Source organism: Methylobacterium sp. HJ2, assembly GCF_056431005.1.
Map to the genome: position 1 here is coordinate 274,429 of NZ_JBWJYM010000005.1, position 57,671 is coordinate 332,099.

A 57,671-nucleotide genomic window follows, 5' to 3' on the forward strand; every position below is an offset into this window, starting at 1 on the left:
CGCAAGAGCGCGTAGGCGAGGGTGTCGCCGCTGTGCTCGTCGAGGTTGAGGTGGTGGGCCTCGTCGACAATGACGAGGTCCCAAGGGTCGGCCTCCAGAAGGCGTGTCCGCGCGCCGCGACCGTCGGCGCGCAGGGTGTGGAACGAGGCCACGGCCATCGCGGCCGTGTCCCAGAAGTTGCTGCGGGCGGTGTCGGCGGCAGCCGCGTACTGTTGCAGCCGGATGTCGAACATGGCTTTCATGCGCGCGCGCCACTGCGGCACGAGCTTAGCGGGCGCCAGGACCAGCAGCCGGCGCACGCGGTTCGCGGCGAGCAGCGGCATCAGGATCAGGCCGGCCTCGATCGTCTTGCCCAGGCCCACGTCGTCGGCGACGAGCCAGCGGAACGGCCACGCGGCGGTCACCTTGCGGCAGACCCACAGCTGATGGGGCAGGATCTGCACTCGGGAGCGTGAGAACACCCCCCACTGCTCGTTGACCGAGGTGATGGCGAGCGCCTGCGCCCGCAGCACAGCCTCGACCGAATCGCCGACCCCGCCCTCAGTGAGGGCGGAGGCCAGGCTCGCCGCGGTGGTCAGCTCGTCGGCCGGCACACGCTGCAGGCCGCCCTCGAACTCGACGATGACGAGATCGCCGGCCTGCATCACCACCCGGCCAGCGCCGTGGCGCGGATGCTCGACGGCCGTGCTCGGCTCGAAGGTCGGGTTCATTCGGCGGCGTCCGGGAGATCGTAGTCGTCGCCCTCGTCGACATCCTCTTCCAGCCAGGACACGTTGGCGGCCGGCAAGCCGCCGCGGCAGCGCAGCAAGGTGTCTTCATGGGCCTTCAGCGTGATCAACTGCAAAGGTAGGTCGCCGTCGCGCAGGAGGTCCTCCTTCCGGTGGGGGAGGTGGGTCGAGACGAACTCCCAGATGGCCCTGCTCCTGTCCATCGTGCCCTCGTCGCCGAGCCCCGCACCGAGCCCGTTGAGGAGCCGGCGGACGCGCCCGGTCGAGGCCCACCCGTAGGGCGCCATGACCGTCCGCCCGCGCGCATCCCAGAAGCCCGACCGAGCGAGCTCGCGCACCATCCAGTTTGCGCCCAGGCCAAGCGTCCGCACGAGCGGTGCCGCCTCGATCTCCGCCTCGCGCCACACCGGCGAGAAGGAGGGCACGAGGACGTCGCTCAGGCTGATGACCTTCGTCGGCGCGCACTCGATCGCGCGCGGTAGGTTCGTGGCGATCCAGGCGTATTGCGGCAGCCACCGGGCGATCTTGTAGAGGTCGATCAGCGTGCGCCGCCAGCGCCAGTACGCGAGGTCGGGCTGCGCATCGCTCGCCCAGTCCCGTAGTCGCGCGAGCCAGACCTCGGGATCGGCGGCCGGAGGCGACCGGGACAGCTCCGCCCACCAGCCCTGCGCGGCTGCGGTTTCGACGAAGGTCCGGTGCTGTCCCGCCTGCGCGCCGCCCAAGCTCTGGAAGCAGGCCAGCGCCAGGAATGTGAACCACGACGCGCGCGCATCGAGCTCGGTGCGGCCTGAGGCCAGCGGCAGGGCGAGTGGGCGCAGGTTCGCCGGATAGGACCCAGCCTCGTAGTCGCGGATCAGCCCCTCACGCTCTCTGCCCCACCAATCCCAGATCGCCTCGAGTACGACAGCAGGGGGGCGGTCTGGCGGCGTGTCCGTATGCTCGGCCGCAGGTGCTAAGGTCGAGACCGACGGAGGCGCGTAATCGGTGAGCTTGGCCCGAAGCCTATTGCGCTCGTCGGGCGAAAGACTTTGCGCCCAAGGGCTATCGACCATGGTTTCGAGGGGGCGCATCCATGCGGGCGGGGCGCGCAGCACGCTGATGAGGAAGTCCTCCCGATCGTCCTCGGAAACGAGGAAGCGCAGGACCGCCTCCCGCGCCTCGTCCGTCACGGCGAGCTCCGCCCAAGCGCGATGCGTCTCTCCTCCGGGACCGTAGCCTGACCCGGCCCGGGCGAGCAGCACGAACTCGAGGCTCGCCGCGCCGTAGGCCTCGCCGAGGACACGCTCCGGCGGGGCGAAGCGAGCTCGCAAGGTTTCCGAGGGAGACTCGGGCCGGGGCACGGTGAGGTCACCGACGGAGCACCACGCGCCCGCGCGATTCAGGAACCGGGCCCGTGTGGCCAGCGCGCGCAGCTGCGCCCCTTCCTCCTGCAGCGGGGCCTGCCGGAGGGCATCGGCCGTGAAGACGGCTCCGAGCCGGGTCGCCATCGCCGGCGAGACCCGGTGATCCGCGGCCTCAAGCTCCTCCCGGAGGACGCCCTCGGCGGTGACAGTGGGCGGCAGGCCGAAGCCGAGACGCACCAAGTCGATCGCCGTCTCAGGCGCGACCATCCTGCCCCGTCGGTCCACCAAGACGTCCCAGGCCGCGATCGCCGCCCGCAGCGCCGGGTCGCGTAGGGCGCCGCCGAACATGCCCGCGGCCTCTCCGCCGCGGATGCCCTTTCCGGAGACTGCGCCCTCGCTCACCGGTACGACCGGCGCCACCGCGGCCAGCACGCCGAGGCCGCGGTCCGGGCCATGGAGCCCTCGGGCTAGGGGGTCGTCGAGGTCAATCCGCAAGACATCCCATAAACGCGCGAAGAACTTCGGACGCGGCACTTCGACGGGCTTGAGGCCGAGCGCGGCAGCGAGCGCGGGCCAATCCTTTTCGGCGGCGTGATAGAGCGCCGCGAGGCGCAGGCCGAGCACCGCGCCGCGTTCGGCGAACAGCGCAGCCTGCGCGTCCGCCCCGCTCGCGAGTGCGGCTCGATTCGGGCTAAGCGGGAACGGACCGTTGAGCATCCAGCCCGCCTGCACCGCCGCGTCGAGCGGCGCCGTCCACCACAGGCGTGGTGCATCCTGGAACGGCGTCGGGCCGGTCTCGTCGTGCTTGAGCGCGAGGGTGTAGCCGGCGCCCAGATCGAGGAGAAGCGCCGCGTAGGGGCGCGACCCCTCGATGACCGCGAGCCGAACTCCCGCGACGCCATCGATCGGCCGGGTGTCCCGAGCTCGATAGGCGCGCGCGGTGACTCCGTCCTCCACCTCCACGTTTCGGATCGCTTTGGCGAACAGGGGCAGGTAGGGCGCGCAGGCACCGAAGCGGGCGAGAGCGTCCCGACCGTCCTTGGCGTGCTCCGCATCGAAGGGCACGCGGATCAGCGTCGCTGGGCAACCTTCCAGACGATGACCCACCACTTCGCTCGGTCCGTCGGCCCAAGCCTTCGGAAGCATCCCGCCGACGATCCGGGCGGCCAGGAGGTCTGAAGCGACGAGGACTTCGCTGGCAAGCGCGTGGACGGACTTGAAACCGAGCCCGTACTTGCCCGTCGTCTCCGCGCCGCCGGGTTTGTCCGAGACGTGCAGCATAAGCATGTTCTGAAGGTCGCGGTGGTAGTTCTTACGCTCTCCTGCGGCGCGATCCGACCCGCGATGATTGATCGGCCGCCCCCAATGCACGGCGTCGAAGCCTTCCGGGCCGCCCCTCAGGCGAAAGGTCCGCGACCCCTCCGATCGGTCGAGCTGCAGTGTGGCGTCGTCGGCGTTCTGGAACAACTCGAGCACGACGCGCGTGGGGTCGTACCCGAACTCCGCTACGCGCTCGCGCACGCGGCCGAGGAGCGCGGCCTGTGCTGCCGGGTTGTCGATCAGCCCGTCCCATAACCTATGCTCGGCGGCGATGCGACCGCTTGCCTGCTGCAAGGACGGAAGTGAACGCCGGTCGTTGGTCATCCTCTCATATGTCTCGACCAAGGATCGGAGACCGACATGTTCCTTGAGGCGGAGCTGCCTTAAGAGGCTCGGCAATTCCTCGCGCAGGTCGGCTTGGGTCTGCTCAATCAGGTTCTGGGCGATGGCGCCGGTCATCTCCGGCAGATCTCGGACGGCCGCTTGTTGCGGAGCCCTGATGAGGCCGAGGCAGCCTTCGCCTAAAGTGCGCACGAAGTCGCGCACATGCTCGATCACATCGCTGGCGGAAGCGCCAGCGAGCGCATGGGCACGGAGCTGAAGGACGTGTACGACGACCGCCCGGCCGTCCGGCAGACGCTGCTGGCGGCCTCTCTCGTGCCCGTTCCCAACCAGCAGGCTCAACCCCTCGCCCTGCGGCGCTTGAAAGACCGCGCCGCTTAGCGACACGGCTCGGGCCTGTCCGTCTGCGGCGAGCTCGATCAGAAGGCGCCGGCCCTCGATCTCTCGAGCCAGCACGTGGGGCTTGATATGAGGTTCGATTCGGCGGTCGATCTCCGCCAAGTGATCGTTGATGCTGCGCCCAGAATTGCTCTGCCATCGCGCCATCACCTGACGCATGGCATCGAACCGGCCGACTAGGCCGAGCAGGGTGAGGCCGAGGTCGTCGGGAAGACGACCCCGAAGCGGCTCCAGGAACTCCGCAAACCCGCGTGCCGAGAGCGCATCAAGGTCGCCAGAGGCTGGGGCGACGGCATCCACCATGGAGCTGGGCAAAGCGCCCGGCTCTCCGCCATCCGCACCGGGGCCCCGGCGCAGCGAATCGGCGAGGTCCGGATCGAGCAGCCAGGCCGGAGCGAGGCCGGCCTGCGCGGCCACCTCGCTTGCCCGCCGCCAGCCACCGTCGCGGGTCGGGACGATCGCCTCCGCGAAGACCCGCCGCTGCGCTGCCTCGCCGAGGGCTACCACCCCTGCCTTGAAAGCTGCGGCGTAGAGACGGCGCGCGGCCTCGTCCCGCGTCTCGCCTGCCCCCGCGGCCCCTGCGAGCGCGTTCAACACGGCGGTCAGATCCTCGACCGAGCCGGCGGGCGCAAGGGCGGACAGGCAAGACGCCGATGCCGCCCCATCCTCATCCCCGACGCCCAGTAGCGCCGCGGTGAGCGACCAACCCGGAAGCGCGAGATCAACGCCCGCCCGTGCGAGAGCGGACAAGTTGCGGCGGTGCTCCTCGCTCCAGGCTACTGGGAGGCCGACGAGGCCGCATTCGGCAATCTGCAGCGCGAGCGCTTCGAAAGACTCCCGCCCGTCCGGAAGGATCGCTGACTGCAGCTTGTGGAAACCCGGGTGCGCGCGTGTCTCGGGAGGAAGGCTCGCTGCCGGGTGGAACGCCAGCACTCGCCCCCGTCCAAAGAGGCGCGCGGCCGCCGCGCCAACCTCCTCCGGCAAGGCCAGCACGCTTCCGGGCGAAACCGGGTATCCGCCGAGCGTGAGCCAAGCCTGCTCACGCAGGCCGTCCCGCACATCGGGCAGCATCGCCTTCGCGGGCAGGTCGGTGAGCGCGTCGAGAATAGCGCCTTCCAGGGCATCTGGTGCGGCGGAACCCGCTCGAAGGCCCCTCAGAGACGCCTGTAATTCGGCGAGGGCGTCGTGCGGCGGTAGCAATTCTGATTGCGCCCGATGCGCCGCCGGGTCAGGCGCACGGCGCACGCGATGCAGGAGAGGGCCGAGCACCGCGGGGACTGGCCGGTCGGCGGCCAGACACATCGTGTCGTCGATGGCGACGCGTCCCCCGGCTTCGAGTTCGTGGATCGGCAGGCGGCACAGGAGGGCGGCGCCTAGCCCGCAACCCAGCAGGAGCAGGCTCTCCGCTTCGGAGGCCTCGAAGTGCCCTCGCCTGAGCGCCTCCTCCAATCGCCGCTCGAACTCGGGTGGGGCAAACGGCGTCAGGGCGAGCGCAGTCAGCTCCCCCCGCGACAGGTCGTCCACGATCAAGTCCGCGGCTAGATACGCCGCTGCATCGCCGCGCAGGAGGCGCTCGACGAGTGGCGCGAGTCCGAGCGGGACGCCGTAGTAGAGTTTCGCGCTGTTCACGCCAGCTTCTGTAACGCCGGCCAGCAGTCGGCGAAGGGCCGCGACCTGCGCCGAGCCTTGCACGCCTGACTGCCGGATCTTCTCAACCAGCGCCCTACGCACATCTGCGTTCTCGCTAAACCGCCTAGCGGCATTGACCAAACCGATCACGGCGGTGGGATCGAGGTTCCCACCCCGGCCTTCCATCCCTGGCACGCTGTCGAACAGATCCTTCTCGCTCGCTGGGATGATCGACAGCGAGAGGCCCGGGAGCGCTGCCACGAGCGGCTTCAAGTACGTGTAGGTTTTCGGCGTGCCGAGAAAGAGCAATCGCTGATCCGCGGCGTCGGCGAGTTCGCGGATTGACAGCACCTGGCGCGCGTCTTCGGGCTGCTGCGTGACCGGGAACAGGCGGATGCCCCGTAGACCTTCATCGCTGGCGAGCGTGCTCAGCGCCGCGCCGCTCGCGCGGATGAGCGCCATCGCCGCAACCGTGGCCTGCTCGGCGCGAGCCGCCTCATGCTCCTGGGCCGCGAGCGGCTCGATCGCACGCAGCAACTCGGCGAGGTGGCCGCGGTTCACCAAACGCGATTGCCCCCCCGCGCCCTGCCACTGCTCACCGACGACCAGCGCGTCGACTGGCGCCAGCGCGAACGCGCGCAGCACGGCGCTGTGCGTCGCGCGATCGGGCAGGAACACGACCGTGCCGGCCGGAACGTGCCGCACGAGCGCCCGCATGATCTCGTCGGGTGGGAAGCGTGACCCCTCGAGCGCGATCGCCTCCCGCAGCTTGCGCCGGAGGACGGCGCCGATCGCCTCTGACGCAACCGGACCAAGTCTCGCGCCGTCGAGGATCTCTACGAGCGCTGCGACTTGTTTCTGTTGCCGGAGAACGCGCGGCGGCACCATCGCCAGCAATTCCGCGAGCTCCGCCGCGCTCCAAGCCGGCACCTCCGTTGCCAGAGCGCGCACCATCCCGTCTTCGTCCGCAGAGACCAGAGCGAGCTCGCGGTGCCCCACGAACGCATCGAGGTCGGGCAAGAGTGCTCGCAGCTCCGCAGGGACGCCGAGAAGGGCGGCCGGAAGTGGGCGAAAGGAGGCCGGTGGTACGAGCAGCTTCCAGGCGAGCCGTCGGCCATCCCAGATCTCAGCGAGGACGGATCGTGCCTCGATCGCGGACCCATGGATTGCAAACCACGGGCTTTTGGCCAGAGCCCGCACGAGGCGAGCGAGGTCGCCTGAAGACAGCACCCCGTCCTCAAGCGCGCTTAGGAGCAGTCGCGGCAGCCAAGCCAACACCGCGCGGTCGCGCAACGCGCGATTCCATCGGGCAGGCACGGGCGCGCCCTGCGCCTCGCCGGCGTCCGCTCCGTCCTCGCCCAAGCCCAGGATCGCGCGCCGACCCGAATCAACGAAGAAATAGCCGTGCAGGAACAGGCGCGCAGAGAGAGGCGGCTCTGGGCTCGGCGCGACACCGATCCTCACGGCGGGACCCTCTCCGGTCGGCAGAAAGACCCCCCAATCGAGCGAGAGACCGGGCTCCGCCGATGCATCCCGCACCAGCAGACCTGCGCCGTGCGGCAGCGCCTTCTCCCGCACCTTCTCGTTCTCGAGCGTCAGCGTGGAGGGCCAGTCCGGATCGGCCTTGATCGCGCGAAGGTCCGCGTCCGCCGACAGAGTCTCGATCCCGGAGAATCGGATCTCCCGGGATCCGGTCTCAGTGACCAGCGCGATCGAGCCGCCGAAAATACGCGCCTCGCCGCGGGAGGCGCCGTTCGCCCCGCCGCTCTCTTCGCGCAGGCACGCGAGGCGACCGCCCGAGCGGACCAGCGACAACTGGTCCACGCCTCCCCACCTTAGGTCGATTCGGTTGAGATGGCGCGTCGCGGCGAGGATCGTCGCCAAGTCCGCGGGCCGGCACAGCTCGTTCATAAGTCCCCTGCGCGCGGCCTCGTCGTCGAAGCGTCGCTCGACGAACCCCATGCCGGCGGCGGGGCATAGATCGCTGCGCCGGAGTGGTAGCCAGAGCGCCAGGTACGGCCCGGGTAATGCGACGGCGTCCACCTGCGCGTGTAGGCGGGCGACATCCGCCTCGATGCTCTCCCACGCCTCGGTGGTTGCGTGAGTCGTCTCGATGCCAAGGTAAGGATTAACGACGAACGGCGCGAAGCCCGCGCCGTGCCCGGCCGGTGCCACCACGAAGGCGTCGCACAGATGGAAGACTGCCTTCTGGCCGAGGCCGAACCGGCCCGCCGAGCCTGTCTCCTCCGTCTTGCTGCTGGCCGAGCTGTGCCGGATGCCCTGCTCGTCCTTCACGCTGTAGCGACCGTCGTTGACGACGAGGAGGCCCGGGCCGGCCAGCAGCGGATTTACCGCACCGGCCATCCCCTCTCGCAGGTCGACCGAAAGGGTCGTGGCTTCCGCGTCGTCCGCGTTCTGGATCAGCTCCTTGAGGATCGAGAACCGGGTCTTGTAGCGGTCCTGCAGGTTGTTGCGGATCGACAGTACGACTGAGCGGGCATCGACCACGTAGGCGGGCATGCGGGCGATTCTCAAGCGGGGGTGGGGATTCGGCGAGCACCGAATGGAACAGGGATTTCGAACCGTGAGGCGTGTCGATGGACTCGAAATGAGCGCATCTACGCCGCGGCTTCGGCGGCCCAGCAAAACAGGTTGGCCAAGCGCATCTCCTCGACGCTGTTGGCTACCAGATCGAGCAGTCCCGGTGACGCGATGAGCACGGCGAGGCACCGCGCTCGGCTGATGGCGACGTTGAAGCGGTTGCGCGAGAGCAGGAACGCCGCATCGCGCGGCATGTCTTCCGCACCGGAGGTCGCCATCGAGACGAGGACGACATCCGCCTCCTGCCCCTGAAACTTGTCGACCGTGCCAACCCGCGCGCCCGCAGGAAGGCGACTCTTCAACAGGTTGACCTGCATGTTGTAGGGGGCGACGACGAGCACGTCGTCGAGCGTCATCGCGCGCTCAACGCCGCGACGATCGACCACGCGCTGTCCGAGCAGGCTGTCGAGGATCGCGCGCACCTCCTCCGCCTCCGCCTCCGATTTTTGCCGGCAGCCCGTGTGCACAACCGGCCGGAAGGCGAGACCTGCGGGTTTCAGGGCCGGATGCGCGTCGGGGCCGAGCACCAGTCGCTGCCGGGCGCAGCCCACCTCCGCGCGGAGCTGCCCGTCATAGACGGCCGCCGAGACGAAGCCGCACAGGTCAGGGTGCATCCGCCAGGTGCGCGAGAGGAAGATGCCGCGCTCCGGCGGTACCACCGCGTGACCTTCAAGGAGGTGGTCGAGCGCGGAGACGCCGCTGTCGCGCGGATGCGCGCCCTGGATCGGCTGGGCGAGCTGCATCTGGTCGCCGACGAGCACAAGCGCGCGCGCGCTCTGCGCCATCGCTACGAGGTTGCCCAGCGAGACCTGGCCGGCCTCGTCCACGAACAGCAAGTCGCGGCTCGCCCGCAGCTCTTCGCGGGCAAACAGCCACGCGGTACCCGCGAGGATCGGCAGGCCCGGGTCGACCTTCTTATTATCGGTGACACTTGCGACGTAGCCTCGGCCGGTAAACCCGTCGTCGCCTGCGCCGTCCTTCTTCTGCCCGAGGATCGCGACAGGCTGGCCAGCCTCGTGGAGTCGTGTCTCGACCGCGTGGAGCACGTTGTCGATCGCCTTGTGGCTGTTCGAGGCAATACCGACCGTCTTCCCGTCGGCGATCAGCGCCGCGATGAGGTGGGAGATTGTGTAGGTTTTGCCGGCCCCGGGCGGCCCCTGGATTACGAGCCAGGAGCGATCGAGGGCGCGCACCGCCGCGATCGCCGCCGCCAACAGTTGGGTGGGATCATCGCACGCATCGGGTGGGATGACGGGGCTGCCCGCCGTCCGTCCGGTGAGACGGGGCGGCTCGCGCCGCAGCAGCGCGGCGATGTGCGGGTAGCCCGCGCCGCCCGCAGCAAGGTCCGCAGCAACCGTCCACACCGCCTGACGCAGCACGTCGACGCGGAAGGGTTGTCCGGGGATGAAGCTCGCCTCCTCCGGCGGAGGCCCGCTCTTCTTGCCGCGCTTGAGCGTGACGAGGCGGCGCGCCTCGTCGACAGCGATGATCTCCCCGGCGGAGGCCCCGCCCGCCGCGAGACACACTTCGCTGCCCGCGCGCAGCTTGGTCTCCTGCTCGGGATAGTGGAAGCGGTAGGTGAAGCTGCGCGCCTCTGTTCCAAGCCAATCCTCGCCGTCACGGCGGCAGCCGGCGAGACACTCATCATCCTCTTGGAGTTCCTCCGGCCCGCGTTCCTGGCGGTCGAAGTAGGCCCACCATGCGGGCTTCTGTTCCCGCCTGTGGAACCCCACGAGGTCGGCCATGAGCTGGCGCGCCTCGGACCCCGGCAGCCCCGGCTCGCCCGCGACCCAAGCCTCGAGCTCGGCCTGCTCACGCTCGCGCTGCTCTCGGATCTCGCGCGCCTCTTCCGCATCCCGGAGAGCATCGCCCGCCCCCGGTCCGCGCCCGACCGTGATGCCGGCGGTCTCCGCGAGGCTGAGCAACCAGTCGCGCAGAAGCAGCGTCGAGAGGCAGTCGTCCCGGTTGTAGTCGTGGATCGCCGTGAGGGCGCTCGCGTCCCCAGTCGTGCGCCAGCGGTCGTAGAGCACGAGGCTGTCACCGCCCGAGGTCACCTCGGTGGCGCGCGGCGGCATGTAGAAGCGCTCGAGACTCTTGATTGAGTAGCTCGCCTCGCCGACCCGCACGCCTTCGCGCACGACGCGGTAAAGGTCGACCATGCGGCCCTCGCGCAGGAGGTCGTCGACCGCGGCCTCGGCCACCGCGTGCATCGAGGCGAGCCGGCGCAGAGCCGTATTCTCGTAGGGCGCGTAGTGGTAGAGATGGGCGCCCGGCGCCGCGGACAGCCGGCGCGCCAGGAAGGCCATCACCGTGCGGAGTGCGCGCTTCTCCTGCGCCCGATCGTGCGCCCAGACCGCCAGGAAGCGTAACTCGGGATGCCCGGGTACCGGCTCACCGTCCTCGTCACCGGGCCGCGCGCGCCAGAGCACGCCGCACAGGTACTCTAGGCCGCCCGGATGCATCGGGTCGCCCTCGAAGTCGAAGAACAGGTCATCCGGGTGGGGCGGGGGCAGGCGATCGAATCCGAGACCAGGGGAATGCGCCAGCAGCTCATGCACGCCGCGACGCTCATCGACACTCTGCCGCTGCAGCCGTGCCTGCTGGATCAGACGTGCGAGCGTCTCGGCGCCGATGCCCGGTACGCGCCCTTCGCCGAGCCCGCCGAGGAGCGCTGCGGTCGAGACATGGGCCTCCATCAGGCGCTGGCGCTGACGGCGGCTGATATCGGCGACCCGGCAGAGGTGATCCGCCTCCGTCCAGGCCGCGTCGCAGGTTGGTCCCCACTCGCACTTGCCGCAATGGCCGCACGGCTCGCCCTGCAGGCCGACCGGCGTGTCCTGCGCGAACTGTTCCAGGCGTCGGGCGGCCCGGCGGACGTAGTACCTGACGTCCGCGAGCCGGAAGCGCTCGACCACGTGGGCCACAGCCGCGTCCCCGCTGCCGAGCATCAGCGCGCCGTACTCGGCCCCACGCCCCTGCACCCGTGCCAGGAGGTCGCCGTAGAGGGCGATCTGCATGACGTGCTCGGGCCGGGCGGTGTGAGCGAGCTTGGCATCCCAGGGCTCGTAGGACCACGCCCAGCTCGGGCAGGAGGCCTCAACGCGTACGAGAAAGTCGGCGTAGCCAATCCACGGTCCGTCCGCGAGCGCGGCTTGCGCGATCAGCGGTGCGCCGCGGTCCATCGCGGCCCACGTCTCCACCATGCATCGTTCCGGCGTGTCTCGCGCGATCGCGACCGGTGGCCCGTGGAGCGCCGCAAGCGCGGCGAGGCAGGTGTCCTCGTGCTCCTGTCCCTTCCGCTGGATCAGGTCGGCCTGAGCGTTCGCGATGGCCTTGGGCTCCGGGCGCAGGCCGCGCCGCTTCTCGAGAGTCCAGGCCGCGGACGTTGTACAGCCGAGAAACGTGGCAAGGAAGGTCGGTGAGAGTCGGCCGATTTCGTACGTCGACGCTCGCATGTTCCCTCCGTGCCCATCCGACTGCGTGGCCGTGAAATGGTGCCAAACCCTCCTACCACAGGTTGTTGTGTCGGCGGCGACACAGGTCGGACGTCGCGCAAGGCGGCTGATCACTCCACGAGCTGTAGCTGATCGGCTGCGCACAAACTCGGCCTCACAGCTGCCTCCGCCGCGAGCAGACCGGGTTCGTAGCTGGTTGATCCGGAGGGGGGTCTGGACCTAACTCTGCGGCCCAGAAACCGCCGCGTAGGCAGGGGAGGGAGCGCGGCTTCAGGCGCGCGGATTTATTGACTCGAGATTAGCAGGAACAGCAGTGAATTTGCCGGATGCACTCAATGCGCTGGAAGATAAGGTTCTGGCGGGCACTCTTTTGCGGGTAAGCGGGACATCCCGTACAACGAAGGGGCTCCTATACGAAAATTTGAGTGGGCGGTCGTTCGGATTGGATCTGGCAGACGCATCCGTCGAGCCGCGGACGACCGAAGGCGGCTACCGACTCCAGATGCGTGTGGCGCCTACAACTTCACCCGGACGCGTCAGGCTCGTGCTCGAGAGCGCGCCGCCAAACGGTCCGATCGACTGGCGGGAAACCGATCGGATCACGGGTCTCAAGCGCGTCGATCCAGGCGTGCAGCTTGGCAACAGCGCTTACAAAATCGGGAACGCCCGCCTCGCGAAGGATCGTCAGCAGATTGTTTGGATCGAAAGCCTCAGTGCGCTGGATGCCCTCCTGGCCTGGTACGCCTCGGCACCGAGCGATCCGGCTTCAAAGGAGGGGAATCTGAAGATGGATGAGCCGCAATCTGAAGCGCAGATCGAGCCGGTTAACCTGATCCTCTACGGCCCTCCCGGCACAGGAAAAACCTTCGCCACCGCTGCAGAGGCGGTGAGCCTGTGCGACGGCGTGCTGCCCCCTGGCGACGAAGTGGCCATCCGTCGCCGCTATGACGAGTTGGTCCGGACGCGCCAGATCCGGTTCGTGACGTTCCATCAGTCCTACGCCTATGAGGACTTCGTCGAAGGCCTGCGCCCGACCACGGGCGATCCGGAGGACGGGCAGCCAGGCGCCGGCTTCCGGCTGATCCCCGTCCCCGGCGTCTTCCGCGAGATCGCGACGCTCGCCGAACAGGCTCGGAAGGCGGCCGCGGAGGGGCGGCAGGGCGGCGGCTTCGACCTCGAGGGTCGTCGGTTCTGGAAGATGGCCCTCGGCGCGAAAGGCAGCGAGGAGCACGTCTACCAAGCGGCGGTCGCGGGCGGGTACGTGGCGCTCGGTTGGGGCCTGGACGTCGACTTCAGCGACCCCCGCTTTGCCGATTTCGAGGCCATGAAGCGGGAATGGCGCGCCCGCTACCCGGACGACAGGACGCCGGGCCACACGAGTCAGCCCTGGACGTTCCGGAACGCGATGAAGACCGGCGACATCGTGATCGTGCCCTACGGCAACGCCGCGTTCCGGGCGGTGGCCGAGGTCACCGGTGATTACTATTTCGAGCGCGGCGCGGACGGCACTTACAATCACCGCCGCACGGTCCGATGGCTCCTTGTCCTCGACGAGCCCCTGCCGCTCGATGCCATCGTTGAGGGCAACTTCACGATGAGGACCCTCTACGAGATCACGCGGCGGCGCGTCCGCGAGGCGGCGCTGAGCCGCCTGATAGGCGGGTCGCCCCCGGCCCCGGAGCCCGCACGCCCCGACCAGTTCGTGCTCATCATCGACGAGATCAACCGTGCCAACGTGTCCAAGGTCTTTGGCGAGCTCATCACGCTGCTGGAGGCCGACAAGCGGCTGGGGCGGGGCAACGCCTTGACCGTCACGCTGCCCTATTCGGGCGATACGTTCGGTGTGCCGGACAACCTTCACGTGATCGGCACGATGAACACCGCCGATCGCTCGATCGCGCTCCTCGACACCGCGCTGCGCCGCCGCTTCGCGTTCCGCGAACTCGCGCCCCGGCCCGAGAGGCTGTCGGCGGACGTCGATGGGATCGATCTCATGGCGGTCCTGAGCGCGCTGAATGCGCGCATCGAGTACCTCGTCGACCGCGAGCACCGGATCGGCCACGCCTTCTTCATGCACTGCCGCACCCGCGCAGACGTCGACGCCGTGATGCGCGACCGTGTGATCCCGCTGCTGGCGGAGTACTTCTTCGAGGATTGGGAACGCATTCGCTTGGTGCTGGGCGAGACGACGGATGCGGGATCCTTTCTCGCCCGCACCCGGCTCGCACCCCCACCAGGCCTGGAGGATCCCGGGCCTGAGCGCTGGCGCTACGCGGTGCGCAAGCCCTTCGACGACCACGCCTACGCGCAGCTTCTCGCGTGATCCGCCGCGCGCTCCGGGAATGGGAGTACCTGCCCGTCTCTGACGCGGAAGGCGAGACCGGGATCTCCCGGGCTCAGGCCGACCGTCTGCTCGCCGCGGCGCGCGCGGCGGGCCTCGGTGGTGCCGACGGCGAACGGGTGCTCGTCGACGGTGGGCGGCGCCTGCGCGCGCAGCAGGTCGTCGGCGTTCTCGTCGCGGATGGCGTCACCCTCGAGATCCTGCCGAAGATTGACTCCGACGCGGCGACCGCGCGCGCGAGCCTCGTGCACATGCTCGCGGCCGTCCACGATCTCGAGATCGCCGCGGGACCGTCGACCGAACTCGGCTGGCAGTCGCGCGACTTCCTCGAGATCCTGATCCGACTGTTCTGCGACAAGCTCGTCGCCGTCCTGCGGCGCGGCCTCCCGCGCGCCTACCTGCGGCGAGAGGACGACCTGCCCGCCCTGCGCGGACGCCTCGACGTCATCCGCCAGTGCACCGTGCTCGCGGCGAGCCCGCAACGCCTGGCCTGCCGCTACGAGGAACTCGACCCCGACATCGCCATCAACCGCATCCTGAAAGCCGCCCTCGTGCGCCTTGCGGGCTTGGCACGCGCACCGGAGACGCGGCGGCGCCTGAGCGAACTTCTCTTCGTCTACAGCGCGGTGACGCTTCCGGCGCGTGGGGCCCTGCCGTGGAGCGAGATCGTGCTCGACCGCACGAATGCGGCGTGGTGCGAGGTGCTCGGCTTCGCGCGCCTCCTGCTCGGTGACCGCTTCCAGACGACCTCGGCCGGTGAGGCACGCGGCTTCGCACTGCTGTTCGAGATGAACACGCTGTTCGAGGAGTTCGTCGGACGCACCCTGCGTCGCGCGCTTGCCGGATCAGGAACCAGCGTCACGCTGCAGGGACCGCGCGGCCACGCACTGATCGATCTCGCGCAGAACCGCCCTCTGTTTGCCACGCGTCCCGATATCGTCGTCAGCCGGCACGGCGGGCCGACCCTGATCCTCGACACGAAATGGAAGCGCCTGACGGGCGGGCTCGAGGATCCCCGTCGCGGGGTTGGACAGGCTGACGTCTACCAGATGATGGCCTACGGGCAGGTCTACGGCTGCCGCGACCTGATGCTGGTGTACCCGCACCACGCCGGCCTGCCGACGCCAGCGGGGCGTCTGGCCGAACACGGCATAGCAAACCTTGACGGGAGCCGGCTCACCCTGCTGACCCTTGACGTCGCCGTGCCTGAATCCGCACGCGATCAGTTGCGCGCAGGTGTGGCGGCGACGCTTTCCCCTTGTGGAGGATGACGCCGCAGCGCGCACAAAGGCCGCGAGCCGGGCATTCGCCGGCGCCGGTGTGATCCCCCCGCATCAACGCCCCCGCATCGGCACGGCACGCACGAGAAACTCCGGCGTGTTCACGATCTGATCCGGGCCCTGGGCTTCGCGCTGGGGTGCAGGCGTGCATGATTGCGGTGCCATGCCTCACGAGCACCTGCTCTGCCTCGACATCGAGACGGTACCGGACCACGACCTGCTGCCGGCCGACTGGCCCGACGGTGAGTTCGTGCGCAAGCCGATCTGGCATCGGGTCGTGGCGATCTCCTTCGTCGAGGCGCGCATCGAGCGCGACACGGGCAACGAGCGCTACGTGGTGGAGTGCTGTCGCACGGGCGGTGAGGCGGACTGGGACGAGCGGCGCCTGCTCCAGGCCTACTGGCGACATTTTGCGAAGCGGCAGGCCCGGATCGTGACCTGGAACGGCAAGGGCTTCGACCTGCCTGTGCTCCGGCTGCGGGCAATGATGTATGGCATCCCGGCGGAAGCCTGGTTCAGCCGCGGTACGAAGTGGGAGAGCTACACACAGCGCTACGCGCCGGACTGGCACTGCGACCTGATGGAACAGCTCGCCGATTACGGTGCCGTGGCGCGCATGGGGATGGAAGACGTGGCGGTCGCGATGGGCCTGCCGGGGAAAATCGGGGGACACGGGTCAGAGGTTGCCGCGATGGTGGCAGCCGGGGAGATCGACCGTGTCCGCTCCTACTGCGAATGCGATTGCCTGAACCTGTTCGCGCTCTACGTGCGCCACGCCCTGCTCACCGGACGAACGGACGCCCGGGGGCACGACACGAGCCTCGACAGCCTCGTGGCTTGCCTGGAGGAGCACCGCACGGATCGACCGCATCTCGGGATGTTTCTCGACCAATGGCGGGCTTCCACGCGCCCCGCCCCGATGCATGTCTCGAAGCAGTAAGCTCCGCAAATGGCGACCTTACCGTAGCGGTGATATCTTACGAACGCCTGTAGCCAGACCGAAATTCGAACCTGGATACCCTGAACATGCCTGCTGAGAACGAGCACTCCAAGTCAGATCGGCGCGAGGAGATAGAAAAATTCATTCTCTCTGAGATCGAAAGTATTGTTTCTGAAAATACAGACCCTGAGGATGACTACCCGGCTTCGCTGATAAGTGATTATGTTGCCGCAATTATTCGGAAGGGGGAGCAGAAGGGCTACGGAGAAGCCGAGATGGTCGCCGCTGCCGATTCGATGGGTGGTCTGCCCGATGCGGTCCGCTCGGCTCTGAGCAAACAGGTCCGAAGCTGGACAGAGCGCCAGAAGCGCTGACGCTGATGTTCTGATGCTCCCTGTTAAGGAGCGCAGACGCCTCACTCGGGAAGATCAGGCCTTGACGCCACCATAGTGCGCCGTCGGCTGCGCGGCGAGCCAGATCTCGGCCGACGAGACCGGGATGAGCAATCGGCGCCCGACCTTGACCGCATGCAGGCGGCCGGCGGCGATCTCCTCGAGCGTCTTCGTGCGGCCAAGGCCCGACCACCGGAGGAATTCGGGGAGATTGAAGGCGCCCTTTTCGGCGCGGGAGAGGGGCTCACGCACGGCTGGTTCCCGGGTCTGCGGTGGCTGCGGGCGACGCCGAAGGCGGCGAGCCGCTGTCCCGCCCGATATAGACGGCGCGCCGTGTGCCGCGCACAGGCTGCGCGGTCCCGAGACTGCCGGACTCTCCCGACGCGGAGCCGGGGCCGACGCGATCAAGCGCTCCGGTGGTCAGGCGCGGCTGCGCAGATCCGCAAGGAGGGCCCGCAGGTAGACCCAGGGAAACGCATGCGCGTCGTCCTCGCTGTGTTCCCCCGCCGCGATCAGCACCACGAGGTGGAGGATCAGGTCCGATCGTGTCGCGCCCGGCACCAGCAGCAGGCTAGCCGCGGCGTCGCTCACGTCCTGCGCCGCCTGCACCTCCCGCAGTTGAGCCCGATCGAGGCCGGCGGCCACGGCGGCCTGCGTGAAGGCGGCCTGCCGGCGCCGGAGTTCGGCCAGGAGGCGACGCCTGCGGGGGCTCGACCTGAGGTGGCGCACGATCGTGGCCGCCTCGCTCGCGTCGGCGATGGCAGCGCCGTCGGTGGCCGGTAGGGGCACGCGCGGGTAGCCGTGCGCGGCGACCACCTCAGCCTCGATGCGGTCCAGGGCGTCGAGCGCGGCCCCATGCAGCTCGAGGGCGTCTTCGAGCCGGGCATAGGCCCGCGCCACCGCGGGTGACGGGGGCACCGCCGGTCCATCGCCGCCATCAACCGGGCGAAGGGCGGCCAGGACGCGGCGAGAGGGGAGGGGCACGGCGCTCACGCCAGCGCTCCCGTCCCGAAGGGCGCGCGGTCGACACCGGACGCCGCTTGGCGGGTGATCCCTGGCCTGGGGTGAGGGTCCTGTGCGCGCGTGTCGCTCGATCGAAAGCCGGCGAGGTAGTCGGCCGCGCGCGAGCCCTGCGCGGCGGCGTGGCTGAGCGCGCGCGGGTCGGCGCGCAGGAGTGCTGCCCAGGACGCACAGTAGGCGGCGTGGTCGGGGTGCGGCGTGCGGGCGAGCCCGAGGTCGGCCAGGACGAAGGCGGCGCCGAGTTCGGCTGTCAGCTCCTCGGCGGCGTAGGCGCGGGTGCCGAACCTGCCGGTGTGGTCGCGGGCGAGCCGGTGGGGTGCGCCGGTCCAGTGAATGAGTTCGTGGGCGAGCGTCCCGGCGTAGCCCGTGGGCGTTCGGAAGGCGGCGCGGGGCGGCAGGTGAATCGTGTCAGTGGCTGGCACGTAGCAGGCGCGGGTGCCGCCCTCATGGATCAGCGCTCCGGTGGCCGTGACGAAGGCGTCGAAGACCGGAAGGAGTGTGGGGGGCGACCTGTCGGTGGGGGCGACGATCGGCGGGGCGCTATCTACCTGGGCGGCGTTGAAGACGTAGGCGGCCCGGGCAACGAAGGGGGCACCGTCGGGCGAGTCGGCGTCACCGGTCTCGGTGCGGACGCTGCGCGGCAGTTCCTTGTAAAACAGCACCAGCGTGCCGCGCTCGGTCCGGCGGACCTGTGCGCCCAGCGCGGCCCATTGCCGGTAGGTCGCCCAGCGTGCGTCGGAGTAGCCATTGGCCTGGGACGCGCACCACAGCGCCAGGACGTTGATGCCGCGGTAGCGCCGGCCGGTGCGGGCGTTGCAGGGTAAGGGCTCGTCACCGTGCCAGGGTGGGGTCCAAGAAGCGGGGTCGGCGGTCTCAAGCTGAGCGAGGATGATCGCGGCTAGGCGGGCATGCAGGTCGCTGGCGGGTGGGGCGGTCGCGAGCATGGAGGCGGATTCCCGGCTTGGCCGCAGCTGCGGCGTAGCTGGGGTTCCCGTCTCAGCGGCGCGCGTTTACGTCCGAGACTGCCGATCGCGCGTCCTTCGAGGCGGCGGCCAGCGGGTCGATCAGCCATACGCGCACCGTGAAGCCCGCGCGCTCGGTCCGGAAGACGGACCAGTTCTCGCTGAACCCGACCGCGATGGCCTCGCCGTCCAGTGTCTTGGCGACCGTGTTCAGGTCGGAACAGATAACGTGGGTGGTCCGTTCAGAGACTGGCGCTTCCGCTTCCCCTGGATCCGCAAGCGAACCCACCTCCTCGCCATCGGCGGCGGCCTCACCCGGCTGCACGCCTGCGTCCGTATCTGAACGCACGCCCAGCACGGAGGTCTTGTAGGTAAACTCCAGCTGAGCTGCGGAGATCTCGAGGCTCGCGGCAGCGCCCTGGCTCCGCATGGTCAGCGCGACGATGGGCGGCTTCTCGGCATCCGCTGATCGCCCGCCCGCGTTCCGACTCCTGAAGTGATCGTACGCTTCGACGGTGACGACCTTCGCCTGGTGCGCCGCGCTTGTGAATCCCAGGCCGCCATTGGCCTTGGGCCGGGGCTCCGGCGCCGCATCGCCAGTCCCGGCAAGAAGCGCTGCGAACGCCAATGTCACGTCCTCAGCTCGGTAGGGGGCCGAGTGTGGATTCTCGCGGGGGACGACAACTTCGCACTGGGGTGAACTGTCGATGAGAGCGTCCGGCACCGGGAAGGACAGGCCGCTGTCAGGCACTGCGCAGAGCAGCACCCCGTCATACAGGACATGATAGCCCGGAACGTGGAAGAGGCGCGTATGGTCGCGCCTGGCCACACGCAGCGCGCGGCGCAGCACGTTGAGATCCCGGCTGCCGACGCGCAGCGACAGCGCGTTGAGGTCGGCATGTGCAGCGTGGATCAGCGTCGTCTGGGCCTCGGTGCAGGCCATGGCCGCCCCTGCGGTGATCTGGACCTGCGCGTACTGCTCGCGCCGCGCGCGGGGTTCCACGACTGGCGCGGCGTAGGCGAGGGCTCGCTCCAGCACCGCGTTCGGGACAGGTTGACCGCCTTCGGCGGACTCGTCCCAGGGCAGCGGATGGCCCGGATTGACCAAGCGCACCGTCCACTGCAGGAAAAGCTCTCGGGGGCGCGTCTGAATCCTCCGGTCGACCCGCACAGGCTGGAACCCACGGTCGAGCAGCCTTCGATCCGTGGCGATGACGAACACGTTCCGCTTGGGCGTGATACGGCAGTAAAGTAACTTCCCCCTGTCCATTAGCTTCGCTCGCACCGGCCTGGACCAGGCGCGCAAATTCTCTGCCGGGTATTCGAAGGCGAGTGCGCCCCGGGCAGGCCCACGCGTGAGAGGCGCGCGGACACGGCTGAGCTGTCCGTTCTCCCGCAGGACGGACACGCGCAGGAAGGTGCGGTCGACTTCGAACCGAACCATCTCCGCGTCCGCCTGGAAGTCCAAGACGGCGAGCGCGTCCAAGAAGTTGTCCACAGTGATGCTGAAGCCGACGCCTCCACGCCGGTGAGCATTGCCAGCCGTTTGCATCTCCGGGTGGTCGAGGGGGGCAATGGTGTGGATCCGGTTCCAGAGGTTGTCGACCGCTTGCGCTGAGAAGCTGTCGGCGTCCAAGGCATCCTGGGTTTTCATCCTGTGCTCCACAGCCAATACCTCGCTCATCGACCACGACTGCCCTATGCAGGTTCAGCGGATTTCACATAGGCCTGCGGTGGGATCGTTGATACGCCTGGTCGATAAATACAAACCTCGAGACTTTCAGGGGATCGTTGGTCAGGATATAGCCAAAGAGATCCTCACCGCGCACATCCGCTCGGGCGGTGCGGGGGTGTTTCTGCTGGAGGGGCCGTACGGGTGCGGGAAGACCTCCCTCGCCGCGATCGCCGCCTCGGCACTTCTGTGCAAAGCGCGCGCGCCCCTGACGTTTTCCGAACCGTGCGGCCGATGCGAGCCATGCCTTCAGATTGAGGCATCCCTCACGACACAGGTCTATCAGAACCCCCTGTTTGAGTATCACGATTGCGGGCGCGACAGGACCGTCGCATCGATACGATGGATCGCGAATCAGGCCCGGACCCCGCCCAGTCTCCACGGCCCACGGCGCGCGATCGTGCTGGATGAGGTTCATAACCTTGAGCGGGCCGGCTTCGAAGCTCTCGGGGAGATCTTGGGCAGGCCACCGAAGTGGTTGACGGTCTTTCTCGTCACGACCCAGCGGGACGCCATACCGGACGAGGTCCAGTCCCGCTGCACACCCCTTGCGATCGGTCTCGTGCCGGACGCTTTGGCCCATCGCTACGCGGCCAACATCTGCCGTCAGGAGGGGATCGTGTGCGAGGACACCGCGCTCGACCTGCTGGTGGCACACGCAGCAGGGCACGTGCGGGACCTCGTCAAGCTCCTCGACCTCGTCGCTCAGACCGGGCCGATCGACGTCACCCAGGTGCAGCGGCTCGTCAAACTTGGCCGAACGCCGATCCTGCTCGACTATCTGAGCGCCCTCGTGGCCGGTAAAGCCCTGTCCGTCCAGATCGAGATCCTCAAGGAGTGGACGACCGAACCTGGCTTAAAGGCCGATGCGCTGCAGCGCTTGCTGTGGTTCATGTACATGAATGAGGTCAGGCGGCAGTACGTCGCCGACCGGACGCTGATCCAGCTGACACAAGCCAAGCGCCTCGAGCTTGTCGGAGCATTCAACGAACGCGCGCGCGCCGGGGGGCACAGCCCGCGTGCGTTCTGGGAGGACCTGATCTCGTTCTGGACCTTCGGAGCGGGCACGGTGAACGAGAGCGTACTGCGGGAACGCATGATGCGCTTCGATGCGCGCATCAACCCACCCGTTCCGACCCCAGCCCAGCCCCCCGCGCAGGTCGAGGTGCCGCCACGACGCGTATCGCCTCGCGGCGAGCGCATCGCCGTCCGCGCCCAAAAGCTTAATTCCGGCTTCCGCCACGGTATCGGGGGCTGTGAGGCCAGCGCTCAGTACCTACCACGGGCGCACGCGCGACGGGTGTTCGACGCCGGCTCCTTCATGGCCCGCCACCACGGGTGCTGGTTCAACACCCGCGCCACATTCCGCCATACCAGTCTCGGCCTGACGGATCACGGGGCAGCGGCCGACCTCGTGAGTCGCTTCGTCCACGAGCTGCGCCTGGGCTTGCGTCGGTGGGGGCCGGCAGGCCCGAGTAACCCGGCCGCCGACACAGCGTTGCACTGGATATGCCTACACGAGAACGAGGCAGGCCGGGGGCCCGTCAGCACCGTGATTGCACATATCCCGGTCCGCCACCACCGCGACGCTCGGGCGTGGTTCGCCGGGCCGTTCCTGCACGGTAAACAGCTCGGAAGCCGGGCGAGCGCTGTGCGGCTGAAGATGGGTTCCATCGTCGCGATCGGGCTGCACGATCGCCGGCCGGCATGGCAACACGCCCATCTCATGCGCCTGATGTGCCGGGGCCTCGACCCCATGCTGATGGCGCGAGGCTCCGACGGCCTGCGACATCCGCTCATCGACCTCATCGGCGTGCGACCGTGCCTGCGCCGCCCCGCCGGGAGTTTGCAGCTACGCCAAATTTACAGCACCTCCGACTCGATCAGCCGCGCCGCGCAGACCCTCGAGCGCCGGCGTGGATTTGATCACCTTTCCGCGTTCAAGGCCGGCGCGTGGCATAAGCTGGACGAGGGGTGGGAGGCCCACGAGCACGCAGATCGGCACCGGTGGTCTCGTGAGGTGGAGCTCCGCCATGCCGAGAACGCCGTCCTGTCTCGAGCTGGCCTAGGCGAGAAGGCCGTCGATAAGGATCCCCGAAATGGTGTCGACAGCTTGATATACGATCGCGATCACATGCTCCGCAGCTGGGATATATGGTAAATTATGAGCAATATCAATTACATAGAGAGAAAAATAGCACCGCAATTTTGGAGAACAAAAGTGAACAAAATTTCAATTCTTGTTCCGTTTGATTTCGATTCAGCCGGAGTTTCATTTCAGATTGAACGCTGCGACGAGACCCCTCGCGTTGGGGCGATCGTGATGGCCGTCCGTCCGTGATGCGAGGAGGCGTCTTGACAGTTCAATGCCCCAAGTTGCCGGCACATGGCCACGTTGACCGGCACCGCTCCAGGCGCCTTGGGGTCACGGTCCGGACGATGCGCTCGGCGATGGTCCTCTGCTCGGGCTTCCTCACCACCGCCCATGGCACGGAGACGCCCGCAACCTCCCAGGACTCCTGCATGGACACGTCCATCAGCCGTCATGCGTTGTCGAGGACGCTCCACTCGGGCTTGCCGCAGATATCAACCAGCAGTAGCGCCAGGTCGGGTCGCCGGGCGACAACCTCGTGCTTGCCGGTGCTGTGCTTCTGCAAGCAAGCAAGCCATGATGCAGTAGAGGTTCTTTCTGCCGTAGGTGGTGGTGGGGTCGCCCAGCGGTGTGCGCGTGTCGTCGTTGACCGCGCACCGGCCGTCCGCGACGGCGGCGTCAATGCTGAGCTGATCAGGTCGGGGATGCGCTTGGCCTCGAGGCCGAGGACAACGCCCTGGTAGCGCATGCGCCCCTGGCGCTCGCCCCACTCAGCGGTGGAGGTTTCCAGCGAAGCGGTCGCATGGATGCGCAGCCTGAGCACCTCATCGCAGGGCGTCGATGCCCCTGCCAGCTCGCGCCGTAGCGATAGGTGCCAGTTCCGTTCAGCTGGCGCTCCAAGCGGACCAGCCAGGCGCAGGAGGCGCTATGATCGCGCGGGGGGCCGCGTAGAACCATGCGCCGACCCGGTCCAGCGCATTCCTGACCGGCTTGGGCCAACGGTTGCGAGATCCCTGTCCGCGCAGGTCATGCATGATGCAAAGAGGACGTAGGTCAGGCTGGCCCCGCTCGTTGAGCGCGTGCCGCAAGGCGACGTCGCTCGCGACCCATGCATTGCCGAGCCTCGCCACAACCGAGCGATGGAAAGGGATAAGCGGTCGAGACCGACCTTGCCCTTGCCGATCCTGGGCATCTCATCCCGCTTCCTGACGTCGGCATCAGGAGCTGCGAACGGCGGACAGAGCCAGCCTACGACGCGCTCGGCGAACCGCATAAAACAATTTCAGGTTTAATCACTGCTGCGACATCCGCCTCGTTCAAACCCGTACATCAATGCGTTGGCGATCGCACCGCATCGCACCGCTTGTGTTTGGTCACCTCGTCCAAAAGGGGACAAGGGGATTTACCTCTGGTTAATTTTACTTAATTCCAAGTTGTCTTTCGGACCAATAAGCATTTTTTTGAACAGCCAAGCTGCGCGGTTGCGCCAGTTTTTTCTATATAGTGTGCGCAGTGACTGGCTCCGGCTTAGCCGAAGCATTGCCTCCCTGCCTTCCCGCGCGGAAGAGACCTTGCACGGAGACATCCATGCGTACTGTTCAGACACTCTCGGCCCGAAAACAGCTTCGAATCAACAACCTCAACGTGCGCGCACAGGAGGACGCCCGGCAGATCGTAAAGCGCGGATCCGAGGGTGGTCCCACCCCCATCCGACAATTATTGCGCCTCGAGGCCCGCGTGCTCGGCATCGGGCTGATCAAGGCAAACCTGGACAACAAAAGCCATCACGAATTCCAGATCGAGGCTGCGTTGAGGTGCGACAGCCGTGCACTCAGCATTTCTAAATTGGCTTACGTGGTCGCTTCGGCTGACTTCGCTCTGAAATCTCACGCAATCTACACACCTTGTTGCGAAATTTTCTACAGTTTTATGAAAGAACACGAGCCGGACGATGCGACGTGGGAATTTGATCATGCCTTCATCTTAAACAAGGCTCTGGTCGATATCCATTTGAAGAAGGCTGCGTGAACGAGTTCTGAAAGTGGGCGGGGAGGTAATGGACCGGCCTGGACTGTGACAGCTGTGTTTTCAATTTGTCTGTCACAAGCACGTCCTGCCCCCCCCGGACCCTCGTCGAAATCGACGAGGCGGCCGATCTCGTGTGCGAGATCGGCCGCCTCCTTTTGATGCAAGGTAGTTTTTGGTGTTCACGCGACTTGGCACAGAACGTAAGTTCAGATGTGGGGCAAGTCGAAGAGTTGCTTCAGCACATGGCACTGGTGACCAGCCGTTATAAAATCCGGACATGCCGGAACGCAAAGCCAAGCGCCACAAGGCTGTCATCAGGGGCAGGTTTTGAGCTCGGCCGCACTCATGCTGGCCGGCCTTCAAAGCTACGAGTCCCGATTGCGTTCGGCCCGCCTGGAAGGAAAATCCACGCCATGTTTGTGGCTTCGGCCCACCTGCATTGTGTGCGCTGGGGCGTGGTTCGCGATGTGATCGTGAGCGTCGGGCCCATCCGACATGGTGGTCACCTCTGCGGTGCAGGCGGGAGTGGGCGCAGCCGCATTTCAATCAAAGCGTCAAGATGCAAAGGGTGAGAGCAGGCCCGGCCTGGACCATCATCGCCGCCTCCACTTAACCAAACCCCAAATAGTCATGAAAGGCGAGGAATCCGTCGAACAAATTATGATTTTTTAATAATAGATATTGCACTGTAATAGCCCGCCCAATGTGAGCGTCTCATGTGCCTCGCTCGTGCAAGCCTAACTGCTTTAATATTTACTTTGCCAAATTTTGCATTCGCGGATCCAAACCATACCCGAAAACTGTCAGCAGTGGAAAAAACAAACAGTAACAATGTAGGGGCATCTGCCCGGTTTGTGTCAAAAACCGAGGGCGTCTATTTCCGATACGAACACCTGTACGAGCGCGATGGCGCCTACGATGCCGAGAGCACGATGGAGATCGTCCCCTACGGTCGCACCGAGGCCTACGTGCGCATGCGGACCATGTGGGGAAACTATCACTCGTGCAGCCTCTACGGGATCTTCAAGGCCGAGGTGAACGCGTTCGTTTATGAGCGGCATGATCCGGACGGGCGGGCCTGCCGGATGCGCATCGTTCTCAAGGATGGCACCTTCACAACCTCGGTGCAGGATCTCAAGACCGACAGTGAGGGGCAGACGTGCCTCGGCTGGTGCGGAGCGCGCGGAACCTTCAATCACGACGATCGCTTCGCCCTGCGTCAGCGCCGACCAATCCGTTACATGACGCGCCTTCTCGACTCCGACGAGTACAAGGCAGCGGTGATGCATCGCCAAGGCCTGATCCGCGAGCCCAATACGGGCGCGCTGTTTGATCTCCGGCGTGCTGAGGAGGAGAAGGCCAAAGCGTCGCCATGAGAGCCTTCTCGATGGGAGCCTTCTCACCCGGGAACCCGGCCAAGTGAGGCCCTCGAGGGCGGGCCGGGAGTGAGTCACCCGGCCCATGGCCAGGGGGTCCTCTCCTCTGATGTGGATCAGGCCTGTCTTCCGCCGCCTTTGCTGCACGCCTTCGTCTTCCCCGGCGGGCACAGAGCCCGCTTCGGGCGCGCCACCGCGCGCAAGGCGCTTGACCTCTCGGTCAGTCTCGACAGCGGCACCGGGAAACGCGGCGCGTCACCCTACCCAGCCGGTCCTGATGGTGGCGCTCCGGCTCCTGAGCGACAGCCAGGGTCTGTACGCGTCGCTTCAGCTCGTCCGCGCCTGCGCGGCGCGTGTCGCCGTCATGGCGGCAACCGTCCTGAGCTGACCGGACGCCCGTACCAACGTCGACTTCCGCAAACCAAAGCTGGCCCGTTTGGCGATGACTGTCAGTCCCCGACCAGGTATTCGAACACGAGTTTCGAGTGCGGGCTGCTGTAGTGATATGCGACAACCTCGCAGCCCCGCCTGATGGGTCCGGGACCGGTCAGGATCAACATCTGGTTGTGGTTCGAATATCTTCCCCGAACCGGGTAAGACGCCGGTTTGCAGCCATCCTTGAAGGCATAAGCCGTTCCAAGGATCATGCTGCCAGGTTTCAGGCTGCCTTCATACAGCAGGGCTCCCGCCTTCACGATACCCTTGAGCTCAGGCTTTGGCCGGACATACCTGATCGTGCCCCTGTCTGGGTCGACGGCGACCCCGCTGCGGTTATGCTCCCAGGCATCCGGTGTCCCGACAAAGGGATCGGCAGGAGCTTTCAGCGCCACGAGGTCGATGGGCGGCAGCGGAGGCGAAAGCACGTAGCGTTTGCCGTCACTGACGATGGTATTTCCGTCAACGCGCCACGACACATCGACATCTCCGCCCAGGTGGCCGTTTGCCCAGCAGTCCTTCGCCTTCAGGCGTTCGCCGACGACGACGGGATTCTTGCAATCGAGGCCCTGGACGCCAACGAGGCGCTCCCTGCTCTCAACGAGCAGGAAATCCCCGTCCTGCGTGCGGTAGCCGCCGTCTTGGGCGCCAGCGATCGTGCCGGCCGAGGTGGGCCCACCGAGAGCGCTCATGACGAGGAGGGCGAGGGTTGCTTGGCGCATGAGACGACTCCGGGAGTTGCGTCGAACCGGCGCGATCAGTAGCCGGCGGCTGCGCCAGCGATGGCGGCTCCGAACAGACCGAGGGCCGCGCCCGCAGCGAGGGCACCCACGTCGGCGCCGCTGTAGCCGTAACCATATCCAGGTCCGTAGTACCCATAAGGCCGCCCGTAGCCGCGATAGCCGTAGTGCCGATACCCGCCGCGATAGCCGCCCCGGAAGCCGTATCCGCGGCCACCATGGAAGGCGTGTCCGCCACCGAAGCCACGGCCGCCACCATGGAAGCCGCCGCCACGGCCGCCTCCGTGGAAACCACCAGCCTCCGCCGGAACGACGGATCCCAACATCAGTGCGGTCATGGCGATCGCGAGTGTCTTCGTCATCGTCAGTCCCCTTGTCTCACCGGTCCGGCATCGCCGGCCTGATGAGGTCAAGGTGCCACCGGACCAACTAACGGTTACCTGGACGAAGAACGTAAAATTGATTCGTCTCGCCGTTTCGGCTCGCGTCGCCCCATCTGTGGTTAAGCCTCCCTCTCGTAACGGCCGGCGGTGAGGGCACCTCGCGGGGCTTATCCGGTGCGGCAGCCGTGATGCGATCAGGCGGACCCGAAGGGCGTGCCATGGCCGCTGCCGTGCCCCTGCGCGAGTGTGCCCATGGATCCAGATATCGGGCGCGCTCGGGCCTTTCATGAGGATGGATAGAGCGCTGACGCAGGCAGCCTCCGCCGGCGTCGAGAGGGGCCGCCTGAGCACAAAGGCGGCGTTCGGGATGCCAGGGCGCAGGATTTCTCACCTCGCGATCCACCACCGGTGAGATGGCGTTTTCCATCCTCACCGGCATTTGCGATCACGCCTCGAGAAGTAATCTCGGGCTTCACTTCGTCATTTGGTAACTAATAACCTCAAATCCCCGTGTTTTAACCGTTAGTATACCCGCACCACATAGATTCGCCCATAGAGGATCGATCATTCAGCAACACGTTACATCGCATCGTGTATCCATGATCGAACAAAAATCATTTATTGCCTGAAACATCTGCGAGCGGCCAATGCAGGGTACGATCCTCGACTTTGATCGTGTGAAGGGCGGCATCATTCGGGGCGACGATGGGCAGCGTTACAGCTGTGACCCAGCCGATTGTCTGTCCGCGACGGAGCCCCGTCCGGGCGATTGCGTTGATTTTGAGATTCACGCCGGCAGGGCATGCGATCTCTATGTCCTCCGCGCTCAAGGCCCGACCTTTGATGCCCAACACCTGCGCGGGGCCGCTCGCTCCCTTGCCAGCGCGGCAGCGGGCGCTGCCGGTACGGCCGTCGGCGCCGTTCAGGCGCGCTTGACAGCGACTGAGGATGGCCGGGCTTCCGGCCTGCGCCGCATCGGTCTGCCGGTGAACGGGCTCGACGATCCCAAGGATTGGCGCCTGATCATCGGTGGCGCCTCGCTTCTTGCCTGCATGCTTCCTGTCGTCGTGTTCCCGGGTGGATCGTTCAGCGTTTACGGCGTATCGGGTGTTGTCGGCGCGGCGGTCGAGGCAACACGCCAGTTACAGCTCGTATTCGGAGGGCTCGGCGGCTTCTCCGGCGGCAATCCCTGGAACAGTGGAAGTCGCCCTGTCGACGTGGTGGGCCAGCTATCGAGCCTCGTCAGCCTCCTGCGTGTCGCGTACGTGCTGTATCTTATTCCGCTCTCCGGATGCCTGGTCTGCCTTTGGGGATTGCGGGGGCGGGACAATGCGCGGCTCGCAGTCTTGCACGCGATCCTCTGCCTTGCCCCGATCGCCCTCATCATCCTTGCGGGGAGCCTCGTTCAAGCCACGCTGTCCGCCAGGGAGGCCCAGACGGTCGCGGCCATGGGGGGGACCGTCTTCGGCGTCGCGGGTTCCGGGGCCTGGCTCCTGATGGTGCTGGGTTTGGCGCAGCTTCTCCTGGGCCTCGGGCTGATCCAGCGCTCTCCGCGCTCGCTCGTTGCCAGCGCCTGAGGTCCAAGTGCCATGATGTCTCGATGCGCATCGCTTGCGATCCTGCTCGGAACCAGCCTGACGCCTGCGCTCGCGGGTGAGGTCGTCTACACACCGACACACGGGGCTCATTGCCGACAAGTGGTCGAGCATGCCGAGCTGAGCTCCTACGTCTGCCGCGGTCCCAGCAGTCATGAGTTCCAGGTCTTCGATACCGGCATGACCGCCGGCGTGATCTTCGGCGCGAACAACGCAAACAGCGATCTCCAGCCCGGAACGACGGTGAGCGGGGACGGCATCGGCAAGCAGATCGAATGGCGGTTGGGGAACGGCCTTCCCTATGGCGCCGTCCATCGCATCCACACACCGGGCGGCTCGACCCTAGTGGTGACCAAGATCGGACGCCAGGGCTCCTGCCATGTCGGCTATGTCGACGGCGCGCAGCCGCGCGCCAACAGCATTGCCGCAGAGATCGCCGATGCTGCTCGCGACAGCTTCCGCTGCGGCATCGACACGCCATTGGTCATCGGACGCGCGCGCTACCAGGGACGGGTGTGATGAAGCTGATCTCTGCACTCGCCACGGTGATGGCGCTGGCTGCCGCGAGCGGTGCCCCGGCGCACGGCGCCCCGAGCAACCTGGAGCACAACGGATCGGGAATGCGTCTCGACGTCGACGCCGACCGCGTGCTCATCACGTACACGGAGCCGCGCTTCGGTCTCGGCAGCGCTGGAATCGTGCCTGGCTCCCTGCTCTTCGAGGGGCGTATTCGCGACGGTGTTCTCACAGGCACCGCCTACACCTTCAAGCGCGGCTGCGCGCCGGCAGGCTACAAGGTTGAGGGTCGCGTCGGCGGTCCACGCTTCGACCTCGTCGGAGCCGCCCCCCACCGGGCGCCCCGCTCCTGTGCGGTGGTCTGGGACTCGATGGCCAGCCCGCACGCGGTGCTGCCGTTCGTGATCCTCGGTCGAGAGTCGGTCGTGGCGCTCATCGGCCACGGCGGCTATCCGAACTCGGTACCCCCGAACCCACGATGGGAAGCGGCTGCCAAGCGTATCGTCGAGGCCGCCACGTCGGATGGCACGAGAAACGCGCCGCCGGTCTCACCGTCTCGAGAGGACAGCGGCAGCGCTCCGATCACGCCCATCGATCCGACCGCGCCGGATCAATCCGCTACCCCGGTCCTCGATGTTCGGGACGGCCTAGCGACCACGTCCATGGTTGCCGTCCGGACGAGTGCGTCCTCCCAAGAGACCCAAGCGGCGCTCGTCCAAGTGACCTTCGATACCGGTGCCGGTCCGGGCGTCGGCCGTAACCAGGCTAATGCCCGACCAGGGCCTGTAGCCACGCCACCCCTCATGACGTTCGACGGCCTCCTCGACACATACCTCGCAGAGCACGCAAGCCTGAGTAGAGATGATGCCTTCGTCCAGGACCTCGCGCGCTTCACGCGGTGCTCGGAATTCCGAGCGGCCGCGTCCGACGAGTTCTCGGCCTCGCGGTTCCGCAGCACCGCACGCACCCTTCTCGCCCAGCGAGGTCCGGGCAGTCGTACGATGCGCGTGCGCTTCGAGGCCCGGCTCGGATCCTACGACTTCGAGACGGGGTCATTTGCCTTCGATCCCGTCTCGGCATCGATCCCGCGCATCGTCGGCACAGAGCGTGAGCAATCCTGCGGCGCAACGCATCTGGACCTGCCCACGAGCTTCTTCGTTGCGTTTCCCAACGCTGATCTGGTGCGCGGCCTCGCGATGGCGCCCGAGGACGCTGAAGCCCTCCTGAAACGCCAGCGGACCATGCGGAACGGATCGCGTGATGTGAGTGTCGAGCTGACCGTCCAGCTCGGGACTTTCGGAAGCCCGGTGGCGAGAGAGGAAACCGTGCTTCTCTACAAGCGGTATTTCGGCGCCCCCGTGAAAGCCGAGATCCTCGACATGACTGTCTTCGAAACCCCATCCAGCTCCGCACCGTTGGCAACGCTGTCGGAGGCGCGCAAGCAGCGCTATGCCGCGCAGATCGCTGCCGTGAAGGCGGCCGAGGCGGAAGACCGGCGTCTCAACCAGACCTTCAGCCAGGGGCTTCTCGCCGAGCAGATCGCGGCCCTGCGCAGGGGTGAGGATCTCAGGACGGCGAAACGAACCCGCATGCCAGACACCACCATCTCCCTTGCAGACGAGGGGGGACGCTGGACCGCGCTGGCAACGGTTGCGGAGAGCTCGTTCATGACGCGCGGGCAGGATACGCGCACGCTGATCCGCTTCGCGAACGCCCAGGAGACCAACGGCATCATGGTCCCAGAAAATGTGCGGACTGCGGCTGGCCGGAATCGGTTCAGCGTATCAGCCCGCCCCCTCTATGTTCCGACGGGGTTGATCGAGGACGATGCCAAGGGAGAGACCGGGATCGTCGCCCACATCGTCGCTGTTGAGTTCTCCGCCTCCGGGCCGGAGGGGCCGGTTCGCGAGACCGTGGCGTTGCCGTCTCAACCGCAGCCCTTCCGGCAAAGCGTCGACGAGCGAGGCCCCGAGAGCTTCGACATCGTTGGCATCACGCTGCGCGACACGCCGGCCGAGACGCAGCGCAAGCTCAAGGCCGCGTTCGGTGATGCGCTGACCTACGATGAAGCCAGCGGCATCATGCGGAGCGCGTCGTCCAGATGCGGTGCCACGACCGCCGTGGCGGAGGCACAGCCTGAAGATGGCTCGGATCGCTGCGTCCTGGCCCGGTTCGCTACTGTCGGCCGCGGCTACTTCGGCGGCGAGATCAAAGGGCTCGTCCAGCTCGAGGTGCGGCAGACGTTCAGTCCCGATGAGATCATGAAGGTTCAGAACGCCCTGACCGCGAAATACGGTCAACCGCGTGCCGTCCGCCGCATGAGCCCCGGTGCAGTCGCCGTTTGGGGCACCCGGATCGCGGAACGACGCGACGGCGAAGTCGCCGTATCGATGGGTCTGTATGCGGTTGATTGGGAAATGATTGAGGGTGCCCGGATCAGGACGCGCTTCCGCCTATCCGATCCGATCGTCGGCAACAGCAGTCAAGTATCCAGAACTTCGGCAGATCCGGCACGCTTCTGAAACATGCACGGCACGGTGTGGTTCGCGCAAGATACCCTCAATCATGTTCGCCGGTCATGGGGGTATCTCTACCGCGGGTCGCGCGCGTTTTGCTAAGGATGGCGCGACGTCGCACGTGCTCGTGCCAAGCAAGCAGAGTCACATGAGTTCCATCATGGAAGGATGAGGGCGCGAGAACTGCTCTTGAGATATCAAGCCGCATGCCTCCTGCATCGGCTCAAGTGTTGGCCTGCTTTGCGCGTCGAAAGCGTCCATCAGCTCCGTTCACACACATACGACCGGCCCTGATGGCGCAGTGTAAAGGCGCCGAATCCCCGAGAAAATGCCCACACCGCAGCGCCTTCCCCGGTCTGGCGGAACGGGCCGTCGTAGGTCGTCGACGCGTCGTACGTTGAGCCAACAATGGCGCCGCCAGGAACGCGACGGTCACCGATGGTCAGTACAAGGTCGGAATAGGTGACCCTGCTGCCATCAGCGTCCAGCCTTGTCCTGACTGCTCCGGTGAAGTGCACGCGTGCGAAAAGGGGAGGAGAGGCACGACGGGTCGTGGCGCGTCCCGCGTCCTTGATCTCCCGCGTGCAGGAAAGCGCATAGTCGCTTTCAACTGCAGAAGCGGCCGGCGCAACCAGAAAAGCACCAGACAACAACATAAATTGGAGCATGATGGCACTTTTCTGGGTCATTTATAGATCTCTTTGTGATGGAAACGGATATTGAAACAATCTAAGCCTCGACTGGGCGGCTAATTGACCCATGCGATCCCGCCAAGCCATTGTAGCATGTTTATGGTCCCCGTGCATATTGTAGGGGATCAGACAAATCTGAGAATATGACAGCTCTCGGAATGCCTTCCGTGGCCCACCTTGGAGCTCAGAATATGCAAACGTGGAGTTTTACCCTCACACCGTTTGAAGTCACGCTACCCTCAGCGTTCGGCCGATATTACAGCCAGCTCACGGATCGGGACGATAGTTCGGCTGAATACAACTCAACACGCATGTCGCGAGGAGATTACATTGCCTTGCCCAGGTCATCGATGGCTCGACCGCATCCACCGAGGGGCCTTGGAGCACAGGCGAAGTGGCCGGAATCTACGTCGTTTTCGGTCTCTCTGCAGACCCGGCGATTTGGTCACCTTTAGGCAACAGCGGGCTTTGATGGATGGGGGCACCCGTACGATCGGATTGACGTCGCCCGACAAGCAGGACTTCATGACCTGCCAGTGCAACGACGCCGTCCTACCGGAAGTCCGGCTGCCGTTCGGCAGTTCGACAGGAAGGAACTTCTTAAATAAAAACCAATTCAAACACAGGGAGCGCGGCTTGGCTGTCGGAATTTCAAGTTCACATCCCAACGCCGCGGCAAGAATGAGTCAGTCGCCCTCGTCCGGGTGGGCCATGCCTGCGGACGTCATGAAGAGATTGTTCGCCGCCACCCTCCTGATCATGGGCATCCAACCGACCCTCGCGAGCGGGCCCACGCCCTTCGAGGGGCGGTGGGCACCGAACCTCTCGTGGTGCCAGAACAGTCCCGACACATCCGATCATGTTCCGCAGACCTACGGCCCTCGCTCCGTGACCTCGTACGAGTCCGAATGTGCGATCGACCAAGTCGTCGGAACTGGGCCGTTCGACATATCGCTGACCTGCAGGGGCGAAGGGCAGGTGTGGAAGAGCCGGCAGAGGCTGCAGGTGGGCAGCGAACGCATGGTGGTCCGCGATCTCGAAGGCCGCGGCATGGTCCGGACGCTTCGGCGCTGCCCTGAGGCGAAGACGAGGCGAGACAATTTCGTCGGCAATTGGGCTTACTCGAAGGCCCAATGCCAGACCAGTAAGATCTCCATCGACGGCGAATCGATGGGGTCGTGCCGGTTTACGAAGAAGGTTGCGAACAGGACCGGAACCGAAGTCTCGATGATGTGCGGCAGCAGGATCCGCATCCTTGACTGGAGTGTTGGGGCCGACCGCCGCACGATGGTCGAGACCGAAGGCGAAATCAGTCGGATACTGTACCGTTGCCTTTAGTTCGATGCAATTGATTGGAAATCAACCATTATATCTTTGTTGCGTTATCTACAGTGCTGCTAAACACAGATTTCTAGCCGGTGTGAGGTTCTGGATCGATCTCATGTAAAGCCGAACTGCCGGGCGACCACGTTGTTGTGCTGACCTTTGTCGAGCGGGGCGACAGCCTCTGCTTGGGTCATCAGGAACCTGGCGGCATTCGCTCTGCACAGCGAGCCCAAATTTGGATCTCCTCCCCTTGAACAGAGAATGCAGCATGCGTGGGATGAATTTTGCTATACTGATCGCGATCGTGATTGTTCCTGGTCATGCCTGGGCAGCGGGCGACTTCCCGCTCGCTTCCTGCAAGGGCTGGAACGGCACAGTGGTCGAGCGCGACGGCATCGATACGGCGCGGGCCACCATGCGGGGCGTAATCACGAAGGCGGATCTTCAAGAGTATTGTGAGCGCGATCCCGGCGGCGAGACAAAGGAGTACGGCGGCAGCCTCACGAAAGCTCAGTGTGTCGAGAACTACCTCCGCACTGACGGAGGGGCGACAATGGCCGCTGAGGCGAATTGTCGGACCGGGGCAGTGCGCTACCAGTACGGCAGCCGTCAAAGCGGCATGGCTCGATTTCCACTTGTAACCGATGCCGACACCTCATGCGCCTCAGGCATGCCGCCATTGGTGGAGCAGTTCAAGTTGCTGTGCCCAGCGGCGGCCAAACGCCTCAAGGTGGAATGAATGGTGCGAGGCCTGCATGGCTCGCCCTCCGCGCCGGAAACTCAAATGCTCCGACGGCTGGATCCCACCCGCTACGTCCGGATCACGGCCGGCTGAAGTTGCGGCACCGGTCCGCCGCGCGATCCATGCCCGAGCGACCGGGACGACAATGAGCCAGCCGCTCGCTGCTCGTTGGAGTCGAGGCCGCCAACTGTGCGCTGGTGGTGATGATGCCGTCGTGAACGGCGGTTGTTGTGCGGGGGGCGAGCTGCAGCTCGCTGGTCGCAGATAATCCCGTTTGTGCGTGGAACAGCGGTGGCGAGGGCCCTGTAGTTTTAAACACTTGTGCGGAGCGCAAATCCAGCAGAACCGCGGGATGAACGTGTGTGGGTGCGTCGCGGCCGCGGGCGTATCCGCGGCCGCGCCGATGTGAATCCGAAGGAACGCGGGCCGGCGGCGTGGGGGTGCCGGCGGCCCGGGCGCTCTCGTGTCAATCGTCGCGAGATGCGTCAGGCGGGCAGCGCGTGCGTCCTTGGCCGGGCGCGCTGCGGTCGTTTGCGTTTGGCGGGGGTTGCGACGAATGGCACAGCGGGCGACGCCGGTACGATGTCCGGCGTCGGTGCGCCTCTTGGTGCGGTCGTCATCGCAAGTTCGAGTTCGCCGTCGACGAGCCACCAGTCCGTATAGCGGCGGTGCAGGGCGCGGGCGTGGTCCGGTAGGCCGGCCGCGGCCAGGGCCGCGAAGGCGTGCTCCAGCGTCAGCGGGACGAAGGGGATCGGGCCGGCCTGCGGGTCGGTGAGCTGTCGGGCGTAGGCTGCCGCCGCCGCGTGCGCGAGCTGGTTGTGCGCAGGAGCAATGAACGCCAGCGTTGCCGTGTCGGCGAAACCGGCCGCGAGCATCGCGCTCGCGAGGCAGTGCTGGCGGTAGAGCTGCTGGCAGGCGGGGCCAATGAGCGTCGGGTCGTCCGGGTCCACGAACAGGCCGGGGGTGATGCGGGCGATCTCCGTGTACCGCGGGTGGGGCGGCGACGCGGGCTCGTGGCCGGCCTCGCTGTACTTGATCTCGATGCAGAGCAGGGCGCGTGCGCCGGTGGCGTCCCGGCCGCGCAGGACGACATCGTAGGCGGTGCGGTCGGCGGTGAAGCATGGGTCGCCGCGGCCCGGCGAGTGTTCGAATAGGATGTCGGTGACCGTGTTCAGTGTCCCGGGGAACAGCTCAGCGACGAAGCGGGTGGCCAGGGCGAGATCGCGGGCGAGCGGGCCGAACAGGTTGAAGGCGAGTGGCTGCGAGGACAGCAGATTGGTCTTGAGGCGGTCGACGTCGTAGGCCGCGCCCGGCTCGCGGTAGGCGAGCGCCCGGGTGACCACCGGCGCGATGTCGGGATGAAGGAAGTTGCTGCCGAGCGCGCCGGCTGCGGTCGAGATGCGCGAGCCGAGGCGGCGGGGGCGGTGTGGTTCGCTGCGGTCGATGTGCGTGCCGATCGCGAGGCCGCGGTCCTCGCGCCACAGCGCCTGGAGGAAGCGGGCGGCGGCCTTGAAGCGGTGGTCGGCGGGGACGAAGACGTGGCGGCGGCGGCGGGCGGCCTCGGGGATGAGGGGCACTCGGTCGATGGGTCCGAGGTTGGAGGGATCGAGGACGGCGCGGGCCGCGGCCCCGAGGGTATGCGGGTCGTCGGCAGAGGCCGGCGGCAGGTGGGCGGTGATGTCCATCGGGGTGGTCCTGGGTCAACGGCCGCGGAGGTGCGGCTGGACCGGGATTCCCGGAGGGGACAGCGGGATGAACGACGAAGGGGACAGCGCGGTGTGGCTCCCTACCACGCTGGCGGTGCGCATGGCGTGGTCCGCCTGGTGCTTCGGCGTGGCCGCCGGTCGAGGTGCCGGTCCACCAAGAGGCGGCGGTCGCAGCCGTCGTCGTCCGCGTCGGCGGCGATACGCCAGGCATTTCGGCGGGTGTCGGCGTAGGGGCAGGTAAGCGCAGGTAGTGCACCACCGCCGCCGCCAGGCTGCGTGCGCCTCGTCCCTGGTCTGGCTGATGTTTTCGCGAAGATAGCGGGTCCGACAGCCGAGGTGCACTCGCTGCCGTGCGTCAAAGCGCCGTCGCCCCGTCTGAGACGCGCCACTTCCGGACCTTCCCTTAGGGCCGTTGGAATGGCCGCTTGTCACTCGACAGCTACCGTTGACGCAGAACGTGGTCGAGCGCGCGCTCGCCCTAGCTGGTGCTCGGGGCTTGAAAGCCACGGCGCTTGTCTTGCCTGATGACCGATTTCACCTACACCACATGCGCAACGAGTTCGACGTCGTTTTCGTAGAGGGACGCGCCGCCGGCATCGGAGCGGCACGGCGGCTCCCAGCGCACAACCTGACCCCGAAAAGCCACTGCTCTCCACCCACGCGAGCCCCGCTGCGCACACGCCCATCATCGGGTGAAGACAATGGATTTTTCCGAGTGGTCTTTCGGCAGGAGAATTTGCTTAGACAAGCATCACTTGCACATCGACCACTTGGCCTTTCGAAATCGCCACCGCCCGCTCGGCAGACTTGGTTCTGCCATCAATCGCGCCACTGACCTTCACAACGTGCATGCCTGGGGATAGCCCGGCATAGGCTGCGAATTTCCCGCTCCTGTCCTGAGCCTGTCCGCCGTCGATCGAAATCTGCCACCCAGCGGCGCATTCCTCCCCGTTCGAGACGGTGACATTGATCGATCCGAGCTCCGGCACATCGCGCTGGGCGTCCAGCTTCTTCTCCGCATCCGCTAGGAACGTGCTCAAATCCTGAACCCAGACAGATGTCTCCGCCTCGACGATGGCCTGCACGGCGTTCAACAATGCCTTCGAGGCGGCGAGGGCCTGTTGGATTTGCTGCTGCGACGGCTCGGATCCGGATATCACCGCCCGCGCCATCTCGTTTTCAATCAAATAGATTGTCGCCAAGTGCTGTATCTTCAAGAATGAGGTTAGGTACCGCATGTATCCGGATGAAAGGCCGTAGAGGCGGTCGAAACCAATCGCGCCCCCCGCAGCCACTAGCAGAAGTGAGGCCCAAAGAGGATTCAGGTATGGCTGACCGTTCTCCTGGAGGATTTGCCCGACGAGAGGAATCATCCCGGATCCAACCACCATAAGGACGGCCAGGGAGCGGAGAATGCGAGCCCATAGGCGTTTGGTGTTCTTCCGAGATCTGTACCACTCTGCATTTTGGTTGCAGACTCCCAGCGTCTTGACAGCAAGTTCGTCGAGCGAGCGCCCTGCGGAGGACGGAGACCAATCGAGATCTGTCAGAGAGCTCGGCTTTATGTCCCGCACCTCGGTCATGCCATGCGCCCCCTTCCGTCATGTTATCCGTTCCACATGCGTCTACGAGATCGTATCCCGATCAGTTACGACTGAACGTCCAGCTTCCCTCGCTGATCATGCTTTGCCGAGGCTCTGATTGCCAAGTCGATCTACATGTCTTCAGAATGTAATTTTTGATAGATATGCTTTGCAAATTGATCAGAAAACTCAGGTCTTGACTCCAGGCAGGAACAACGACGATTTCGTCCTGATCGATAATATCTTCTTTCGACAAGCTCCTAGAGTTGAAGCGGAACTCATTGCGTTGATAGAGCCAGGGGGCGAGGTCCGTGAGGGAAAGTGGCCCTTCCGACGTCATGAATATTTTCAGGTGCCACGATAAAATTCCGAGCTGCATTAGAAAGAGAGCCGTTTGCGACTGATGCGAGAATGAGGCGTCGGCTAGGCCCGCTTCACATCTGGCGCATTGGTCGGCGAGCCATTCCGACCATCTCAGCTTGGCAACGTCGACGACGATCTTGTCCCGAGCCGCCCGCACCGGTTCTCCAACGATAACTCCGGCGAAGTTGGTGATGCGGGTCGCCGGCAGGTCGCCCGCCAGCCCAATACATGCATTAGACCCCGCGAGCATATAGTTAGCGAACATATAAGCGGCAGGAAATATGCCAATACGGCCAATTGTCCGTGAATCAGAAATTTCAGAGTCTGCTTTAATTGGCTGTATTAGATTATATATCCATTGATGTTTCCCACTATCATGGCGAGAAAGATAATCATCTCCGGGATTTACTCTTTCAAAAAGATCTGCAGAATTCAATTCAAGCCACTCGGAAGCCCTCGACTTCCATTTCGTCTCGCCGTTGACGTGCAGTGATACCGCTACTGGCGAAGCGATCGTCAACTGCTTCACTATGCCGGTCAAGGCTTCCTCAAAGGGAAGCCGCGATAGACCGAAGACGTAACGCTCCCCGGATCTCGCCATGTTGGCAGCGCCTGCACCCGTCAAGTGTGCGACGACCTCGGTATTAGAATTCCCTAGACGAACGTTGGCGTCGTCCTTGTACAGCAGCGGCCGCTGGGACAGGCCGTTCCGGAACTTGAGTGTCCTCAGCTGCTCTCGTCCCGCATCAAAGCGTTTCGATATCACCTCCACGGCGCCGGAGAGCATGAAGATTGAGAAGAAACCTAATCCGTACCTGCCGGTCGGTTGGAATGCCGGCGTTTGAAGGGCGGGAAACTCCCGCGCGGCTGCGGCCGATCGCCAGAAGCTGCTCCCGAAGGAGAGTAGGAAGTCGACGAGCGTCTTCTCGTCCATGCCGAGGCCATCGTCCCGCACCGACAATCTCCACCCGCCCTCCTCGGCCTGTAGGTGTACTCGGACGGTGCCCGCCTCAAATTCGTCGTCCACGACTTTTCGTGCGAGCACGGCATCGATCGCGTTCTGGATGATCTCTCTCAGTGGTGTGAGATAATCGTCCCCGTAGAGCTGCTCGCCGCCGAGCCGCCTTACGATGGACAGTGGATCGTCGATCTTGACGGTCGTGTCGAGCGGCACCCATCCCGACGTCCTGAAGCAGGCGGCGAAGTCAGTCGGCGTCCGCACGTTCTGGACTGCGCGGGCGATGAAGCGGTCGGCGTCCGAGCGTCTGTCGCGGAGCAGCGCGTCGGCCGAGCTGAGTTCGGCATCGACCATTCTAAGCGTCTCGAAGGCCAGCCACCACGCGTCGGCTTCCTCGACCTTAAAGGCTGTGACCGCCTCGTACCTTAGGGCGTTCAGCCGCGGCACCAGAACCGGACGGTTCAGGCGAGATTGAAACTGCCAGTGCGGCAGCGACACTCCCCTCGGTTGCTGAAGTGCGGCGACGGCGGTCGGCGCCCGGCGATCGTCGACTTGAGCCGCGTCTCCCACGCGTAGGAGCAGAGCGATCTTCAGAAGGTCGCAGGTCCACGCGCGAGGCAGGAACGCCGGCGATCCGAGGCGCGCCTCGCCGCCGAAGATTTCATCGAAGGTTGACAGAGGTGCGCCGTGAAAGGCTGCGACCCGCCCGATCGACGGGCCGAGCGTGTCACGGATCTGTGAGTCCTCAACGAGGACGAAGGTTCGGCCGGCCCAGCTCCAGCTGCGCAGCAGCATCGTCTCGGCTTCTTCGGCGTGGCGTTCGCGGAGGAGGCTCGCCGTTGCCTGCCGCGTCGCGTCGTCCGACGGATTCTCCAATTCCTCTTCAGTGGGGTCCCGACGTTCATTGGCCCGATAGGCGAGCGCCAGGTGAGCCCGCCAGCGCAGGTCGTTTTCCCGCAGCGCATCCACGCCGCCCAGCGCCGGAAGCGACATGCCCGCGTCATGGATCAAGAATGCGACCCCAAGCACGAACGTCTCGACTGGGTTCAGCGAATAGTCCGCACCGGTGATCGAATCCGCTGTGTCCCAGAGCGCATCGCTGTGGGAAATGTCGTGGACGGTCAGGCCAGGAACGCTCCCCTGGATCGTGTCCAAGACAGGCTTGATATTGTCGCGAGCTCGAAGGAAAGCCACCTTCAGGCGCTCTCTGCCCTCGGCCTCGGTAGTCGAATCCGTCTTGCGCGCTTGGAAGGCTTCCAGCCAAAGCCTGCTGTCTTGGATCTGCAAGATGCTATTCCGTGTGGCGCGGTGGATCTCGGTGTAGGAGACCATGATTTCGGCTGACCGTGAAGCGCTGCGGATCGCCTGAGCGGCCTCGCGTCGAAGGCATCAAAGACTGGTGAAAATCAAATGGCTCCAGGCCCGGCTTAGGGTCCTTGCTTGTCGGCCGACTTCGGGATTGCCCGTTCGTGAAAGGCGGGTCGCGCCGATGCCCACGATTCGCCCGCGATCCGCGCTCACGCTTCGATGATGTGCGGTACGAAGCGCGGGGTGTCCTTGGTGATCATCGTGGAATCCTTGCGGATGCCGAGGTCGCAAGGCTTGGAGGCGACGAGCCAGGAGCCCAGCACTGGGTTAGCGGCCGCCGAAGCCGGGGATCCTGGCTATCTCCTGCACCACGTGGCCCTCGACGCTGTAGAGCCCCCGTGCCGCCCTCCCGCACAAAGCCGTGTAGCCCCAGCGAGACATTGGCGCCCTTGCGCGAATAGAACGGTTTCCGGACGTAGGATTGCCCGAGCGCCCAGGCTGCGGGGTCGCCCTCGAAGAACGTCGGCAGGATGTTCGGCTGACCATTCTCCATCGGCCAGAACCATTACGATGGACCTGCTTACAATCGATGTCAGCTTCACTACGGGTTACTGTTCCGGCAGCGACGGCTTTTCAAGCTCGGCTGTTGGTGGGAACTGATTGTGCGATGGAGCGCAGGAAGGCTGCTGGAGGTGTAGCGGCCAGGCCGACCGCTCGTAAGTCCGTTTTCCATCCCATCCGGACCTTCGACGGTCGCATCTTGAATGTCCGCAAAGGGTCACGAGTTCGCATGAGCCTTGCCCAGCTCTGCGGAAGCGTGACCCTCTCTCTCGCGGGGGCGAGCTACAGGTCGCTGGCTGGCGTCGAGGCCGCGTGTCGACAGGACCGGCCCGTCGAGAGGTGCCAAGTTTCAAATACTTGGCGGGGTCAAGATTCGCGGAAAATCTGCGAGGGTCGGGGTCGGGTGGTCTCGGTGCTAAGGTCAGCCGGGCGGAGAGCTCAAGAGCGCCAAGCCGTAGGGGCAGGGCGGCAGAGGTGCCATGGCCGGGGAGGCACCTACCTGCCTGCTGGTGGTACGCTGGCGCCCACTGGGGCGGACGTCATAGGCGCAGGGGGCCTGCCGGTCCAGCCCGTCTGCCGCCGGCTGGGGTGATTTTAGGTGTGATGTAGTGGTCGTGACGGCCGCGAGGCAGCCGTTGCTCCAATCACCCTTCGCAGCGATGCGCGAGTGGGCATGTCGGGCTACCGCGCTCTCAGCGGCTCTCGCCTTCTGCGGCCTTCGCCAGTTGCAGTCGCCAGACCGGCACATCGTTCGGGTCGATGCGAGCGCGCCGTTCGTCCATGAACCGGCTGAACGAAGACATCGTTGACAAGACCGCGTCGCCGATCGCCAACCGCAGCCGCCGCTGGCCGCTCTCCTCCAAGTCGTCCGTCTCGCGCAGCAGACGCTGTACGCGGTAGAGGTCGACGGCGCCGCCTGCGATCAGCGCGGCGGCATCCATCGCATGGTCGACCGCCTCGCTTCGACACCACAGCCAGAGCAGGTGCTCCGCGCTCGCCAGCCGCGCCGGCACGTCGAACCACGGGCGGACGATCGCCTCCGCCAGCAGCGCCGCTTCGGTCGCGCAGCCACAGGATCGCAGCGTCAGGTCGATGGGCCGCTGGCACAGGTGCGGTTCAATGTGTGCCGCGAACCGGGCGCGTGTCGCTCGCAGGAGTTCGGTGGCGCGCTCCTCCCCATCAGCGTCGAGATCTGCGACGATCTCGATTGCCCGCACGAACCGCGCCTGCTCGTGCAGGGCCAACGCGATGCGCCCGACCACGGCGTAGGCGAGCCCGGCCACGTCGAGCCGCCCGACGATGTCGCGGAAGATGGCCGGCAGCATCCCCGGTGTCGGGTTGCCCGGGTCGGTGACGTCGACCAGCAGTGCTTCGATGTCGGCCGAACTGCCGCCCATGCTGCGTGTCCTCAGTCTCAGACGAATGTGCGGTAGTGCGCGTCCGAGCGCACGGCATGCTGCTCCCCCGTAAGATCGAACAACCGGACGAGTTCGGCGATCGTGTCCGGCCGCTGCAGGCGCCGGTCGGCGTAGAGGGTGAACAGCGCCGGCCCGCGCGTGTAGACCACCCGCCCGCGCGGGAACGCCTCGTACTCATGGCTCGCGATGGCCGGTGGCAGTCCGCGACGGCGCAGCGCCGTGGCGCCGAGTTCACGCCAGGTCTCCCAGACCTCGTGGTGCCCGCGCGGGTGGGTCAGGCAGTCGCCGTAGGATTCCGCCTGCGTCAGGGGCGTACGGTCGGTGACCAGCACCGTACGCCCGCCGTCGGGCACGCCCCAGAAAATGCCGACGCTTGGTATGAGCGGCTCACCGGGAGGGGTATCGGGACCGGGAACGTCAGCATCCGTGCACGCGGAAATCGCTCTCATGGTGCCGGCCTCGTCAGAACACGAACTTCCAGTCGATCCGACGTATGGGCGCGCCCGCTTCAGCCAGGGTGGCTGAGCACATCACCACGATGTCCTGCCGCACCGCCTTCACGCCGGCGCGCACCGGGTTCGGCTTGACCAGGAAGCAAAGGCCGGTGGCCTTCCACATCCGCTGGCTGTCCGGTTTGTCGTAGGTCATCAGCGTCACGTTCGTCAGGCGCAGCGCGTAGCCGTAGGCGTTCTCCATGTCCGGCGCCTGAGTGCTGAACAGTGCCAGCACCATCTTGGGGGCGGCTCGCCCGTCCCCGTAGCCGGTGACGAAGCTGATCTCGCCCCGGCCATCATCGATGAAGCGGAAGTCACGGTTGCAGGGGGTGGGCCGGCCGTCGAGCTTGAGTTCGAGACAGGCGCCGGCCTCGGTCTCGTCGACCGGGGGGGTCGCCTTGGCCGGGTTGGCAGCCAGCAGCAGGGCGAACGGCAGTATCGCGCGCATCATGGGTGGGTGATCCGTCGGAGGTGAAAAGGAGTAAGGAAGAGGCCAGCGCGAAGGTGCCCGGCCGCAGCAGGACGAAATCAGCGGCGGGTCAGCGCGCCGCCGAAGGCGCAGGACGTCCCGTGGAAGTCGCCGCAGCCCTGCTCCTCCATCCGCACGCGCTTGCGATCCGGGCCGAAGCGCAGGGTGAGGGCGCAGGTCTCCTCCGCACCCGTCTCCTTCCGGGTCAGCACCAGCGCCCCCACGCCCCCGGGCTTGGCGAGACCTCGCAACTCGCCGGTGCACTCGTTCGGGACGGCTGTCTCGGCGATGACGAAGTGGGTGCCGTTGCCGTCACCCAGCTCGAACACCTGCAGATTGAGCCGTCCCTCGCCGCGGCCCTGGTAGCGCCCTTCGAAGGGCGAGTCGGCTTGAGCCGGCATCGCAGCGACGGCGAGCGCGACCAGTACGCCGAAACGCAGGGCAGTCGTGGCGGCATGCATATGCCGGCGAACGCGAGGCCTGCGGCCGATTGAGGTGGACTGATGAGCCGAGAGGAACATGACGAAGGGTCTCGCGGAAGCTCCAGCGGAGCCGAGGATAGGTATTCCCGTTGCCCACCCCGCGAATTTACCGCCGGCTGCCGATTCCTGCTGCGGCCGGCGGTCGCACCCTCGGTCAGGCTGTCCCCGATGGCAGATCTCTCGGGCGGCGGAAGGCGGCTGTGCCTCTGCCCGGACGGCCGACCGCGTAGACCCGCAGGCCGTGCTGGTTGCTCAAGCTTTCGGTGATCGCCCCGACCACGCCGTCTCTCTGGTCCGCGTCGAAGCCGAACAGGACAAGGCGCGGCTCGGGGTCGACCCGCAGCCGGCGTGCGCCGGCAGCCACCTCGGCCACGAGCGGATCGCGCTGCGGCAGCGCAGCCACGTCGAGACCGCGGGCCAGCCGCACCGTGCGGCGTAGGGTGTCGAGGCGGACGAGGTCGCGGCACAGGGCGGGGTAGCTCTTGGCGAGTCGGTCGGCCTCGTGCTTCAGCGTGGCACGGTAGCGTTCGACCTGTCCGACGATGGCTGGGATCGATCTCGAGCGCAGGGCAGGATTTGTCGCGAGCTTGGCCTCATGGAAAACAAGCCACGCCTCGTCGACCACGCCCCGCTCCTCCAAGCTGGCGACGTCGAGCCGATCCTGCCGCGTTGGGGCCACACCCGCGTCCGCGCCTGGGGACTGGAGTGCGGCGTCCACCTCCGCTTGCGCTCCGTCAGGCTCGGCCGCGGTATCGAGGGGTGCCCCGGTGAGTGAGACCTCGACATCGACGACGTTCGGGCTGGCCTGCGCCAGCGCGTGCACACCCGTCTTTTCCAGACCGGCGAGCGGCGTCGCAGCCCGCTTCATTTCGGCCAGCGTCACCGGGCCTTCATAGCGGGTCCAGACCGCTGCCGCCGGATCGAGACCGAATCCGCCCTCCGCGGCAAGGCGGGTCATGGCTTGGCGCTGGCGCACGAGATACTTCACGTGCGTCTCAGCCGCGACGCCCGCGCCCGCCGGGGTGATCCGGAAGAGCGAGGCACCGCGGTAGTAGACGTTGAGCGACCGGTTCCGGACCGCCAGCAGCAGGTCCGGGTCGGCGAGCACGTCGGCCCACCATGCTCCGTTCGGCGCAGCCGTCAGAGCCTCGAGAGCGGCGAGGAAGGGTTTGCCCAGGCCTCGATACGGGACGGCAGCCGTACCGCTTCCGGGGGCGCTCTCCACGCTGCTCATGCCGCCGTCTCCCACCATTGTCCGTCCTCTCTGATCGTGACGCAAGACCCGAACAGCACCGGGAAGCGCTCGGGTTCGAAGGTGTGGACCGGAACGAGCTGCCGCGGTGCGATCGCCGCTGCGAGGCGCTTGAGGTCCGGGATGCTGGCATGGCCCGAGGTATGGGCGTGGGTGAGCGGGATATCGCGCGCGGCGAGGTCGGCGGTGAGCGCCCGGCCTCGGGGCTGGTCGAGATAGCCTGCCCACTGCGACCAGAACGCCCGCGCGTCCGGCAGGCAGCCCGCCCGGTCGAGGTCGGGCAGTAGCGAGTGGCGGAACAGCACAGCGGCCCGCGGGGCCATGGCCGCGAGCTGCTCGGGGTAGATGCGGTTCGCGCCGTGCCGCTCGATCAGGTCGAAGCGGCCGGTGCGCTTGACCCGCACGCGCTGGTGATGGGGCACGAACACGGCCACGCCCGGCCAATCGGACTGGGGCACGTGCGGGCTCCCGGTGGCGGCCAGCACCTCGGCGGCGTAGAGGTCGAGCACCAGCGTGCGGCCGGTGCGCTTGCACGCCCGGTAGAGCGAGACGACGCGGTCGATGTTCTGGGCTGAGGCCGCGACCAGCGCGAGACCGGTGGTATCGCCGAACAACCTGACGAAGCGCGCCTCAATCTCCGCCTCGCTCGGGAAGGTGCGGTCGTCGTCGCGGCGCCCGAGGCTCGACCCTTCCAGCAGCAGCGTGTCGATCCCGCGTGGCGGGTCACGCACGAGGCGCTCGAACAGCGCGCCCTTGCGCCCGTGCGCGCGCAGGTCGCCGGAGTAGAGCAGCCGCTGCCCGCCGGCCTCTACCAGCAAAGCGTAGGCGTCGTAGGCCGAGTGGTCGACGAGGATCGGCGTGACCGTGAACGGGCCGAACGCGAGCGTCTGCCCCTCGGCGAAGGTGATCGTGTTGGTGGGGACGTGGCTCTCGGGCACGAAGGCCGCGGCCGCCTGCAGGATGCGCAGCGTCGCGGCGCCGAGCACGACGGGCAGGTCCGGTCCGGCGAGGTGGCTGAGGCCGACGTGATCGCGGTGGCCGTGGCTGAGGACGAGCGCGAGGAGGTCGCCGCCGCCTGCCAGCCCCTCGATTACGGGGTGACGACTCGCGTCGTCAGGGTCCGCGTCTAGGGGCAGGCCAAGGTCGAGCAGCAGGTGGGCGCCGTCGTGCTCCAGCTCGACGCAGGTGCCGCCGATCTCGCGTGTGCCGCGGTGGATGCGCACGCGCATCGTGACCCTGCCTGCCCCGTGCGGTCTCCCCCCGCCGCGCGGCAACCTTAGCCTTACCCTGTGGCTATAGCCAGTGGTTAGATAGCCCGCGCTGTCTGCTGATCCTGACCCATGAAGGGACGGGCATTGGTGGCGTGGAATCTGCGGCGGGTGCGCGTCGCGCAGGGCCTGAGCCAGGAGCGGCTGGCGGCAGACGCGGGCGTGGACCGGGCGTATCTCGGCGGGTTGGAGCGGCAGGCGGAGAACCCGACGGTTGACCTGCTCGACAAGGTCGCAGAGGCACTGGCCGTACCGCTGGGCGAATTGTTCGTGGCGCCCGGCGAGGGCGAGGCACCGCCCGTGGCGCTGCGGGGTGGACGCAAACGTTCGTAGGACGCCCCGACGGGACTTCGATGGATCGCAGCATCGCGACGGCCCGGTTTGCTGGAACGCCTCAGATGAACCGATCCGGGCAGCGAATCCGTCTCAGCCCCTGTGCAAAGCCGGTCCGGGATCGAGGGTGAAAAGCCCATCTGGCAGACATGGGAGAGGGCTTCGGTGCGGACGGGAGCCGTCAAATCACGAAAGGGGGTCACGCCTGCATCCATCCCCGCAGAACGTCGCCGTTACCGTTCCACCAGCCCTGCAGCCGGATGGCAGCCTCGAGTGCCTCCACGACGTCATCGGCCTGCTCGGCGAATGGCGCTTGCGTGTCGAGGCGCGGCGTGTCGATCACGATGCCGAGCGAGCGGCCTGCCGGCCGCAGGTAGCCGCCCAGGTCGGTCAGGCTCTGCGGCACGGCGAGGCGACCGGCCAGCGCCGCGCAGTCGGGTATCATGATCTTGACGGACGCCGCGGCGGCCGCGCTGTCCCAACACTGGAGCGACATTCGCGGTGCGGCGAGGCCGGCATGCCGCCGCAGGGTGCGCGGTACGTCGAAGTAGACGGTGCGTGATGCGTCAGGTCGGACGCCTTCGGCGTTCGGATCTCGCTTCATCACGAGGTCGGGAAAGCGCTCGCCCGTAAGTTGGCGCACAGCGATGAAGAACGCGCCCGCGCTCGCGTTGGCGACCGGCTCGTAGGGCGTGGCGGCCTGTGCAATCGCGTGTTCGAGCAGCGTCCGATCCCCGGCCGTCATCAGGTCGATCAGCTCCTCGTATGCGATCCGGGCGTCGAACAGGTCGGCGAACCGGCTGGCTGCGAGGTAGCGCGCCGGCGCCAGCAACACCGCATACGCCTCCTGCCCTGCGTCACGCAGCGCGGCCACGCTCGCTCGGTATCGCTGCGGCTGACCATCCCCTGCGCGCGTGATGCTGTAGGCCGCGTCGATCTTGTTCTCGATCAGCAGCACCGGGCCGCCCATGAAGCGCAGCCGGATGTCCACCGACCCGGTGCCGACCACATGGGGGACCTGGCCGTTCACCTCGACCGCCGTGATCAAACGTCGGCCCACGACCTTCTCAACGAGAGCGGCGGCGACGCTCGGGCCGGCCCTCAAAAGCCTGAGGAACAGCGCGTCGGTGTCGCGCTCGTAGACGCGCGTGGGCGTCGGAGCGAAGGCTGCGCCGTCAGCTACTCCGCTCATGATCGATCGCTCCTCACGCTGGTGCAGCGGCGCGGTCGCCCGTATCCGGTCGACCCCGTCCTGGCCCTCGAAGTGCGCATCGGCGTCGCCCCTCGGAGAGGGTTGGGTCGGTGCGACACCGGCAATGTCAGGACGTCACGCGCCGCGCCGGACGCGCTCCATGAGCGCGTCCCATACGGCGAACACCGCCTCCCGAACAACCGGGTCCTGCAGATGCGCAAGCAGGACGCTCGGCTCACCGTCGAAGGCGCGATCCGAGAAGGTGAGGCCCGTGCCCTGCGCGAGTGCCGCCACGATCGCCTGACGCGCACTTTCCTGATCGAACGGCGAGAGGCTCTTGATCGCGTAGAGCCCCGTCGTCACCCGGCCGCCCGCCTTGATGAAGACCGGGTAGCCCGTGCGCCCCGCCTGCGTGATCTGGCCGTACAGGGATGGGCGCTGCGAGCGCGTCGTGCCGATCTGCGCCCCTCGCGCCTGCCACCAGTCGCGGATGGCCTCGGCAAGTGCCAGCTCCTCCGCGCCGCGTTCCGTCTCGAATCGCGCGAACCACTCGGCGAGACTGGGACGAGACACCCCAGGTGCCTTGCTGCTACCGCCCTTGCGCCGCTCGGCCTCCGCCGTGCGCCCGATCACCCGGGGGACCAACGTGCGCAGGCCCTGTCCGGCGTAGTGGCGCAGCTCCAGCGCGATCACCTCGGCCGGGCTCATCTGTGCGTTCAGGAACTCGACGATGCGCTTCAGCTCGGGGTGGATGACGTCCGCCACGAACACCATGCGGATGCGCCCGGCCCGCAGGTTGACGTCAACTTCTGTCCAGAACGCGTCAGTGTCGGCCTCGGGGCTCTCGAGCAGCGCGCGCACGGCGTCGTCCGGATCGCGCCCGTCCGCGGCGCAGGCGCGCGCGAACTGCGCCCGGAGCGCCTCGGCCGGCCAGTAGACAACCCCGTTGGCCGCGTAGTCCAGCATCTGTGCCACGACCTCGCGCCGCCCGCGCGTGTCGCTCGCCCGCTTCACCTCCACCAGGGTCGGCACGCCGTCCTGATCGACGAAGAGGTGGTCGAGCGACCAGCGCCCGGCCCCGCCCTCCTCACCCGGTACCCCCTGCTCGCGCGCGATGAGAAGCCACCGACGGGGGCTATCGGGATCGACGGCCTCACCCGCGAGCAGGCTCGGATGTGCGGCCAGCAGGGTCTGGAACACGGCCTCGCTCTCGAACGGACTCGCGCGCATCGGCACGAGCGTACCGTCGTCGCGCACGATGAACATGCCCTCGCTCACGCCACGGCCTCCCCCGGCAGACGTCCGGCCAGCTTGCGCACATTCTCGGGCGTCCAGCGCCCGCCGCGCACCGTCCCGACCCCGTCCGCGTTCAGGCGCGCGGCGACGGTCTGCCAGCGACCCTGACCATCCGGCACTGCGGCGAGCGCCGCGCGCAGGCTCGCGTAGGCTGACAGTCGCAACGCGACCATCGCTGCGGTCTCACGCTCGCGCCAGGCGGTGAAATGCTCGACGGGATCGAGCCGCTGCCCGTCGAGGGTGATGGCCTCGGGTGAGAGGGGGACGCGCTCCACGCCGAGCGCCTCCAGCTGATCGACGAGGTAGCGGTTGTCGCGCCACGCCCGTTCCTCGAAGGCCACGTGGATCACCGCGGCCCGGCGCCCGCCCGTGATGTCCTTCACACGGCCGAGCGCCTCGCGCACCGCCTCCGTCGCCCTGTCGGGCCGCGTATCCATGAACGCGATCTCCCCCAGGAGCCGACCTTCCAGGCGCCCTTCCAGATCCAGGACATAGCGGTGCGTGAGGGCACGCTGGTAGCGGATGGTGGTACTTACCGCCGCCGCCTCTGCCACGTCCTTCGGCAGGTGGCGGAAGCCGATCCGGTTGACCGGCAGCGTCCAGTAGAAGCCGACGTAGAGTCCGCCCACGTTCCCTCCCGGCCCAGCCCGGACAATTCCGACGGACATCTCGGGCCACCCTAGGATGGGCCACTGTCGTCCGGCAACCGAGGAGAACACCATGCCGAAGACAGACGACAGCCAGCTGCACATCGCCGAGATCGCCGTCGGCCGGCGGTACGGACGCATCGGGGTCGTCGGGGCACCCGAAAGGAAGGAGGCCTGCGGCCTCACCGATCTGCGCGCTCGGGACCTCAGCATCGACCTCGACAGCGTCGCCCGCTGGGGCGCGGCCGCGGTCGTCTCGCTGCTGGCGGCCCACGAGCTGGACAGCCGCGAGACCGCAGCCCTCGGCGCCGCGGTGCGGGCCCGGCACATGGAATGGCACTGCGTCCCGATTGAGGATGGATCTGGGTCGGACCCCGTCCTCGAGGCAGGGTGGCCCACGCTCTCGAGCCGGCTGCGGGGCCTCCTGGCTCGCGGCGCGCGTGTGCTCGTTCATTGTCAGGGCGGCCTTGGCCATGCCGGCATGATCGCGGCGCGTCTCCTCGTCGAGGACGGCGTGCCGACGGGTGAGGCGATCATCGCCGTGCGGAGGGCACACCCGGAAGCGATCGCGACACGGGAGCAGGACGCGTGGGTGTCGGCCGGACGCCCGACGCCGCTCCTCGAGCCGTCCACGGCGCGCGAGGCCGCACGCGACCGCGCGCTCGGCGCGCTCGTCGGGTTGGCAGTCGGTGACGCGCTCGGGACCACCCTCGAGTTTCAGCCCAAGCCCGTGCGCGCCGTGCTGGAGACGATTGTCGGCGGCGGCCCGTTCGGGCTGCGGGCGGGGCAGTGGACGGATGACACGGCACAGGCTCTGGCGCTGGCCGACAGCCTCGCGCACGACCCGTCCGTCGACGCCGTCGACCTGATGGACCGCTTCAGCGCCTGGTACCGGCGCGGGGATTACTCCTGCACAGGAACCTGCTTCGACATCGGCAACGCCACCCGCGCCGCGCTGGAGCGGTACGCGCGGACCGGCGACCCGATTGCCGGGTCGACGAGCGCGGCGACGGCGGGCAATGGCGCGCTGATGCGGCTCGCCCCGGTCGCCGTCCGACACTGGCAGGATGGAGCGGCCCTGCGCGCGGCTTGCGACCGACAAACCCGCACCACGCACGGGGCACCCGCGGCAATCCGCTGCTCGCGCCAGCTCGCCGACCTCCTCGCCCGAACCATTGCCGGCACAGCGCTCGGCACCCTGCTGGAGGGCGAGACGGCGGAGGGAATCGAGGGTGGCTGGCGCGGTCTGCACCGGGACGCGATCACGGGCTCCGGTCACGTCGTGCGCACCCTTCAGGCGGCGGTGTGGGCAGTCTCGCACACGAGCGACTTCCGCTCCGCGGTGCTCCTGGCCGCCAACCTCGGGGACGACGCCGATACCACCGCCGCGGTCGCGGGTCAGCTCGCGGGTGCGGTCTACGGCCTCTCCGGGATCCCGCAGGACTGGCGTGGGATCCTGGCATGGCGGGAGCGCATCGAGGCCGTGGCTGGCCAGTTGTTCGAGGCCAGCTGGCCCGCGGATCGGACGGCGCCCGATCACTCGAAGTTCGCCGGGATGGGGGAGGGGCTTCGCTTGTTCCGCCCTGGTATCGGCGAGATCGTATTCCGGGACGGCGGCCTCGTCTCGCAGACCGCATCCGAACACAACGGGGAAATCGCTATGGCAAGTTCGGACGCCGTCGATGCCTGGACCCGCTCAGTCGATGAGCTTGTCGGGCTCTGGTCACGCCTCGGCGAGGCGCATGTTCACCCGGCAGATGAAGCGCAAGCCTCCGCAAACGACTTTGCTCTCGGGCTGCATCCGGTGCCGTGGGCCGGATCTCTGCGCAACGCCAAGGTCTACGTGCTCGCCCTCAATCCGGGCCTGAGCGCGGATGACCCGGCCGAGGAGGCGCGACCGGCGTTCAGGGCCGCGCTCCGGGCCAACCTCGCAGGCGATCGTCCGTACCTGTACCTCCTCGAGGCGCACGCGACGCATCCTGGATACCGTTGGGCCCGCAGCACGTTCGGGCCGGACATCGCGGAGTCCGACGCTTCCGAGATCTGCATGCTGCAGCTCGTGCCCTATCATTCGGAGAAGGGAGCCGTGGCGAGGAGGGTGGCGCCGACGCTCCCATCGTCCCTGGCGATCCGCCGCTTCGTTCACCAGGCCCTGTTGCCGCGCGTGCGGGCAGGGGGAGCGGCGCTCGTCGTGGCGCGCGCCGCCAAGCTGTGGGGCGTGACGCAGGAGGAAGCGCGTGTCGTCGTCTATGGGGGTGCCGAACCCCGCCGGGCTTTCCAGACGAAAGCGTCTCGAGGCGGCAAGCTGCTGCGGCAAATGCTGAATGGGACAGCATGATCGCGTGAGCGCGGGGACCTGACGCGGCCGCCGGTGAATACCCGGCGGCGATCATCCCGCGTCCTGCGCGTGATCGCATATCTCAAGGCGGCGGATCGGCAGCCACGGCGTCAATGGGGGTGGCATGCTGTCGCTGATCGACCCACTGAACGGTACGCCGAGAGCCGCGGAAAGCCGCCTGAAACCGGAAAATCTGTTAGGGCCGAGATTGGGGCCGAAAAACCCATCTCCCCCAAAAAATCAGTCAAAACAATTACTTAGAGGAGAAATCTGGCGGAAGCGGATGGGAATCGAACCCACCGTACGCTTTTGGCGTACCGCTGGTTTTGAAGACCAGGAGGGCCACCAGACCCCGTTCGCCTCCGTCGACCGGACTAGCACGACGGCCCGGCCGGTCAAGCGAAGGCGGGCGCGCCGCCCCGCGGCGATCGGTCCGGGGTGGCCCCGCCGCCCGCGATCCTGGGGCCGGCGCGGGCCTCCCGCACCGGATTCGTATTAATTTCGCCACACTGTTGTGGCCCTGCATCACGCATGCCGTTCCTGCGTAGAAGCACTTCGGTCGAGCCCGCCACGGGCCCCGGCGAGGCCGGTGCCGCCCCGCCCGATCCGGTCCGTCCCGACCCGCGCGGACCGGGCTGGATCGGGGCCGCCGTGGTGGTCACGGCCCTGGTCTCGGCCATCGCCACCTTCCTGATCCTGGCCGGGGTGATCCGGGTGACGCCGACGCCGACCGTCGGCGTGACGCTGCTGGCCATCAACGTGGTGCTGGTGCTCGGCCTCGTCGTCGTCATCGCCTGGGAGGCGCGCGTCTTCCTGCGGGCGCGGCAGGCCAATGCCGCGGTGGCGCGGCTGCACACCCGCATCGTCGGCCTGTTCTCGCTGATCGCGATCCTGCCCACCATCCTGCTCGCGGTGGTGGCCTCGGTGACGATCGACCGCGGCCTCTCGCTCGGCTTCACCGACCGGGTCCGCGACGTGGTGCTGAAATCCGTGGAGGTGGCCGACGCCTACCAGGAGAACCAGTGCCAGTCGCTCGCCCGCGAGATCCGCATCCTGAACGACGACCTGACGCGTGCGCGCCCGAACTTCGACGTGAACCGCGACTGGTTCGAGAACTTCCTCACGACGCGCGCCACCAATCTCGGCCTGCCCGTCGCCCAGATCATGCGCGGGCCGACCGAGGTGGTGGCCAAGGCCAAGATCGACGTGCTGAAGGCGACGCGCTTGCCCTCGGCCGCGGCCTTCGAGGACGCGGCGAAGTCGAACGACCCGCTCTGCCTGCTCCCCACCGAGGGCCGCGTCTTCGCCGCGCTGCTGCGCATGCCGGCCTACGACGACGCGGTGCTGATGGTGCAGCGGGAGGTGAGCCAGCTCGCCATCGAGTTCCCGGGCGTGTCGCGCGCCGCCGCCGCCGAGTACCTCACCTACGATTCCCTGCGCAGCTCGATCCAGATCACCTTCGCGTCGGTCTTCGTGCTGATCGCCCTGATCGCGCTGCTGTCGGCGGTGTGGTTCGGCATGAACTTCGCCAACCGCTTCGTCGCGCCGATCCGGCGGCTCATCAACGCCGCCGACCAAGTGGCGTCGGGCAATTTCTACGCGCAGGTGCCGGCGCGCAAATCCGACGGCGACCTCGCCCATCTCGGCGCCAGCTTCAACAAGATGACGCAGGAGCTGCGCCGGCAGCACGACGGTCTGACCGCGGCGAGCGACCTGATCGACCGCCGCCGCCGCTTCACCGAGGCCGTGCTCTCGGGCGTCTCGCCGGGCGTCATCGGCATCGACGCGGGCGGCTTCGTCACCATTGCCAACCCGGCCGCCGAGCGGATGCTCGACCTCGGCAGCAGCGCGCTGGTCGGCCAGCCGCTCAACCAGGCGGTGCCCGAGCTCGCGCCCGTGCTCGCCGAGGGCGAGAGCCGGCAGCGCGCGGTGCAGCAGCAGATCCAGCTGACGCGCGCGGGCCGCGAGCGCACCGTCACGGTGCGGGTGACGAGCGAGCAGGCGCAAGGCGCGGCGCGCGGCAACGTGGTGACGCTCGACGACATCACCGACCTCGTCTCGGCCCAGCGCACCTCGGCCTGGGCGGATGTGGCGCGCCGCATCGCCCACGAGATCAAGAACCCGCTGACGCCGATCCAGCTCTCGGCGGAGCGCATCCGGCGCAAGTACGGCAAGGTCATCGTCCAGGACCGCGAGGTCTTCGACCAGTGCACCGCGACGATCGTGCGCCAGGTCGACGAGATCAAGCGCATGGTCGACGAGTTCTCCTCCTTCGCCCGCATGCCCAAGCCGGCGATCGCCGAGAACGACCTCACCGAGATCGCCAAGCAGAACCTGTTCATGATGCGGGTGGCGCATCCCGAGATCGACTTCGCCTTCACGGCCGAGACGGACACGACCTCCGAGCGCATCACCGCCGCCTTCGACATCCGCCTCCTCTCGCAGGCGATCACCAACATCCTGAAGAACGCCGTCGAGGCGGTGATCGAGGTGCCCGAGGCCGAGCTCGGCAAAGGCAGGATCTCCCTGAGCCTCGGCCTCGACGAGGGCTTCGCGGTGATCAGCGTCACCGACAACGGCAAGGGTTTTCCCGCCGAGGGGCGCCAGCGCCTGCTCGAGCCCTACATGACGACCCGCGAGGGCGGGACGGGTCTCGGCCTCGCCATCGTCAGCAAGGTGCTGGAAGAGCACGGCGGCGGGATCGAGCTGAACGACAATCCCGCCGGGCGCGGGGGGCAGGTGCGCATGCGGGTTCCGCGGGCGCAGGGGCCCGATGCGCCGACGGCGCCTGACACAACCGCCACGACAGTGGAGAAGGGCGCCGCGCGGACGGCCCCCCAGATCGCGGAGATGCACCCATGAGCGCCGATATCCTGATCGTCGACGACGAGGCCGACATCCGCGACCTCGTGGCCGGCATCCTCGACGACGAGGGCCATCGCTGCCGCACCGCCGGCGGCTCGGACGAGGCCATGGCCGCGATCGAGTCGCGCCGGCCCCACCTCGTCTTCCTCGACATCTGGCTCCAGGGCTCGCGCCTGGACGGGCTGCAGGTGCTCGACCTGATCAAGGCGGCCCACCCGGACCTGCCGGTGGTGATGATCTCGGGCCACGGCAACATCGAGACCGCGGTCTCGGCGATCAAGGCGGGCGCCTACGACTTCATCGAGAAGCCGTTCAAGGCCGACCGGCTGATCCTGGTGGCGGAGCGCGCGCTCGAGGCCTCCCGGCTCCGGCGCGAGGTGCGCGACCTCAAGGCGCGCTCGGGCCACGCCAACCGCATCGTCGGCGCCTCGGTGGCCGCCAACCAGCTGCGCCAGACCATCGACCGGGTGGCCCCCACCAATGCCCGGGTGATGATCACCGGGGCGCTGGGCTCCGGCAAGGAGCTCGCCGCGCGCTCGCTGCACAAGGCCTCGGCCCGGGCGAGCGGACCCTTCGTGCTCCTCAACGCCGCCGCGATCCTGCCCGAGACGATGGAGGCCGAGCTGTTCGGCGTCGAGGGCGAGGCCGGGCGGCGGGTCGGCGCGCTGGAGGAGGCGCATGGCGGCACGCTCTACCTCGACGAGGTCGCCGACATGCCGCGCGAGACGCAGAACCGCATCCTGCGCGTCCTCGTCGACCAGAACTTCCAGCGGGTCGGCGGCACCACCCGGGTGCATGTCGACGTGCGCATCATCTCCTCCTCGTCGAAGGACCTCGCCGAGGAGATCGCCGCGGGCCGCTTCCGCGAGGACCTGTTCCACCGCCTCTCGGTGGTGCCGATCCGGGTGCCCGCGCTCTCCGAGCGCCGCGAGGACGTGCCCGAGCTGATCAGCTTCTTCATGGACAACATCTCGGCCCAGACCGGCCTGCCGCGCCGGGTCATCGCCGAGGACGCGATGGCGGTGCTGCAGTCGCACAACTGGCCGGGCAACGTCCGCCAGCTCAAGAACAACGTCGAGCGCCTGATGATCCTGACCCAGGCCGACCCGGACCAGGAGGTCACCTCCGAGATGCTGCCCTCCGAGATCGGCGCCCTGGTGCCGACGACCCCCGCGGGGGCGGGCGGCGAGAAGCTGATGAGCCTGGCGCTGCGCGAGGCCCGCGAGATCTTCGAGCGGGAGTACCTCGTCGCCCAAATCGCGCGGTTCTCGGGCAACATCTCCCGCACGGCCGAGTTCATCGGCATGGAGCGCTCGGCCCTGCACCGCAAGCTGAAGTCGCTGGGCATCGGCCCCTGAGGCCGTGGATCCGGGCCGGCGGCGGGGAAATTCTGCTACAGGACTGCCCACCCTGACAGCCGGGCCCGGGGATTACTGAGCTTGGCGCTTGCATCGCAACACGATTTCGCCGCGTAATGGATCTTCCCCTGCGCGGCGTTGCTCCCGGGGCCACCCGGCAGGCGCGCCGAAACCCATTGGCCTCCCCTGGGGCGGTCGCCGCGCGACAGGTCCGAACAAGACGCCGAACCGACAGAGCCGGGACAACAAAGGATAAAAAAATGGCGGCCGAACGCGCACAGAACCTTCAGGACACCTTCCTCAACCACGTCCGCAAGAACAAGATTCCGCTGACGATCTTCCTCGTCAACGGCGTCAAGCTTCAGGGCGTGGTGACGTGGTTCGACAATTTCTGCGTCCTCCTGCGGCGCGACGGGCACTCGCAGCTCGTCTACAAGCACGCGATCTCCACGATCATGCCGGGCCATCCCGTGCAGCTCTTCGAGCCGGACGAGACCGCCGAGAAGGCGTGACGGGGACGCGCACGTCCGCCCGTCCCGCCGCGGCGTCCCGGATTCCCGCATCGCGGACGAAGCCCGCGCCTTTCCCTCCCCCTCCGCGGGGGCGGGAAGACCCCGCGCCTGTGCAGGGTGAGCCCGAGCGAGAGCGGACGACGGGGGAGTCCGGCAGCCTCTGCGGGGGAGGGGGTTAACCCGCGCCCTGCGGTGAATCGCCTTCGCCCCTCCGCCCACGCACGCACGCACCGCCCACTTGGCCCGGGGCGCCCGGATCCCCATTCTGGGAGGACGACCTCTCCAACGATCCGCGGCGCCGTGCGCCGCGGGCGACAAAGGCTTCATGAGCGAATTCCAGACC

The 57,671-nt window shown here is 67.0% G+C and carries 42 protein-coding genes, 1 tRNA gene and 2 pseudogenes (2 of these 45 only partly in view); 19 read left to right on the plus strand and 26 right to left on the minus strand.

All coding sequences use genetic code 11. The annotated features are described in order from the left end of the window. The 3 genes from ACS5RC_RS14770 to ACS5RC_RS14780 all read right to left on the minus strand — a co-directional run. A protein-coding gene (locus tag ACS5RC_RS14770) for a DEAD/DEAH box helicase (RefSeq protein WP_478344621.1) crosses the window boundary here: on the minus strand, positions 1-710 show its beginning. Its footprint begins 1,960 nt before the window's first position; only the first 710 of its 2,670 coding nucleotides appear in the window; it begins with the start codon at positions 708-710; its stop codon lies off the left edge, out of view. Beyond that, positions 707-8,281, minus strand: a complete 7,575-nt coding sequence (locus ACS5RC_RS14775; RefSeq protein WP_478344622.1) for a sacsin N-terminal ATP-binding-like domain-containing protein — start codon at positions 8,279-8,281, stop codon at positions 707-709. Before ACS5RC_RS14775 ends, ACS5RC_RS14770 begins: the two co-directional genes overlap by 4 nt. A gap of 98 nt (positions 8,282-8,379) precedes the next feature. Next, positions 8,380-11,817, minus strand: coding sequence for a TM0106 family RecB-like putative nuclease (locus tag ACS5RC_RS14780; RefSeq protein WP_478344623.1), 3,438 nt, complete (start codon positions 11,815-11,817; stop codon positions 8,380-8,382). Between the two features lie 544 nt (positions 11,818-12,361). Between ACS5RC_RS14780 and ACS5RC_RS14785 the strand changes: the two genes are divergently transcribed. The 4 genes from ACS5RC_RS14785 (at position 12,362) to ACS5RC_RS14800 (ending at position 16,752) form a co-directional block, all read left to right on the plus strand. Continuing rightward, positions 12,362-14,140, plus strand: a complete 1,779-nt coding sequence (locus ACS5RC_RS14785) for an AAA family ATPase (protein WP_478344624.1) — start codon at positions 12,362-12,364, stop codon at positions 14,138-14,140. Beyond that, positions 14,137-15,429: an McrC family protein gene (locus ACS5RC_RS14790; protein WP_478344625.1), complete on the plus strand. Its 1,293-nt coding sequence runs from the start codon at positions 14,137-14,139 to the stop codon at positions 15,427-15,429. The genes ACS5RC_RS14785 and ACS5RC_RS14790 overlap by 4 nt, the downstream gene beginning before the upstream one ends. A gap of 172 nt (positions 15,430-15,601) precedes the next feature. After that, positions 15,602-16,378: a 3'-5' exonuclease gene (locus ACS5RC_RS14795; RefSeq protein WP_478344626.1), complete on the plus strand. Its 777-nt coding sequence runs from the start codon at positions 15,602-15,604 to the stop codon at positions 16,376-16,378. A gap of 86 nt (positions 16,379-16,464) precedes the next feature. Beyond that, positions 16,465-16,752 (plus strand): hypothetical protein, encoded by a 288-nt coding sequence (locus tag ACS5RC_RS14800; protein WP_478344627.1) that lies wholly within the window; start codon positions 16,465-16,467, stop codon positions 16,750-16,752. Between the two features lie 54 nt (positions 16,753-16,806). Here the strand turns inward: ACS5RC_RS14800 and ACS5RC_RS14805 are convergent, their stop codons facing one another. From ACS5RC_RS14805 to ACS5RC_RS14820, 4 genes are all read right to left on the minus strand, one after another. Continuing rightward, positions 16,807-17,022, minus strand: coding sequence for a hypothetical protein (locus ACS5RC_RS14805; protein WP_478344628.1), 216 nt, complete (start codon positions 17,020-17,022; stop codon positions 16,807-16,809). Between the two features lie 168 nt (positions 17,023-17,190). Then, on the minus strand, positions 17,191-17,688 hold the full coding sequence (locus ACS5RC_RS14810; RefSeq protein WP_478344629.1) for a hypothetical protein: 498 nt from the start codon (positions 17,686-17,688) through the stop codon (positions 17,191-17,193). Positions 17,689-17,759: 71 nt separating this feature from the next. Beyond that, positions 17,760-18,734 carry an ArdC family protein gene (locus tag ACS5RC_RS14815; RefSeq protein WP_478344630.1) on the minus strand — a complete coding sequence of 325 codons (975 nt, stop codon included), beginning with the start codon at positions 18,732-18,734 and terminating at the stop codon, positions 17,760-17,762. 52 nt (positions 18,735-18,786) lie between these two features. After that, positions 18,787-20,406, minus strand: a complete 1,620-nt coding sequence (locus ACS5RC_RS14820) for a hypothetical protein (RefSeq protein ID WP_478344631.1) — start codon at positions 20,404-20,406, stop codon at positions 18,787-18,789. Positions 20,407-20,494: 88 nt separating this feature from the next. On the opposite strand from ACS5RC_RS14820, the gene ACS5RC_RS14825 reads away from it, so the two are divergent. Both ACS5RC_RS14825 and ACS5RC_RS14830 read left to right on the plus strand, forming a co-directional pair. After that, on the plus strand, positions 20,495-22,645 hold the full coding sequence (locus ACS5RC_RS14825) for a hypothetical protein (protein ID WP_478344632.1): 2,151 nt from the start codon (positions 20,495-20,497) through the stop codon (positions 22,643-22,645). Positions 22,646-22,648: 3 nt separating this feature from the next. After that, positions 22,649-22,825, plus strand: a complete 177-nt coding sequence (locus ACS5RC_RS14830; RefSeq protein ID WP_478344633.1) for a hypothetical protein — start codon at positions 22,649-22,651, stop codon at positions 22,823-22,825. Positions 22,826-23,027: 202 nt separating this feature from the next. On the opposite strand, the gene ACS5RC_RS14835 is transcribed toward ACS5RC_RS14830, so the two are convergent. Next, positions 23,028-23,399, minus strand: a complete 372-nt coding sequence (locus ACS5RC_RS14835) for a hypothetical protein (RefSeq protein ID WP_478344634.1) — start codon at positions 23,397-23,399, stop codon at positions 23,028-23,030. Between the two features lie 764 nt (positions 23,400-24,163). Between ACS5RC_RS14835 and ACS5RC_RS14840 the strand changes: the two genes are divergently transcribed. Both ACS5RC_RS14840 and ACS5RC_RS14845 read left to right on the plus strand, forming a co-directional pair. Further along, positions 24,164-24,604, plus strand: coding sequence for a hypothetical protein (locus ACS5RC_RS14840; RefSeq protein ID WP_478344635.1), 441 nt, complete (start codon positions 24,164-24,166; stop codon positions 24,602-24,604). Positions 24,605-25,536: 932 nt separating this feature from the next. After that, positions 25,537-25,980, plus strand: a complete 444-nt coding sequence (locus ACS5RC_RS14845) for a hypothetical protein (RefSeq protein WP_478344636.1) — start codon at positions 25,537-25,539, stop codon at positions 25,978-25,980. 449 nt (positions 25,981-26,429) lie between these two features. On the opposite strand, the gene ACS5RC_RS14850 is transcribed toward ACS5RC_RS14845, so the two are convergent. Together ACS5RC_RS14850 and ACS5RC_RS14855 are read right to left on the minus strand one after the other, a co-directional pair. Continuing rightward, positions 26,430-27,137, minus strand: a complete 708-nt coding sequence (locus tag ACS5RC_RS14850; protein ID WP_478344637.1) for a hypothetical protein — start codon at positions 27,135-27,137, stop codon at positions 26,430-26,432. 35 nt (positions 27,138-27,172) lie between these two features. Next, positions 27,173-27,517, minus strand: coding sequence for a hypothetical protein (locus ACS5RC_RS14855; RefSeq protein ID WP_478344638.1), 345 nt, complete (start codon positions 27,515-27,517; stop codon positions 27,173-27,175). 668 nt (positions 27,518-28,185) lie between these two features. Between ACS5RC_RS14855 and ACS5RC_RS14860 the strand changes: the two genes are divergently transcribed. The 3 genes from ACS5RC_RS14860 to ACS5RC_RS14870 are packed head-to-tail and all read left to right on the plus strand — an operon-like array spanning position 28,186 to position 32,171. Continuing rightward, positions 28,186-29,115 (plus strand): hypothetical protein, encoded by a 930-nt coding sequence (locus ACS5RC_RS14860; RefSeq protein ID WP_478344639.1) that lies wholly within the window; start codon positions 28,186-28,188, stop codon positions 29,113-29,115. A gap of 12 nt (positions 29,116-29,127) precedes the next feature. Then, positions 29,128-29,652: a hypothetical protein gene (locus ACS5RC_RS14865; RefSeq protein ID WP_478344640.1), complete on the plus strand. Its 525-nt coding sequence runs from the start codon at positions 29,128-29,130 to the stop codon at positions 29,650-29,652. Continuing rightward, on the plus strand, positions 29,652-32,171 hold the full coding sequence (locus ACS5RC_RS14870) for a hypothetical protein (protein ID WP_478344641.1): 2,520 nt from the start codon (positions 29,652-29,654) through the stop codon (positions 32,169-32,171). Before ACS5RC_RS14865 ends, ACS5RC_RS14870 begins: the two co-directional genes overlap by 1 nt. Before the next feature lie 254 nt (positions 32,172-32,425). On the opposite strand, the gene ACS5RC_RS14875 is transcribed toward ACS5RC_RS14870, so the two are convergent. Beyond that, on the minus strand, positions 32,426-32,854 hold the full coding sequence (locus ACS5RC_RS14875) for a hypothetical protein (RefSeq protein ID WP_478344642.1): 429 nt from the start codon (positions 32,852-32,854) through the stop codon (positions 32,426-32,428). Between the two features lie 729 nt (positions 32,855-33,583). Here ACS5RC_RS14875 and ACS5RC_RS14880 point away from each other — a divergent pair. Together ACS5RC_RS14880 and ACS5RC_RS14885 are read left to right on the plus strand one after the other, a co-directional pair. Further along, the gene (locus ACS5RC_RS14880; protein ID WP_478344643.1) at positions 33,584-34,195 is read left to right on the plus strand and encodes a hypothetical protein; all 612 of its coding nucleotides are present in this window, start codon (positions 33,584-33,586) and stop codon (positions 34,193-34,195) included. 256 nt (positions 34,196-34,451) lie between these two features. Continuing rightward, positions 34,452-34,922 carry a hypothetical protein gene (locus tag ACS5RC_RS14885; RefSeq protein ID WP_478344644.1) on the plus strand — a complete coding sequence of 157 codons (471 nt, stop codon included), beginning with the start codon at positions 34,452-34,454 and terminating at the stop codon, positions 34,920-34,922. A 488-nt stretch (positions 34,923-35,410) separates the two neighbouring features. On the opposite strand, the gene ACS5RC_RS14890 is transcribed toward ACS5RC_RS14885, so the two are convergent. From ACS5RC_RS14890 to ACS5RC_RS14940, 11 genes and pseudogenes are all read right to left on the minus strand, one after another. Further along, entirely contained in the window at positions 35,411-36,610 is a 1,200-nt protein-coding gene (locus ACS5RC_RS14890; protein WP_478344645.1) for a PGN_0703 family putative restriction endonuclease, read from the minus strand. Between the two features lie 761 nt (positions 36,611-37,371). After that, entirely contained in the window at positions 37,372-38,214 is an 843-nt protein-coding gene (locus ACS5RC_RS14895; RefSeq protein ID WP_478344646.1) for an SLATT domain-containing protein, read from the minus strand. Positions 38,215-38,275: 61 nt separating this feature from the next. Then, complete coding sequence (locus ACS5RC_RS14900; protein ID WP_478344647.1) at positions 38,276-40,867, minus strand: HD domain-containing protein; 2,592 nt, start codon at positions 40,865-40,867, stop codon at positions 38,276-38,278. Positions 40,868-41,052: 185 nt separating this feature from the next. Next, a pseudogene (locus tag ACS5RC_RS14905) lies at positions 41,053-41,172 on the minus strand (glutathionylspermidine synthase family protein); the annotation flags it as partial. 110 nt (positions 41,173-41,282) lie between these two features. Continuing rightward, positions 41,283-41,396, minus strand: a pseudogene (locus ACS5RC_RS14910) (hypothetical protein); the annotation flags it as partial. A gap of 700 nt (positions 41,397-42,096) precedes the next feature. Further along, entirely contained in the window at positions 42,097-42,801 is a 705-nt protein-coding gene (locus ACS5RC_RS14915) for a hypothetical protein (RefSeq protein WP_478344648.1), read from the minus strand. Between the two features lie 17 nt (positions 42,802-42,818). After that, positions 42,819-43,154 carry a hypothetical protein gene (locus tag ACS5RC_RS14920; RefSeq protein ID WP_478344649.1) on the minus strand — a complete coding sequence of 112 codons (336 nt, stop codon included), beginning with the start codon at positions 43,152-43,154 and terminating at the stop codon, positions 42,819-42,821. Between the two features lie 130 nt (positions 43,155-43,284). Then, entirely contained in the window at positions 43,285-43,767 is a 483-nt protein-coding gene (locus ACS5RC_RS14925; RefSeq protein WP_478344650.1) for a hypothetical protein, read from the minus strand. A 77-nt stretch (positions 43,768-43,844) separates the two neighbouring features. Beyond that, positions 43,845-44,246, minus strand: coding sequence for a hypothetical protein (locus ACS5RC_RS14930; protein ID WP_478344651.1), 402 nt, complete (start codon positions 44,244-44,246; stop codon positions 43,845-43,847). A gap of 175 nt (positions 44,247-44,421) precedes the next feature. Beyond that, the gene (locus tag ACS5RC_RS14935; RefSeq protein ID WP_478344652.1) at positions 44,422-45,501 is read right to left on the minus strand and encodes a hypothetical protein; all 1,080 of its coding nucleotides are present in this window, start codon (positions 45,499-45,501) and stop codon (positions 44,422-44,424) included. Beyond that, entirely contained in the window at positions 45,498-46,748 is a 1,251-nt protein-coding gene (locus ACS5RC_RS14940; RefSeq protein WP_478344653.1) for an MBL fold metallo-hydrolase, read from the minus strand. Before ACS5RC_RS14940 ends, ACS5RC_RS14935 begins: the two co-directional genes overlap by 4 nt. A 111-nt stretch (positions 46,749-46,859) precedes the next feature. Between ACS5RC_RS14940 and ACS5RC_RS14945 the strand changes: the two genes are divergently transcribed. Continuing rightward, entirely contained in the window at positions 46,860-47,120 is a 261-nt protein-coding gene (locus ACS5RC_RS14945) for a helix-turn-helix domain-containing protein (protein ID WP_478344654.1), read from the plus strand. A 199-nt stretch (positions 47,121-47,319) separates the two neighbouring features. On the opposite strand, the gene ACS5RC_RS14950 is transcribed toward ACS5RC_RS14945, so the two are convergent. The 3 genes from ACS5RC_RS14950 to ACS5RC_RS14960 all read right to left on the minus strand — a co-directional run bounded on the left by ACS5RC_RS14950 (position 47,320) and on the right by ACS5RC_RS14960 (position 50,237). Continuing rightward, positions 47,320-48,312 (minus strand): hypothetical protein, encoded by a 993-nt coding sequence (locus ACS5RC_RS14950; protein ID WP_478344655.1) that lies wholly within the window; start codon positions 48,310-48,312, stop codon positions 47,320-47,322. Between the two features lie 135 nt (positions 48,313-48,447). Next, the gene (locus ACS5RC_RS14955) at positions 48,448-49,590 is read right to left on the minus strand and encodes a hypothetical protein (RefSeq protein ID WP_478344656.1); all 1,143 of its coding nucleotides are present in this window, start codon (positions 49,588-49,590) and stop codon (positions 48,448-48,450) included. Further along, positions 49,587-50,237 carry a hypothetical protein gene (locus ACS5RC_RS14960; RefSeq protein ID WP_478344657.1) on the minus strand — a complete coding sequence of 217 codons (651 nt, stop codon included), beginning with the start codon at positions 50,235-50,237 and terminating at the stop codon, positions 49,587-49,589. Before ACS5RC_RS14960 ends, ACS5RC_RS14955 begins: the two co-directional genes overlap by 4 nt. A gap of 91 nt (positions 50,238-50,328) precedes the next feature. Between ACS5RC_RS14960 and ACS5RC_RS14965 the strand changes: the two genes are divergently transcribed. Beyond that, positions 50,329-52,593 (plus strand): ADP-ribosylglycohydrolase family protein, encoded by a 2,265-nt coding sequence (locus tag ACS5RC_RS14965; RefSeq protein WP_478344658.1) that lies wholly within the window; start codon positions 50,329-50,331, stop codon positions 52,591-52,593. A 271-nt stretch (positions 52,594-52,864) separates the two neighbouring features. Here the strand turns inward: ACS5RC_RS14965 and ACS5RC_RS14970 are convergent. Beyond that, a tRNA-Sec gene (locus tag ACS5RC_RS14970) sits at positions 52,865-52,957 on the minus strand. 167 nt (positions 52,958-53,124) lie between these two features. Between ACS5RC_RS14970 and ACS5RC_RS14975 the strand changes: the two genes are divergently transcribed. The 4 genes from ACS5RC_RS14975 to hflX all read left to right on the plus strand — a co-directional run. Further along, a complete protein-coding gene (locus ACS5RC_RS14975; RefSeq protein ID WP_478344659.1) occupies positions 53,125-55,455 on the plus strand; it encodes an ATP-binding protein in 2,331 nt (776 codons plus the stop codon). Next, a complete protein-coding gene (gene ntrX, locus ACS5RC_RS14980) occupies positions 55,452-56,816 on the plus strand; it encodes a nitrogen assimilation response regulator NtrX (protein WP_478344660.1) in 1,365 nt (454 codons plus the stop codon). Before ACS5RC_RS14975 ends, ntrX begins: the two co-directional genes overlap by 4 nt. 260 nt (positions 56,817-57,076) lie before the next feature. Then, entirely contained in the window at positions 57,077-57,328 is a 252-nt protein-coding gene (gene hfq / locus ACS5RC_RS14985; RefSeq protein WP_478344661.1) for an RNA chaperone Hfq, read from the plus strand. 325 nt (positions 57,329-57,653) lie between these two features. Beyond that, positions 57,654-57,671, plus strand: the 5' end (the start) of a protein-coding gene (gene hflX, locus ACS5RC_RS14990; RefSeq protein ID WP_478344662.1) for a GTPase HflX. It continues 1,392 nt past the right edge of the window; the window shows 18 of its 1,410 coding nt (coding positions 1-18); the start codon lies at positions 57,654-57,656; its stop codon lies off the right edge, out of view.

Excerpts from the sequence above, each read along its gene's own strand:
- ACS5RC_RS14775 (WP_478344622.1), bottom strand. The coding sequence starts at position 8,281 with ATGCCCGCCTACGTGGTCGATGCCCGCTCAGTCGTACTGTCGATCCGC.
- ACS5RC_RS14780 (WP_478344623.1), bottom strand. The coding sequence starts at position 11,817 with ATGCGAGCGTCGACGTACGAAATCGGCCGACTCTCACCGACCTTCCTT.
- ACS5RC_RS14795 (WP_478344626.1), top strand. The coding sequence starts at position 15,602 with ATGCCTCACGAGCACCTGCTCTGCCTCGACATCGAGACGGTACCGGAC.
- ACS5RC_RS14800 (WP_478344627.1), top strand. The coding sequence starts at position 16,465 with ATGCCTGCTGAGAACGAGCACTCCAAGTCAGATCGGCGCGAGGAGATA.
- ACS5RC_RS14815 (WP_478344630.1), bottom strand. The coding sequence starts at position 18,734 with ATGCTCGCGACCGCCCCACCCGCCAGCGACCTGCATGCCCGCCTAGCC.
- ACS5RC_RS14820 (WP_478344631.1), bottom strand. The coding sequence starts at position 20,406 with ATGAAAACCCAGGATGCCTTGGACGCCGACAGCTTCTCAGCGCAAGCG.
- ACS5RC_RS14830 (WP_478344633.1), top strand. The coding sequence starts at position 22,649 with ATGAGCAATATCAATTACATAGAGAGAAAAATAGCACCGCAATTTTGG.
- ACS5RC_RS14840 (WP_478344635.1), top strand. The coding sequence starts at position 24,164 with ATGCGTACTGTTCAGACACTCTCGGCCCGAAAACAGCTTCGAATCAAC.
- ACS5RC_RS14845 (WP_478344636.1), top strand. The coding sequence starts at position 25,537 with ATGGAGATCGTCCCCTACGGTCGCACCGAGGCCTACGTGCGCATGCGG.
- ACS5RC_RS14850 (WP_478344637.1), bottom strand. The coding sequence starts at position 27,137 with ATGCGCCAAGCAACCCTCGCCCTCCTCGTCATGAGCGCTCTCGGTGGG.
- ACS5RC_RS14855 (WP_478344638.1), bottom strand. The coding sequence starts at position 27,517 with ATGACGAAGACACTCGCGATCGCCATGACCGCACTGATGTTGGGATCC.
- ACS5RC_RS14860 (WP_478344639.1), top strand. The coding sequence starts at position 28,186 with ATGCAGGGTACGATCCTCGACTTTGATCGTGTGAAGGGCGGCATCATT.
- ACS5RC_RS14865 (WP_478344640.1), top strand. The coding sequence starts at position 29,128 with ATGATGTCTCGATGCGCATCGCTTGCGATCCTGCTCGGAACCAGCCTG.
- ACS5RC_RS14870 (WP_478344641.1), top strand. The coding sequence starts at position 29,652 with ATGAAGCTGATCTCTGCACTCGCCACGGTGATGGCGCTGGCTGCCGCG.
- ACS5RC_RS14875 (WP_478344642.1), bottom strand. The coding sequence starts at position 32,854 with ATGACCCAGAAAAGTGCCATCATGCTCCAATTTATGTTGTTGTCTGGT.
- ACS5RC_RS14880 (WP_478344643.1), top strand. The coding sequence starts at position 33,584 with ATGAAGAGATTGTTCGCCGCCACCCTCCTGATCATGGGCATCCAACCG.
- ACS5RC_RS14885 (WP_478344644.1), top strand. The coding sequence starts at position 34,452 with ATGCGTGGGATGAATTTTGCTATACTGATCGCGATCGTGATTGTTCCT.
- ACS5RC_RS14890 (WP_478344645.1), bottom strand. The coding sequence starts at position 36,610 with ATGGACATCACCGCCCACCTGCCGCCGGCCTCTGCCGACGACCCGCAT.
- ACS5RC_RS14895 (WP_478344646.1), bottom strand. The coding sequence starts at position 38,214 with ATGACCGAGGTGCGGGACATAAAGCCGAGCTCTCTGACAGATCTCGAT.
- ACS5RC_RS14900 (WP_478344647.1), bottom strand. The coding sequence starts at position 40,867 with ATGGTCTCCTACACCGAGATCCACCGCGCCACACGGAATAGCATCTTG.
- ACS5RC_RS14915 (WP_478344648.1), bottom strand. The coding sequence starts at position 42,801 with ATGGGCGGCAGTTCGGCCGACATCGAAGCACTGCTGGTCGACGTCACC.
- ACS5RC_RS14925 (WP_478344650.1), bottom strand. The coding sequence starts at position 43,767 with ATGATGCGCGCGATACTGCCGTTCGCCCTGCTGCTGGCTGCCAACCCG.
- ACS5RC_RS14930 (WP_478344651.1), bottom strand. The coding sequence starts at position 44,246 with ATGCATGCCGCCACGACTGCCCTGCGTTTCGGCGTACTGGTCGCGCTC.
- ACS5RC_RS14935 (WP_478344652.1), bottom strand. The coding sequence starts at position 45,501 with ATGAGCAGCGTGGAGAGCGCCCCCGGAAGCGGTACGGCTGCCGTCCCG.
- ACS5RC_RS14940 (WP_478344653.1), bottom strand. The coding sequence starts at position 46,748 with ATGCGCGTGCGCATCCACCGCGGCACACGCGAGATCGGCGGCACCTGC.
- ACS5RC_RS14945 (WP_478344654.1), top strand. The coding sequence starts at position 46,860 with ATGAAGGGACGGGCATTGGTGGCGTGGAATCTGCGGCGGGTGCGCGTC.
- ACS5RC_RS14950 (WP_478344655.1), bottom strand. The coding sequence starts at position 48,312 with ATGAGCGGAGTAGCTGACGGCGCAGCCTTCGCTCCGACGCCCACGCGC.
- ACS5RC_RS14965 (WP_478344658.1), top strand. The coding sequence starts at position 50,329 with ATGCCGAAGACAGACGACAGCCAGCTGCACATCGCCGAGATCGCCGTC.
- ACS5RC_RS14975 (WP_478344659.1), top strand. The coding sequence starts at position 53,125 with ATGCCGTTCCTGCGTAGAAGCACTTCGGTCGAGCCCGCCACGGGCCCC.
- ntrX (WP_478344660.1), top strand. The coding sequence starts at position 55,452 with ATGAGCGCCGATATCCTGATCGTCGACGACGAGGCCGACATCCGCGAC.
- hfq (WP_478344661.1), top strand. The coding sequence starts at position 57,077 with ATGGCGGCCGAACGCGCACAGAACCTTCAGGACACCTTCCTCAACCAC.